This is a genomic window from Caulobacter sp. GW821-FHT09B11, from assembly GCF_059418205.1.
Genome location: NZ_JBWKPK010000012.1, coordinates 1 through 57,671, shown reverse-complemented (window position 1 = coordinate 57,671; position 57,671 = coordinate 1). Strand labels below are relative to the sequence as shown.

Here is a 57,671-nt window from a genome sequence, read left to right as displayed (position 1 = left end):
CATCGCCGGCACGGTCAATGTCGAGCTGCGCCGCCCGCTGGACCTGAAGAACGGCCTCACGGTCGCCGGCAGCATCAAGAACGTCTACGCCAGCACCGGCGACACCAAGAGCCCCTACGCCAGCCTGCTGATCGGCAACCGCTTCGACACCGCCATCGGCGAGATGGGCTTCCTGATCAACGGGTCCTACACCCGCAACAACTACGAGGAAGACTTCGTCGAGAGCGAGTCGCCCACCACCTTCTTCGAGAACACCAACTCGTGGAACTCGCTGCCCGCGAACCAGAAGAACATCATCGCGCCGTACGCGGTGAACTACGGCGTCGAGACCGGCAAGATCACCCGTCCGTCGATCAGCGTGGTCGGCCAATGGCGCTATGACGAACACCTCGATTTCGTGCTCGAGGGCTCCTACTTCGGCAGCGAGGAAAAGCGCGGCCGCGACCGACTGCACGTCACCACCCGCGACCCCGACAGCACCGTCTCCAACGTCGTGCTGGCCAGCGACGGCAAGACGGTCCAGTCGCTGACGCTCAACCGCGCCACCGGCGTCGACGCCAGCGCGCAGTCCTATTACGAAGAGGTCAATTCCGACAACTACACGACCAACGCCGAGGTCCACTGGCGCGGCGAAAAGCTGCAGATCAACGGCTCGGCCCAGTACAACTGGAGCTCCAGCGAGTACTACGGCATCCTGACCATCGCGCGCCTGCTGGACTCGTCGGGCAGCCCGATCAAGACCGTCAATGTCGACCTGAACTCGGACAAGGTCCCGGGCCGCGGCGCCTACATCACCTTCCCGACCACGGACCTGTCGAACGTCGCCAACTACCGGCTCTCGCAGACGCACGACGAACAGACCTACGCCAAGAGCCACGAATTCGTCGTCGCCACCGACGCCACCTACCGCTTCAGCGAGGACAAGTTCCTGCGCAGCGCCACGGTCGGCCTGCGCTATAACGACCGTCACACCACCCGTGACTACGGCTATCGCGACACCTTCCCGACCAGCAGCCTGACCGGCTTCGCCCAGGGCGTCGGCGTCGAGGCCTCCAAGCTCGATGTCGGCGGCTTCTCGCCGTCGTGGTACCACCTGTCGGGCAAGGACATCATGGCCAACCTGCAGTCCTTCCGCACGGCTGCGGGCTGGACGACGGAAAAGCCCCCGGCCAACCTCGGCCAGAGCTACGCCGACGACGAAAAGTCGCTGGCCGCCTTCGTCAACGTCAACTACGCGATCGACAGCCGCTTCCCCATCGACGGCGTGGCCGGCGTTCGCGTCATCAAGACCAAGGGAACGATCGACAGCACCAAGTACTCGGTCGAAAAATCCCCGACGGTGGAGGATCCCAACCGGGTCATCGAGGTCATCACGCCCATCACCGGCGGCGGCGACTATGTCGATGTATTGCCCAGCATCAACGGCGTCATCCACTTCACGCCCAAGGTCCAGCTGCGACTGGCCTACACCTACAACGTCCAGCGCCCCAACTTCCTCGACATCTCGTCCTGGCGCACGATCGACACCATCGGCGGCGTGGTGTTCTCCGCCAACCCGGACCTGAAGCCGAACCGCTCGACCAACTACGACGCCTCGCTGGAATACTATTTCGGTCGTGGCGGCGTGCTGTCGGCCGGCGCCTTCCTGAAGAAGCCGGACGGCTACATCTACTGGGCCGGCCGTACCGAGTTCGTGCCGGAACTCAACAAGCAGGCCATGGTCTACAAGGTCCGCAACGCCGGGCCGGGCGAGTTCATGGGCTACGAGTTCAACGCTTCGGGCTTCTTCGACTTCCTGCCCGGCAAGCTGCGCAACTTCGGGGCCAGCGCCAACTTCACGTACATGGCCAAGGCCGAGATCATGTACAGCGACTTCACCGAAGCGCAGCGCAAGCTCCCCGGCGTCTACGACGCCGACAACACCTCGAAATATACCTACAACCTGGCGCTCTATTACGACACGCCGCAGTTCAGCGCCCGCGTCGCCTATAACTATCGCGACCGCTACAAGGTCACCGTCTACCAGGACAATCCCGAGTACTCGCCGTACAACGACGCGACCTCGCGCCTGGACGCGGCGGTCAACTGGACTCCGATCAAGCAGCTGACCCTCAGCCTGGAGGGCTCGAACCTGCTGGAGGAGAACAACAACGTCTATTGGGGCCAGAACCGCGCGCTGCCCCTGGGCGTGCGCGTGCAGGCCCGCACCCTGCAGGTCAGCGCCCGCTTCCGTTACTGATCAGAACCACGTCCGACGCCCGGCCAGGCCGGGCGTCGTTGAGCGGCGCCCTCCCGGCTCGCTCGCTTTGGGGAGGGACGTGCAAACGTCCCTCCCCTTTTTTGTCCGCAGTCAGCCCAGGCGACAGGCACGAAAAAGGGGCGCGGACCGATCGGCCCGCGCCCCTCGCCTCGTTGGCTGGAAGGGAGCCTCAGCTCCCCTTCACCTTCACCATCACCACGCCGCGCGCCGGCACCTCGAAGGCCTGCTCGCCGGCCGCCAGATCGACGCCGCGCCAGAGGTCGCGCACGGCGGTCAGGCCGGAAACGCCGGCGTCGGCCGCCTTCAGCTCCATCCGGACCGGCTTGTCCCCGCGGTTGAACAGCGCCACGGCGACCGAACCGTCGGCCAGCGGCTTGCTCCAGACCTCGGTCGCCCCGTCCCTGCGCACGGCCTTGCCCTGCACGCCGCGAGCGTCCTGGTCGACGGCGATCACCTCGCGGTTCTCGAGGATCTTCAGCACCTCGGCGCCGGTGTCGCGCAGGTCGTGGCCCATCATCAGCGGCGCGGCCGACATGGCCCACAGGCTCATATGGGTCAGGTACTCGTCCCTGGTCATGCCGCCGTTGCCGACCTCCAGCATGTCCGGATCGTTCCAGCCGCCGGGGCCGGCGAACTCGGGCTTGCCGTTCTTGTCGAAGCCGATCTTGGCCATGGTCGGATAGTCGTCAGTGATGTCGCCGGTGGTGCGCCACAGGTGACCGCCCACCTGACGGCCCCAGGCGCCGACGTCGAAGCGGCCGTACTGGCACAGCGAATAGATCATCGGCCGGCCGGTGGCCCGCAGCGCCGCGCCCATCTCGTAATAGGTGCGCTTGACGGTGTCGGCGTCGGCATAGAACCACTCGCCCGAACACAGGTCGTACTTCAGGTAGTCGACGCCCCATTCGGCGAAGGTCCTGGCGTCCTGGGCCACGTGGCCGTAGCTGCCGGCGTAGCCCGCGCAGGTCTTGGGGCCCGGCGAGCTGTAGATGCCCAGCTTCAGCCCCTTGGAGTGGACGTAGTCGGCCAGGGCCTTCATGTCCGGGAACTTGTCGTTGGGCCGCAGCACGCCGTCGGCGCCGCGCTCGCCCTGCCAGCCGTCGTCGATGTTGACATAGACATAGCCGGCGTCGCGTAGGCCGAAGGCGACCATGGCGTCGGCCATGGCTCGCACGGTCTTGTCGTCGATCGCCGCGCCGAACTTGTTCCAGCTGCTCCAGCCCATCGGCGGCTTGGCGGCCAGGCCGTCGGCGGCCAGCTCGCCCATCGGCGGCAGGCTGGTGGTGGTGAAGGCGCGAGCCTTGGCGTCTGCGGCCGTGCCCCGGCGGCCGTCCTGCTCGACATGGGCGTACCAGATGTCGCCGGCCAGGGAGACGCTCGCGCCCTTCAGGGTCGCGGTCCACTGGCGGGTGGGCTTGTCCTTGTCGTTGAGATTGCGCAGCTCGAAGGTCGCCACCCCGTCCTTCACGACGAGGTTCTGCATGTCCATCGACCCGTACCAGGCGGTCGTGACGGTCCCGGTCGGTTTGCCGGCCTTCTGCTCGATCTTCATCAGGGTGACGCCCGGATAGGACGGCGCGTCGTCGAAGGTCCAGACGCCGGCCAGCCCGGGTTGGGCGGCGGGGGCGGCCATGGCGGCGTGCGAGGCGACGAGCCCCAGGGCGAGCGGGGTTAGCAGGCGACGCATGCGATCTCCTTTGTTTGGATAAGGGTCTGGATTTAGCTGCGACAGGCGCAGCAAAGCTCAGGCCCGGCGCGACGCCAGGGCCTCGATAAATCGGTCAAGACGATCCGCGCGCCCGGCCGGGCGCGCGGATCGTCCAGAGTCGGCTCAGCGCGCGGCCTCGCAGGGCGGCGCATGGCCCGAGCCGGACTTGGGAGCTGCCGCCTGGGGCGCCAGCACCTCCCACTCCTGGACGGCGACGGCGGCGTAGGTTCCGCCGGCCGAAGAGGCGTCGAACACCGCCCGCAGGCAGCGGGTGGTGACGGGGGCGAAGCTAGCGTCCTGGAAGGCGCCGACCTCGGTCCCGAAACCCGTCGCGCCGGCGACCGGCTTCCAGCCGCCGTCCCAGTATTCCATGCGCCAAGCCTTGGGCGGGGCGACGCCAATGCCCGAACCGGCCGGCTGGTCGCCCCAAAACCAGATGCGGGCGCCGTCCACGGTCACCGGCGCGTCGAAGCGGTACTCGACCCACTGACGCGGCGGATTGTTCGGCGACCAGGTGCCCCAGGTGTCGGGCGGCAAGGGCGAGGCCTTGGTGATCCCGTCGTTCAGGGCCTTGATCCAGTACTGGACGGGGATCGGCTCGTTGGAGGCCGCCGCGGTCGCCTGGCCGGCGATGTTGCGGGTCGGGGCCGGCGGGGCTTGCGGACGGCGGGTCGGGATCAGTTTGCGGATGGCCGGCGGGCTGACGCTGTCGTCCCACTCGATCGGATCCAGCGCCACGCTGCGCCGGAAGTGGCCGCCGCCCGCCGCGTCGGCGGTGTGGTAGGCCATGTACCAGCGGCCCTTGAACTCCACCGCGCCCGAGTGCGAGGTCGTCGACGACACCGGACCCAGCATCACGCCGCGATAGGTCCACGGTCCCAGCGGCGAGCTCGCCGTGCCGTAGGCGATGCAGGCGTGATAGACGGCCGGCGTGCAGTCCGACTTCGGCCCCGCGCGGTTGCCGGCGTAGAGCATGTAGTAGACGCCCTTGCGCTTCATCAGCCACGGGGCCTCGAAGAAGCCGGTCAGCCCCTCGACCTTCACCTCAGGCCCCTTGGGCGTGATCATGTCGGCGGCCAGCTCCATGCCGCGCAGCTGCCCGAACGTGCCCCAGTAGATGTAGACCCGGCCGTCGTCGTCGATCAGCACAGTGGGGTCGATGTTCTGGATGTCGTTGGCGACCGGCGTGGTCTGCGAGATGATCGGGCCGGACGGATGGGCGTCCACCCACGGGCCGGTCATGCTGTCGGCCACGGCCACGCCGATGGCGAAGCGGTCCCTGGCGTTTCCACCGGCCTGCAGCACGGGCGCATAGAGATAGAACTTGCCGTCACGCCCTTTGACGATCTGGCCGGCATAGGCGCGGCCTTCCTCGGCCCACTTGAACACGGCCTGCGGCTTGGCGATGGCCGGATAGTGCAGCCAGTCGCCGGACGCCGGGTCCTTGGTGGCCAGCAACTGCCACTCGTTCATGATGAAGTCGTTGACGTCGGCAGGCGCCTCGTCGCGGCCGGCCAGGATCCACAGCGTATCGCCGTCGACCACCGGGGCCGGATCGGTCGAGTAGTAGCGGCCGTCGGCCAGGATCGGGTTGCCCGGGGCGTGCACCTTTTCCGGACCGGCCGCGCAGGCGGCAACGGGCGACAGCAGCAGGGCCGCGCCCGCGACCAGGGCGCGCTTCAACTCATTCCTCATCGGGATAGGGCCCCTTGCCGCCATCGGCGATCAGCTGGTCGATGCGGGCCTGAATCACCGGGATCGGCGCCGAGCCGATCTCGAGCACGGCGTCGTGGAAGGCGCGGATGTTGAACTTCGGCCCCAGGGCCTTCTCGGCGCGGGCCCGGCCCTCCACGAAGGCCAGCATGCCCATGTAGTAGGACAGCGCCTGGCCCGGCCAGGCGATGTAGCGATCGACCTCGGTGCCGATCTCGTGGTCGCCCATCGCGGTGTTGTCGTGCAGGTACTGGCGGGCCTGCTCGCGGGTCCAGCCCTTGGCATGGAGCCCGGTGTCGACCACCAGGCGCGCGGCCCGCCACATCTGATAGCTGAGCATGCCGAAGCGGTCGTAGGGCGTCTCGTACATGCCCATGTCCTCGCCCAGCGCCTCGCAGTAGAGCGCCCAGCCCTCGCCGTAGACCGACAGGTAGGTGTCGCGGCGGAAGGCCGGCAGGTCCTTGTTCTCGGCCGCCAGCGGCATCTGGAAGGCGTGGCCTGGCGCGCTTTCGTGCAGGGTCAGGGCGACCTGCGAATAGAGCGGGCGCGACGGCAGGTCGTAGGTATTGACCAGGTAGATGCCCGGCCCGCCCCGGCCCCCGGTGTAGAACGGCGCGATCTCGTCGGGCACGGGCTTGATGGCGAAACGGCTGCGCGGCAGGCGGCCGAACCACTGGCTGGCCTTGCCGTCGAAGGTCTTGGCGATCCAGGCGGCGCGGTTGAGCAGCTCCTGCGGGGTCTTGGCGTAGAACTTCGGATCGGTGCGCAGATAGGTCAGGAAGGCCGCCAGGTCGCCCTGGAAGCCGACCTCCTTCATGACCTCGAGCATCCGGCCTCGGATCTTGGCCACTTCCGCAAGACCGATGGCGTGGATCTCGTCGGGCGTATGGTCGGTGGTGGTGAATTCGACGATCTTGGACTGGTAGTAGGCCTTGCCGTCCGGCAGGTCGTAGGCGGCCAGCGAGGTCCGCGCGCCGGGGATGTATTCGTTGCGCAGGAAGGTCAGCAGGGCGGCATGGGCCGGGGTGACATCCTTGGTGATGGCCTCGGCCGCTTGGCTGCGAAGCTCGGCCTGGACCGCCGCGGGGATCACCGTCGGCATGGTCTTGAACGGCGCATAGAACGGCGAATCCTGCGGGGTCTTGGCCTCGGCCGCCAGGACGACGCCGGCGTCGCGGCCTTGCAGGGTTATCTTGGCCGCCGTGAAGCCGCGCTTCACGCCGCTGCGCATGTTGACGATCTGCTGGCCGTAGTAGCGCGGGATCTCGCGCAGCATGGCGATGTAGTTGCGGTAGTCCTCTTCGGTGCGGAACGACCCGCGCGACCACTCGGCCACGTCGCCCCAGAAGCTGGTGTCGGCGCTGAGCGGCTTTTCGTACTCGCGGTACTTCTGCTCGGCCAGCAGGGCGTCGATCTGGCCCTTGTAGACGGCGAAGTTGATCTTGTTCTGCACCGACAGCTGGGCCACCGGCAGGGCGGCGAGCTGGCTCGACACCTCGGTCCAGCGCTTCAGGCGCGCGGCCTGCACGGCCGGCCCGACATCGGGCAGCCGCTTGGGGGCGTTGGGGTTGTCCTCGTCCGGCGCGGCCTGGCTGACCCGCCAGTCGTACTCGGCGGTGTAGATCGCCTCGAACCGCTTGTCGGCCGAACCAGCGGCGGGAACCGCCCAGGCCGGTGCCGCGGCGAGGCCAAGCACGGCCGCGCCGGAGAACATCAAACCGCGCCGGTTCATGCCGTGGCCGCCGGCTTGGCGCTGAACACCCGCACGCCGAACACCGGCCCGGCGCTCGAACGCTCCTTGGGGACGAAGCGCACCTTCACGCTGGTCTTGCCCTTGGTCAGGGCCTCGGCCAGCGGGTACTCGACGTCGAAGAACTTGCCCGGACGGTCGTTGTCGAGGACCTGGGTAGCCACCTTGGTCCCGTCGACCAGGATGTCGAAGGTGCGCGCGCGCTCGCCGCCCCAATAGGTGGCCTGAAGCACCAGCGCCCCGGCCCGCACCTTCATGTCGAACTCGAAGAAGCCGCCGGAGCGAGCGTCGCGGCCGTTACGGCCGCGATAGCTGACCGGATAGGAGATGTCCGAGGTCAGGTTGTGGTCGCGCTCGGGCTGCATCTCGCCCAGGTGCATGACGTCGACCGAACGGGCGGCGATGTCGCGGGCCTTGGCCTGGTCGGCCAGGAAGGCGGCTTCCTCGGTCTTCCACGAAGCCTCGGTGAAGCGCTTGAAGTAGACGGCGCTGCGACGCTCGTACTGGCTGTAGAACGGCGCGAAGCTCAGGGCGCCCGGCCGCGACACGCCGTCGACGGCGTAGAGCGCCTTCTTCGGCTCGACCGGCTTGAAGCCGGCCAGCAGGTCGGTCCCGACCATGGCCGGATCGGCGCTGTTCCATTCGGCTTCGCCGGGACCAAGGTCGGCGGCCAGCACCATGGGGCCGCGCAGGAAGGCGACGGTGTTGGGATCGCCCGGCGCCGCTTCCAGCCGCAGGTCGAGCGGCAGGGCGATGGAAACCACGTCGCCGGCCTTCCACTTGCGCTCGACCAGGGCGTAGCCGCCGGACAGCACCGGCGTCACCGCCTCGTCGTTGACGCTGACCACGGCCTTGCCGGCGGCCCAGCCGGGCACGCGCAGCGCGATGGTGAAGCGGCCGGGCTTGGCCAGCTTGCTCAGGGTCAGACGGCTTTCCGGCTCGAACGGATAGAGGGTTTCGAGCTTGAGGGCCGCGCCGCGCGCCTTCCACTGGGCGTCGGCCGGGATGTAGAGGTTGACCAGCAGGGTCCCCTCGCCTTCCCAGAAGATCGACTCGCCGTGCTTGGCGTGGCTCTCCATGCCGCTGCCGACGCAGCACCAGAAGGCGTCGTCGTCGGTGGTCGAGAAGCCGCGCGTCGACCCGGTCATCAGCGGCGTCATGTAGGTGAAGCCGCCGGTCTTGGGGTTCTGCGCCGCCATCACGTGGTTGAGATGTGCGCGCTCGTAGTAGTCGAACAGCGAGCCGTCCGGCTTCCAGCTGTAGAGCTGCCGGGTCAGCTTGAGCATGTTGTAGGTGTTGCAGTGCTCGCAGGTCTGCTCGGTGATGTGGTCGGCGATGCTGTCGGGCGACGAGAAGTACTCGCGGTCGGCGTTACCGCCGATGACATAGCTGTGGTGCTGGGTCACGGTTTGCCAGAAGAACCGCGCGGCGGTGGCGTCCTTCTCCTTGCCGGTCAGCTCGTAGAGCCGGCCCAGGCCGATCAGCTTGGGCACCTGGGTGTTGGCGTGGAAGTTGGCCAGCTTGTCCTCTTGCGCGGCCAGCGGATCCAGGACCTTGCGGTCATAGATGCGCTCGGCCACGACCAGCCAGCGGGCGTCCTTGGTGCGGGCGTAGAGCTCGGCGTAGCTCTCGTTCAGGCCGCCATATTCGCAGCCCAGCAGGGTCTGCATCTGGGCGTCGTCGAGGGCGGCGAACACCTTCTCGAAATAGGCGCCCAGGCCGGTCACGACCTGCAGGGCCTGGGCGTTGCCCCAGGCGGCGTGAATGTCGAGCAGGCCGGCGAACAGCTTGTGCACCGTATAGAGCGGCGACCAGGAGCCATTGAGGTCAAAGCCGCCCGAGCGGATGTCGCCCTTCATTACCTCGGCGAAGATCTCCTCGCCGTCGACGACGGTCCCGTCCTTGCGCTTGCGCTGCAAGGCGCCGACGTAGCCGGTGCCGCGCTTGGCCTGGGCCTGGGCCAGTTCGGAAACGATGTAGTCGGCGCGGCGGCGGCATTCGGCGTCGCCGGTCTGCTGCCAGGTCAGCACCAGGGCGCTCATGTAGTGGCCCAGGGTGTGGCCGGCGATGGTGTCGGACTCCCAGCCGCCGTAGATTTCGCCCTTGGCGGGCAGGCCGGCGAAGATCATGAAGTTGTGCAGCAGCCGGTCGGGGCTGAGGCGCAGCAGATAGGCGTGGTTGACCTCGACCGCGGTCGCGAAGTCGGACGGCAGCAGCCGCACGTCGGAAAGCGGCAGCGGCGCGGCCTTGGCCGGTACGGCCGGCCCCTTACCGGTGGCGGCGAAGGCGCGCATCGGCTGCACGGCCGCCATCACGGCGGCGGTGGCGAGCAGCAAATCCCGGCGGCTAGCGGACATCGAAGCACCCCCAAACTTAATACGGTATACGAAATAAGTCAGACATATTTTCGAAGGTCAATCACCTGATTTGCCGGGATCGGGAAAGCTTGGCCGAAAGACGCCTCGCCTACATGGCGGAGCCTGCGGACGAGGCACGCCCAGGCCTCTATTCATGCAGGCCGATCAGCGCCTTGGCCGGCTCGCCTCAGCTTGGTTGAATGGATGTGAAAACTCCGACCAGACCCGCCGACCAAGAGGCCTCCGACGTCATGCTTAGGCCAACCTTCCATGCCGTGAACGAAGCGCGGCAAAACTAAAAAGTCTGATCATATATCGTATAATTTTCTTGACGACGCATCGCCGACCGTCGTTTCTGCAACGAAGCGAAATGGGGGTGATCCTTGCTAACGACGACGCGCATGCCGCGACGGGCGACCTTGTGGATGACGGCGGGCGCCGTCCTGGCGCTGTGCGCCCCGACGATCTCCACCGCCGCGACCACCAAGCCCGCTTCGACCGCGACCGCCCCCTCCCCCCAGCCGCCGATCGCCGAGCGCTATCGGAAGGCCGACGCCTTCCTTCGCCAGAACCTGGCCAAGCTGATCGTCGACGCCGACCTACAGCCCGCCTTCACCGACGACGGCAAGGGCCTGCTCTATCTGAAGGGCAAGGCGGGCGAGCGGTCGGTCCGCTTCGTCGATCTGGCAAGCAAGCAGGACCGTGTCCTGACCGACGACCGCGCCCTGGCCGCCAAGCTGTCGGCAGCCCTAGGCAAGCCCGTCCCGGCCGACGGTCTGTGGCTGGGCCGCCTGGCCTACGACACCGCCGGCGGCGCCCTTTCCTTCGACGCCCAGGGCAAGCGCTGGAGCCTGTCGGCCAAGGGCGAGCTTTCCGAAACGCACGAAGCGGAATGGAACCCGGGCCTGTCGCCCGACGGCCGTTTCGAGATCGTCGCCCGCGACTTCAACCTCTTCGCCCGCGAGCTGAAGACCGGCCGCGAGGTCGCGCTCACCACCGACGGCGTGCGCGAACAGCCCTATGGTCGCGGCATCCCGCAACTGGCCGACATCCTGAAGGCCGGCAAGGAAGAGCCGGACATGCCGGTCTCGGTGCGCTGGTCGCCCGACGGCTCCAGGATCCTGACCTGGCGTCTGGACACCCGCGGCGTCGAGCGCCTGTCGATCACCCAGCAGAACCCCGGCGGCCTCTATCCGCGCAGCTTCGCCTACGTCTACCCGCTGGCCGGCGCCAAGGTGCTGCCGCAGGCCACGCGGCTGGTGATCGACGTCGAGCAGGCCTTCAAGGACGGCAAGGCCAAGCTGGTCCCTCTGCAGATCCCCAGCGAGTCGCTGCTCTATCCGGCCGATCCGGACCTCGGCTGGATCGGCGACCACGTCCGCGTGCAGTGGACCGAGCGCGGCTATGGCCAGCTCGTCGTCTATTCGGCAGATCCGAAGACCGGCGCGGCCACTGTGGTGGCGCGCGAGGCGGTCAAGCCGATCGTCACCGTGACCTCCACCCAGATCCAGCCCCAGCCGGAGCTGGGCGGCGAACTGGTGATCTCCGAACGCTCGGGCTGGGCCCAGCTCTATCTGGTCAAGCCCGACGCCCCCAACGGCGGCGCGGCCCTGACGAGCGGCAATTGGGAAGTCCTGTCGATCGAGCACATCGATCCGGCGGCCAAGAGCCTGGTGCTGACCGGCGTCGGACGCGAGGCCGACCGCAACCCTTACGACCGCGCCCTCTATCGCACCGGCCTGGACGGCGCCGCGCCGCGCCTGCTGACGCCCGAACCGCTGGACCACGACACCCGCGTCTCGCCGGACGGCCGCTGGTTCGTCGACGCCATGTCGAGCCCGACCCAGCCGACCCGCACCGTGCTGCGCGACACGACCGACGGAAAGATCGTGCTGGAGCTGGGCCGCGCCGACGCCAGCGCCCTGGCCGCCGCCGGCTACACCCCGCCCGAGCCGTTCCAGGGCGTGGCGGCCGACGGCAAGACGCCGCTCTACGGCATGATCTTCCGCCCGGCCGGTTACGATCCCAAGCGGCGCTATCCGGTGATCGACAACGTCTATACCGGCCCGACCACCACCCAGGTGCCGGTCGAGTGGAGCGAAAGCGTCCTGGCCGGCGGCAACAGCGTCGCCCAGATCGGCGCGATCGTGGTGATGATCGACGGCCGCGGCACCTCGCGCCGGGGCCAGGCCTTCCGCCTGCCCGCCTACCAGAACCTCGGCGAGGTCGGCCTCGACGACCACATCGCCATGATCAAGCAGATGGCGGCCAAGCATCCCGAGATGGACGCGACCAGGGTCGGCGTCTACGGCGGCTCGGCCGGCGGCTACGACGCCGCCCGCTTCGTGCTGCGCCGTCCGGAGTTCTTCAAGGTCGCCGTCGCCTCGTCGGGCAACCACGACCTGCGCCTGGACAAGGCCTGGTGGCCGGAAGTCTCGATGGGCCTGGCCGACGAGGCCACCTGGGAGCGCAACTCCAACATGTCGGTCGCGGGCGGCCTGCAGGGCAAGCTGCTGCTGGTCCACGGCGACATCGACGACAACGTGCCGGTCACCGAGAGCCTTCGCCTGGCCCAGGCCCTGATCAAGGCCGGCCGCGACGTCGACCTCGTGATCCTGCCCAACACCACCCACGCCGTCGGCCAGCCCTTCTTCCACAAGAAGCTGCGCGACTACTTCACCCGCAACCTGCTCGACGAAGCCCCGCCGCCCCTGACCACGGCGACGGCTCCCGTTTCGGCTCCGGTCTCGCGATGAGGCATAAGATGAAAAACGCACGCCCCCTCTCCCTGGCCCTGCTGCTGCTCGCCGGCGCCTCCGCGGCCCTGCCCGTCCCGATGACGGCCTTCGCGCAAGAGCCGCCCAAGGAAGAAAAGAAGGTCTTCCCGCCGATCGCCAAGACGGCCTATCGGACCAAGCAGTTCCAGCTGGACCTGCGGACCGACACCCAGACGCTGGCGCGCCTGTCGCCCCTGGGCGAGACGGCCTTCGACTTCACGCCCGGCGCCCGCGAGGCCGAACGCGCCGAAAGCGGCTATGTCCACATCGGCGATATCCATCTGCGCGTGCGTGAAGCCGGCGGAACTTGGCGCGACTTCAGCTCGGCCCACGCCCGCAAGCCGATCCGCGCCCTGAAGGCCGGCGGCGCGGTGCTGGCCGCGGCCGACATCACCGCCTCGCTGGGCGACGGCGCGCCAGTGCGCGTCGAGCGCCGCTGGGTCAACGACAACGGCGTGCTGGCCCTGCGCTTCACCCTGGTCAACACCGGCAAGACGCCGCTGGAGATCGGGGGCCTGGGCCTGCCGATGGTGTTCGACAACATCATCACCGACCGCTCGCTGGAGGAGGCCCACGCCCAGGCCAGCTTCGTCGATCCCTATATCGGCCGCGACGCCGGCTACCTGCAGGTGACCCGCCTGAACGGCAAGGGTCCGGCCCTGCTGGTGCTGCCCGAGAAGGGCACGCCGCTGGAGGCCTATCGCCCGATCCGCGAGGCGCGCGCCACGCGCGGCGACGGCGACATCCTCACCGACAAGACCCAGCGCGGCCAGACCGCCGAGGGCTTCTACGACTGGACCGTCGCCAGCCTGGGCTTCGCCGAGAAGGAATGGAAGAACGCCGGCGAGCAGTGGAACACGCCCACCAGCGTCACCCTGCAGCCGGGCGAAAAGCGCGAGATCGGCGTGCGCTTCGTGGCCTCGCCCTCCATCCGCGCCATCGAGGACACCCTGGTCGCCTACAAGCGGCCCGTCGCTGTGGGCGTGCCCGGCTACGTGCTGCCCACCGACCAGCAGGGCTCGCTGTTCCTGAAATCGCCCTCCAAGGTCGCCAAGGTCGAGAGCTTCCCGGCCGGCGCCCTGGCCGCCACGCCGTCAGGCGAAGGCAAGGGCTGGGCGCGCTATGACGTGAAGGCCTCGGGCTGGGGCCGCGCGACCCTGTCGATCACCTATGGCGACGGCCAGGTGCAGACGGTCAGCTACTTCATCACCAAGCCGCTCGAACAGACCATGGCCGATCTCGGCCGCTTCTCCGCCACCCGCCAGTGGTTCGACGACAAGGCCGACCCGTTCGGCCGCTCGCCGGCGATCCTCAGCTACGACCGCGAGACCGACAAGATCGTCACCCAGGACTCGCGGGTCTGGGTCGCGGGCATGAGCGACGAAGGCGGCGCCGGCGCCTGGGTGGCGGCGATCATGAAGCAGCTCGACAACCCCGACGCGGGCGAGGTCGACCGGCTGGAGCGCATGGTCGACGAGACCGTGGTCGGCAACCTGCAGGTCGCCGACGGCCCGCAGGCCGGGGCGGTCAAGAAGAGCCTGTTCTACTACCAGCCCGACGAGCTGCCCAACTACTACGACCCCAAGATCGACTGGCGCTCCTGGACCTCGTGGTCGAAGAAGGACGCCGGGGATCTCGGCCGGTCCTACAACTATCCGCACGTCGCCATCGGCCACTGGGTGCTCTACCGCCTGGCCCGCAACCACCAGGGCCTGGTCACCCGCCACGACTGGCGCTGGTACCTCGACCACGCGCGGATCACCGCCGTGGCGATGATGCGCGACGCCCCCTACTACGCCCAGTTCGGCCAGATGGAGGGCGACGTCTTCGTCGACATCCTGAAAGACCTGAAGCGCGAGGGCATGACCGCCGAGGCGGCCGAGTACGAGGCCCTGATGAAGGGCCGCGCCGACCACTGGAAGACCCTGCCCTATCCGTTCGGCAGCGAGATGGCCTGGGACTCGACCGGCCAGCCCGAGGTCTATGCCTGGATGCGCTATTTCGGCTACCAGCCGCAGGCCGACGAGACCCGCGAGGTGATCCTCGCCTACGACCCGACCATCCCCAGCTGGGGCTACAACGGCAACGCCCGTCGCTATTGGGACTTCCTCTACGGCGGCAAGTATTCGCGCATCGAGCGGCAGATCCACCACTACGGCTCGGCCCTGAACGCCGTGCCGCTGTTCGACGCCTTCCGCGCCGATCCGGCCGACCTGCACCTGCTGCGCGTGGCCTACGGCGGCATGATGGGCGGGATCACCAACATCGACCAGGACGGCTTCGGCTCGGCCGCCTTCCACTCCTATCCCGACATGATGAAGTGGGATCCGCTGACCGGCGACTACGGCATGGGCTTCTTCGGCCACGCCTATGCGGCGGCGACCTATGCGGTGAACGACCCGACCTTCGGCTGGCTGGGCTTCGGCGGCGACGTCAAGGCCGACGGCGGGACGGTGCGGATCGTCCCCAGGGACGGCGCCCGCGCCCGCCTGTTCGTCGCCCCGGCCGGCGCCTGGCTGACGCTGGAGGCCGGCAAGATCGAGGCGGCGACCTACGTCCCGGCCACCGGCGAGATCACCCTGACCCTGGCGGCGGGCGACAAGTCCACCCCGGCGGCCCGCCTGCTGGTCGAGGCCACCACCGCCGGCGCCAAGGCCTACGCCCCGGCGGAAGGCACCTTCGAGCGCGGCGCCTACACCCTGCCGCTGGGCGACAAGGCCAAGACGATCGTCCTGCGTCCGAAATAGCTTTACCCCGCTGGCCGCCCCCCGCCAGCCGACGCCGCCGCTTCCCAGCGGCGGCGTTTTTCTTTGGGCGATGGCGCACGAAAAAGCCCCGCCGGACGGACCGGCGGGGCTTTGGTCTCTCTTTCCCCCTTCGTCATCCCGGAAAGCGCGTAGCGCTTATCCGGGACCCAGGGGCGGCCGCAACGTATTGGCCGACGCAGCAGCGGCGAACCCAAGCTCGGTGCCCAGTCGCCTGGGTCCCGGCTCTACGCGCTGCGCGCTTCGGCCGGGATGACGAGCTTGGGGGCAGTAATCAGGACGCAGCGTCACTGACCGGCGGGACGTCGACGCCCTTGGCCAGCAGGCTCGTGCGGCGGCTGTAGAGGAGGTAGACGACCAGGCCGATGGCGTTCCAGCCCGCAAAGCGCAGCAGGGTGCCGACCGGCAGGCTGATCATGAAGTAGAGGCAGCCGACCACGGCCAGCGGCGCGACGACCCACACCGCCGGGCAGCGGAACAGGCGCGGCAGGTCAGGACGGGTCTTGCGCAGCACCATCACGCAGACGGCGACGCAGATGAAGGCCAGCAGCGTGCCGGCGTTCGACAGCTCGGCGATCTGGTCCAGCGGCAGAAAGCCGCCGACCAGGGCCACGGCGACGCCGGTGATCAGGGTCAGGCGCACCGGAGCCTGCTTGGCGTTGAGCTTGCCCAGGGCCTTGGGCAGCAGGCCGTCGCGAGCCATCACGAAGAACACCCGGGTCTGGCCGTACATCATCACCAGGATGACGCTGGGCAGGGCCAGGATGGCGGCGACGGCGATGCCCACGGCGGCCACCGGATGCTGCAGCGAGCGCAGGATGAAGGCCAACGGCTCGCCCGAGCGCGCGAACTCGGCATAGGGCCAGGCGCCGACGGCGCAGGCGGCCACGACCATGTAGATCACCGTGCAGATCAGCATCGAGCCGATGATGCCGATGGTCAGGTCGCGCTTGGGGTTCTTGACCTCCTCGGCCGAGGTCGAGACGGCGTCAAAGCCGAAGAAGGCGAAGAACACGATGGCGGCGGCCGCCATCACGCCGCGCGGATGGCCGCCCTCGGTATGGGAGACGAAGCCGTAGGGCATGAAGGGGTGGAAGTTGGCCGCCTTGATCGCGCCGATCGTCAGGGCCACGAACACCGCCAACGCGACGATCTTGATCACCACCAGCACGATGTTGACCGTGGCGCTTTCGCGCGCGCCCTTGGCCAGCAGGGCCGTCACCGCCGCGGTGACCAGCACCGCCGGCAGGTTGATGATGCCGCCCGCGTGCGGCCCGGCGATCAGTTCCTGCGGCAGGAAGATCCCGACGCTCTTCAGCAGGCCCACCATGTAGCCCGACCAGCCGACGGCCACGGCCGCGCAGGTCACGGCGTATTCCAGCACCAGGCTCCAGCCGACGATCCAGGCCAGGCCCTCGCCCAGCACCGAATAGGCGTAGGTGTAGGCGCTGCCGGCGGCCGGGATCAGGGTGGCGACCTCGGCATAGGCGAGCGCGGCGAACACGCACAGGATCCCGCAGGCCGCGAAGGCCAGGATCACCGCCGGTCCGGCCCGCTCGGCCCCGATGCCGGTCAGGGTGTAGATGCCGGTGCCGATGATCGCCCCGATCCCCAGCGCCAACAGGTGCGGCCAACTGAGGGTGGGCTTGAGCCTATGGCTCGCATCCATCGCCACGATCGCGTCGAGCGCCTTGCGGCGCGTCCAGAAGCTCATTCTATCCCCCTTTAAAGAGAAGCTCCCCGCACCGCCTCCTCCCGGCGTCGCGGAGATCGGCCAAAATCAGATCTTGAGGTGGTCTCCCCCGGCGGCCTTCAGGCCGAACGGGTCGTCGATCGACGGCGACGGCGGCGTGAACCAGGCCGCGCCGTCCTCGGTGACATGGAAGTGGTCCTCCAGGCGCACGCCGAAGCGGCCCGGGATCACGATCATCGGCTCGTTGGAGAAGCACATGCCCGGCGCCAGCGGCGTGGAATCGCCGCGCACCAGATAGGGTCCCTCGTGGATCGACAGGCCGATGCCGTGGCCGGTGCGGTGCGGCAGGCCCGGCAGGGCGTAGTCGGGACCCAGGCCGTGACGCTCCAGCACCTGGCGAGCGACGGTGTCGATCACCTCGCACGGCAGGCCGGGCCTCACCGCGTCGAAGGCGGCCGCCTGGGCCTCGTGCTCGATATCCCAGATCCTGCGGTGCTCCTCGCCCGGCTCGCCGAACACATAGGTGCGGGTGATGTCGGCCTGATAGCCCTCGACCTGGCAGCCGGTGTCGATCAGCACCAGATCGCCCTGCGCCAGCTCCTGGTCGCCGGGCAGGCCGTGCGGATAGGCCGTGGCCTCGCCGAACTGGACCGCGCAGAAGGTCGAGCCGCCGCCGCTCGCGGCGCGATGGGCCTCGTCGATGAAGCGCTTGACCTCGCTGGCCCGCACGCCCGGCGCCAGCACCGCGCCGGCGCGGCGATGGACATCCAGGGTGATGGCCTTGGCGTAACGCATCAGGGCCAGTTCGGCCGGCGACTTCACGCCCCGACAGCCGTCGACCACCGCGGTGGCGTCCTTCACCGACAGCGACGGCGAAACCGTCTTCAGCGACGAATAGAGCAGGAACGGCGCGGCCGGATCGAGCGCCAGCGTCTCGACGCCGACGTCCGCCAGCGAACGGGCGACCAGGGCGGCGGGGCTTTCGTGCTCCTGCCACAGGCGGATCTCGACCTCGATCTTCAGGTCGGCCTGCAGCGAGCCCAGCTCGAAGCCCGGGCAGATCATCAGCGGCGCGCCGTGCACCGGCAGGAGCAGGGCGACCAGTCGCTCGGTCGCGCCCCACGGCACGCCGGTGAAATAGCGCAGGGACGCGCCGGTCCCGATCAGCAGGGCGTCGGCGCCCAGCGCGCGGGTCAGCCCCCTCGCCTTCTCCAGACGGGCCTCGTACTCGGCGGCCGCGATCGCCGGCGGTCGGCCGGCGCGCGGCGAAAGGCCGGCCAGTTCGGCGGCCATGGTCGATCCGCCCACGCCCAGGGTCATGCTGTCGTCCTCGTCTTGCCTTTGCCGGCCGCGAACCGGTCGATGTCGAAAGGGGAAAGCTCCACGGCCTCCCCGCCCATCAGCCGCGCCACGATCTCGCCGGTGGTCGCCGCCAGGGTCAGGCCCAGGTGCTGATGCCCGAAGGCATAATAGAAATTGTCGGCCCTCGCACTGGCGCCGATGGCCGGCAGATAGTCGGGCAAGGTGGGCCGGGCGCCCGACCATTGGGCGACATCGCCGCCCAGCTTGATCCCGAGCGCCGTCAGGTGAGCGCGCAGGCGATCCCACTTCATGGAATCAGGCGGGGAGCCCTCGCGGCAGAATTCGACGAAGCTGGCCGCTCGCAGGCGATCGCCGAAGCGAGTCAGGATCAATGAGCGATCCTCGAACACCACCGGCGGCAAACCGCTCCAGTCGCCCGCTTTTCCTTCCAGATGATAGCCTCGCTCGGCGATGATCGGAGCGACATGGCCAAGACCGCGCATCAGCACGCCCGAACCGACGCCGCCCGTGACCAGGATCCGGCCCGCGGCCACGCGCTCGCCGCCGGCCAGCACGACCTCGGCCCCCGCGCCGCGCCGCGCCAGGCGCTCCACGCTGGCGGTCAGCCGCCGGCCGCCCAGAGCCTCGAACGCCTCGCCGAGCAGCTTCAGCACCTGTCCCGGGTCGCTGACCTGGGCCGAGCCCTCGAATCGCGCCCCGCCCGCCAGGGGCGTCGCCACCTGCCGGGCGACGCGGCGCAGGGTCGGCTCGTCCAGCGGCGAGAGGCGCGCCTGGCCGATGTCGGCCGCGCTCCAGGCCGTCATGCCCTTGCGGGCGCTCTCCGGACTTTCCCAGACCACGACGTGGCCTTGCTCAAGGACGAGGTCGGGCCGTTCGACCGACGCCGCCAGCCGCTTCCAGGCCGGCAGGGCGTCGGACAGCAGGCCGCCGAGCGCGGCCCGGCCGCGCGCCGCCCCCTCGGGCGTGCAGGCGCGCATGTAGCGCGCTGCCCAGGGAAGCCAGGTCGCCGCGTCGGCGAGGCGGAAATCCAAGGCGCCGCCCAGGGCGAACAGCCGGCGCGGGGCCGAGGCCAGGGCGGCCGGCGAAGCCAGCGGCTCGACCTGTTCGACCGCGATGTGACCGGCGTTGCCATAGGATGCGGGCGGAGGATCACGGCGCGGATCGATGAGCAGCACGTCCTCGCCCGCACGCCGCAGGGCCAGGGCGCAGACCGTGCCCACGATCCCCCCTCCAACGACCGCCGTTCCCGCTGACTTCATAGTCGGGCTTTACCCTCACACTTAATATCGTATACGGTAGACAAATCAGCAGGAGGCGCAAGCACTATGAGTTCCATGCGTTGGTCGGGGGTCTTTCCCGCCGCCACCACTCAGTTCAAGCCCGATCTTACGATCGATTACGACGCCAGCCAGACGGTGCTGGACAATCTCGTCCGCGACGGCGTGCACGGCCTGGTCGTGCTCGGCACCTGCGGCGAGAACAACTCGCTGGAAGCCGACGAAAAGCGCAGCCTGCTCAAGGCCGCGGTCGAGGTCGTGGCCGGCCGCGTGCCGATCATCGTCGGCTGCTCGGAACTGACCACGCCCCGCGCCGCCGCCTTCGCCAAGGACGCCGAAACCATCGGCGCCAACGCCCTGATGGCGCTGCCGGCCATGGTCTACGTGCCGACCGAAGCCGAACTGGAAGCCCACTTCCGCACGGTCGCCCGGGCCTCGAGCCTGCCGATCATGCTCTATAACAACCCGCCGGCCTACCGCGCCGCCATCAGCCTGGGCGTGCTCGAGCGTCTGGCCGACGAGCCGACCGTCGTGGCGGTCAAGGAAAGCGCGCCCGACACCCGCCGCTTCACCGACCTGGCGCGCGCCTTCGGCGACCGCTTCATCCTGATGGCCGGTCTCGACGACGTGGCCCTGGAAGGCCTGCTTCTGGGCGCCAAGGGTTGGGTCTCGGGCCTGACCAGCGCCTTCCCGCAGGAATCGGTGGCCCTGGTCGCGGCCGTCGACGCCGGCGACCTGGAGACGGCTCGCCGCATCTATCAGTGGTTCATGCCGCTGCTGCACCTCGACGCCGAGCACGACCTCGTCCAGTCGATCAAGCTGGCCGAGGAGATCATGGGCCGCGGTTCCGAGCGCGTGCGCATGCCCCGCCTGCCCCTGGCCGGCGCTCGCCGCGCCCAGGTCGTCGCCATGGTCGAGGAAGCCGCCGCCACCCGGCCGGTGCTCGCTCCGGCCCAGGCGGCCTGATCCCCTGCCCGTCATCCCGGCCGCATCCGCGCGCCGGGATGACAAGCTCGCTCCAAACCGATTGGATCGGCTCTTCTTGAGTCCCGAGGAAGTCCATGCGTCACACGTTCTTCTGCATCGACGGCCACACCGCCGGTAATCCCGTGCGTTTGGTGGCCGGCGGCGCGCCCTTGCTGCGCGGCACCGGCATGAGCGAACGACGCCAGGACTTCCTCGCCCGGTTCGACTGGATCCGCACCGGCCTGATGTTCGAGCCGCGCGGCCACGACATGATGTCGGGCGGCTTTCTCTATCCGCCCACCCTGCCCGACTGCGACGCGGGCATCCTGTTCATCGAGACCAGCGGCTGCCTGCCGATGTGCGGCCACGGCACCATCGGCATCGTCACCTTCGCGCTCGAGAACGGCCTGCTCACCCCGCGCGAGCCGGGCAAGCTGCGGCTGGAGGTTCCGGCGGGCGTGATCGACATCGCCTACGAGACGCAGGGCGAAAAGGTCACGGCGGTGAAGATCCGCAACGTCGCCAGCTATCTGGCCGAGACCGGCGTCGAGATCGAGGTCCCGGGCTTTGGCCCTCTGACCGTCGATGTGTCGTACGGCGGCAACTTCTACGCCATCATCGAGCCGCAGGGTCCTTACAAGGGCGTCGACGACCTGGGCGCGGTCGAGATCCTGCGCCTCAGCCCGATCATCCGGACGCTGATGCGCGACAAGGTCGAGCCGGTGCATCCGCTCGATCCCACCATCCGCGGCGTCAGCCACGTGCTGTGGGCCGACGCGCCCGCCACCGACGGCGCCGATGGCCGCAACGCGGTGTTCTACGGCGACCGCGCCATCGACCGCAGCCCCTGCGGCACCGGCACCTCGGCGCGCCTGGCGCACCTGCACGCCAAGGGCCGCCTGAAGGTCGGCGACGCCTTCGTCCACGAGAGCTACATCAAGAGCCGCTTCATCGGACGCGTCGAGGCCGAGACCACCCTGGGCGAGCGTCCGGCGATCATTCCCTCGGTACAGGGCTCGGCGATCGCGACCGGCTTCAACACCATCTGGATCGACCGCGCCGATCCATTCTGGAGCGGCTTCCAGGTCAAGTAAGCCCAGTTGTTGGTCAGTCGATGAATTTATCTGGTATACGATGAACGAGCAGCGCCAACCATCGCGCCCGTGAAAGATACTTCGTTCGCCATGAGCATTGTTGTTCGCACACTTTCCGAGCAGACCTACGAGATCGTCAGGCTGAAGATCCTGACCGGCGACATGTCGCCCGGAACGGCGGTGCGCCAGGACGCCATCGCCGCCGAACTGGGCGTCTCCAAGATCCCCCTGCGCGAGGCCCTCAGCCGCCTGGAGCAGGACGGCCTGCTCAGTTCCTACCCCAACCGCGGCTATGTGGTGCGCGGCGTCTCGACCGAGGAGGCCAGCGAGGTCTTCGTCCTGCGCCTGAAACTGGAGCCCGGCGCCGCGGCCGAGGCGGCCCTCAAGGCGACGCCCGACGACCATGCCCGCGCCGAGGCCGCGCTGTCGGCCCTGGAGGCCGCGCTCGGCAAGCCCGACGGCGACCACGTCACCTACAATCGCGCCTTCCACATGGCCCTGGTGCGCCCCGGCGGCCACATTACCGGCCAACTGGTCGAGCGCCTGCAGATCCTGTCGGAGCGCTACGTGCGCATCCACCTGGAGCCTTTCGGCCGCGACGAGCGCGCCAGCCGCGAGCACCGCGAGATCCTGAAGGCCTGGACGGCCCGCGACGCCGTCGCCGTCGAGGCCGTGGTCGCCGAACACATCCAGGGCACGCTGGACGACCTGCGCCAGCAGCTGGCCCTCAAGCAGGGCTGACCACCGCCCCGCTCGAAGCTCGCTTGAGGGGCGCGACGGGAGAGAGTAGTGCGGGGATCAGATGCCCAAGATCCTCGCCATCGAAGACGATCCGAGCACCGGCCAGGAGATCGTCGCCGAGCTGGAGCAGCACGGTTTCGAGGTGGAGCTGGTCGCCGACGGCCGCCAGGGCCTGATCCGGGCGGCCAGCGGCGACTTCGACGCCGTCACCCTGGACCGCATGCTGCCGGGCCTGGACGGCCTGGCCATCGTCACCGTCATGCGCGGCGCGGGCGTCGAGACGCCGGTGCTGATGATCAGCGCGCTGAGCGACGTCGACGAGCGGGTCAAGGGCCTGCGAGCCGGCGGCGACGACTACATGACCAAGCCCTTCGCCTCCGAGGAACTGGCCGCGCGGCTGGAGGTGCTGCTGCGCCGCCGGGCCAGCGCCCCGCGCCAGACCACCCTGACCGTGGCCGACCTGGTCATCGACCTGCTGGCCCGCACCGTCCATCGCGGCGGCGTCGAGATCCGGCTGATGCCGACCGAGTACAAGCTGCTGGAGTTCATGGCCCGCAACTCCGGCCAGGTGCTGACCCGGACGATGATCTTCGAGGCGGTGTGGGGCTATCACTTCGACCCGGGCACCAACCTCATCGACGTGCACCTGGGACGCCTGCGCAGGAAGGTCGACCGGCCGGGCGCGCCGCAGTTGCTGCACACCGTCCGAGGCTCGGGATACGCGCTGCATGCGCCCGCGTGAGCTCTGGCGGGCCAGCCCGTTCCGCCTGACCCTGCTGAACGGCGCGGTGTTCGCCGTGGCCCTGGCCGCCCTGCTGGGCATGATCTACTGGCGCACCGCCGGCTATATCACCCGCCAGCTCGACGCGATCATCGTCAGCGAAAGCACCATGCTGGCCAACGGACCGGCCGACACCCTGCCCCAGCGCGTGCGGGCGGCGGTGGCCGCCGACGGCCGGGCGATCGCCTATTACGGCCTGTTCTCGGCCGACGGGGTGTGGATCACCGGCAACGTCCGCCGCCTGCCGGCCAACGCCGAGGCCGACAACCGGCCGCGCACGCTGAACGAGCCCGGCCTGCAGCCCGGGGCGCGGGGCCTGGTGCGCCGCCTGCCGTGGGGCGAGCAGCTGTTCATCGTCCACGACGCCAAGGTGCTGACCGGGCTGCGCGACATCATCGTCAACGCCCTGATGGTCAGCGGGGCGCTGATCCTGCTGCTGGGCCTCTCGGCCGCCGCCCTTCTCAGCCTCCCCGCCCTGCGCCGGGTCGAGCAGTTGCGGGTCGCCAGCCGCGCGGCGCTGGCCGGCCGACTGGGCGTGCGCCTGCCGGTCTCGCACCGCCGCGACGAGATCGACATGCTGGCCAGCCTCGCCAACGGCATGATGGACGAGACCGAGCGCCTGCTGTGGGAGGTCAAGAGCGTCGGCGACAACGTGGCCCACGACCTGCGCACGCCGCTGAATCGCCTGCGGGCCTCGCTCTACCGCGCCACCCAGGACACCAGCCCCGACGAGGCCGGCCGGCGCGAGATGATCGAGCGGGCGCTGGGGGAGACCGACGAGCTGCTGGTGCGCTTCCGCGCCCTGACCCGGATCGGCGAGATCGAGCGCCGCGACCGCCAGGCCTGTTTCGAAGCGGTGCGACTGCAGGACGTGCTGGAGCAGGTGTTCGAGCTGCACGACCCGGCCGCCGAGGAGCTGGGCGTCGCCATCGAGACCCGCTTCGCCCCCGATGCCCCCACGGTGTTCGCCGATCCGGCCCTGCTGTTCGAGGCGGTCAGCAACCTGGTCGACAACGCCCTGAAGTTCACCCCGCGCGGCGGGCGCGTGACGCTGCGCCTGCTGGCCCTCGACGAGGGCCCGCGCATCGAGGTGGTCGACAACGGACCCGGTGTGCCGGAAGGCGAGCGCGAGGCGGTGCTGAACCGCTTCTACCGCTCGCAGCGAACGCTGGAGCAGCCGGGCTCGGGCCTGGGCCTCAGCATCGTGGCGGCCATCGCGCGCATGCATCACTTCACCCTGTCGCTGGACGACGCACAGCCCGGCCTGCGGATCGCCATCGACTGCTGGCCGCGCGGTCTCGAGGCCTAGATGCGGCTGCTACACGCCAGCCATCGCCCCCGCGACCTCTACCTGGCCCGGGCCCTGATCCAGGCCGGCCACGTGGTCGAGACTCTGGGCAGCCTGGACGACGCGGCCAGCGCCAGCGCCGGCGAGGACTATGACGCGGTGCTGCTGGAGGTGGCCGCCCTGGCCGACGCTCCCCTGGCCGCCTTGTCGCGCCGAGGCGAACGGGCCCTGCTGGTGCTGATCGCCGATCAGGCCTCGCCCGCCGCCCGGACCGCCGCGTTGAGGGCCGGGGCCGACGCCTGCCTGACCCGGCCCGTGCATGTGGTCGAACTGGAGGCGCGCCTGACCGCCCTCGCCCGCCTGGCGCCGACGCCAAGTTCGACGGTCGCGACGGGCCTGCGGTTCGACGCCGCCGGCCGCAAGGTCGTGCTGGGCGAGCGCAGCCTCGTCCTGCCCAGCCGCGAATACGCCCTGCTGGCCTACATGGCCGACCACGCCGGCCAGGTGCTGACCGCCGAGCAGATCCTCAAGCACGTCTGGGGCGAAGGCGACGATCCGCGTCCCGAGCGGGTGCGCACGGCGGTGGCGCGCCTGCGCCTGAAGCTGGAGGCGGCGTTCGGACGGCCGCTGCTGGCCACACTGCGCGGCCACGGCTATCGGCTCGAAGCCGACATGACGGCCAACATGACAGGATTTTCATCCGGCTGAGACGGCAGCTTTAGGCGGGCGGGCGCATCACCCGGCGGCGCAGCTTGAGTACGCGCCGGTTCCGCGCGCTCCGCCCTCGCCCCCCCCGGGCCGGGCGCGCGGGACCGTCCACTGCTGCAAGTCCGGAGCAGGCCGCTTGAACGCTATCGTCCGCATCGCCCTGCAACGCCCGCTCACGTTCATCGTGATGGCGATGCTGATCCTGATCTTCGGCGTCCTGGCGGCCCTAGGCACGCCCACCGACATCTTCCCCGAGATCCGCGTGCCGGTGATCGGCGTGGCCTGGCAATATGCCGGCCTGTCGCCGCAGGAGATGTCGGGCCGCATCGTCACCCCCTACGAGCGGGTGCTGTCGACCACCGTCAACGACATCGACCATATCGAGAGCCAGTCGCTGCCGGGCATCGGCGTGGTGAAGATCTACTTCCAGCCCGGCGTCGATATCCGCACGGCCACCGCCCAGGTGACCTCGATCTCGCAGACGGCCGTCAAGCAGATGCCCGCCGGCACGACCCCGCCGCTGATCATCAACTACAGCGCCGCCACCGTGCCGATCCTGCAGCTGGCCCAGTCGGGCAAGGGCCTGTCGGAACAGAAGCTGTTCGACCTGTCGCAGACCGTGGTGCGCCCCAACCTGATCAGCGTGCCCGGCGCGGCGATCCCCTATCCGTACGGCGGCAAGGTCCGCCAGATCATGATCGACTTGGATCCGGTCGCCCTGCAGTCCAAGGGGCTGTCGGCGCAGGACGTCTCCAACGCCCTGGCCGCCCAGAACCAGATCCTGCCCGCCGGCACGATCAAGATCGGCGCCTTCCAGTACAACGTCCGCCTCAATGACGCGGCCGAGACGATCGAGGAGTTGAACAGCCTGCCGATCAAGACGGTCGACGGCGCGACGATCTACATCCGCGACGTCGGCCAGGTGCGCGACGGCTCGGCCCCGCAGACCAACGTGGTGCACGTGGACGGCGCGCGGGCGGTGCTGTCGACGATCCTGAAGAACGGCTCGGCCTCGACCCTGGCCATCGTGCAGGGGATCAAGGACCGCCTGCCGGCCTTGAAGGAAAACCTGCCCGACGACTTCAAGATCACGCCGCTGAACGACCAGTCGCTGTTCGTGAAGGGCGCGATCGAGGGCGTGGTCAAGGAAGGCGTGATCGCCGCGGCCCTGACCAGCCTGATGATCCTGCTGTTCCTGGGCAGCTGGCGCTCGACCGTGATCATCGCCGTGTCGATCCCGCTGGCCATCCTGGCCGCCATCGCCGCCCTGTCGGCCATCGGCCAGACCCTGAACATCATGACCCTGGGGGGCCTGGCTCTGGCCGTCGGCATCCTGGTCGACGACGCCACGGTGACCATCGAGAACATCAACTGGCACCTGGAGCACGGCAAGGACGTGCGCACGGCCATCCTCGACGGCGCGGCCCAGATCGTGGTTCCGGCCTTCGTCTCCCTGCTCTGCATCTGCATCGTCTTCGTGCCGATGTTCATGCTCAAGGGCGTGGCCGGCTTCCTGTTCGTGCCGATGGCCGAGGCCGTGGTCTTCGCGATGATCGCCTCGTTCATCCTGTCGCGCACCCTGGTGCCGACCCTGGCCATGTACCTGCTGAAGCCCCACGCCAGCGAGCGCCTGGACTACGAGCACGCGGCCGAGCACGGCGGCGGCGGCAGGCCCTCGCGCAATCCGCTGGTGCGCTTCCAACGGAACTTCGAGACCGCCTTCGGACGCTTGCGCGAAGGCTACAAGAACCTGCTGGTCATGGCCCTGGGCTCGGGCCGGGTGTTCATCATCGGCTTCATGGTGGTGGTCCTGGCCTCGTTCGCCCTGACGCCGTTCCTGGGCCGCAACTTCTTCCCGACGGTGGACGCGGGCCAGATCACCCTGCACGTCCGCGCCCCCGTCGGCACGCGCCTGGACGACGCCTCGCTGCTGTTCGGCCAGGTGGAGGAGGCGATCCGCAAGGTGGTGCCGGCCGACGAGGTGGGCTCGATCGTCGACAACATCGGCATCCCCAACAGCGCCATCAACATGGTCTACAGCAACTCAGGGCTGATCGGCCCGCAGGACGGCGACATCTTCGTGGCCCTGAAGGCCGAGCACGGCCCGACCGCCGGCTACGTCAAGAAACTGCGCGAAGAGCTGCCTCGCCAGTTCCCCGGCGCGACCTTCTCGTTCCTGCCGGCCGACATCATCAGCCAGATCCTCAACTTCGGCGCCCCCTCGCCCATCGACCTGCAGATCTCCGGCCCCAACGCCGCGGCCAACCGCGCCTACGCCGCCAAGATCCTCGCCCGGCTGAAGACCATCCGGGGCCTGGCCGACGTGCGCCTGCACCAGCCGGAAGGCGCGCCGCAGCTGCGGGTCGATGTCGACCGCTCGCGCATGGCGCAGCTGAGCCTGACCGAACGCGACGTGACCAACAGCGTCGTGGCCTCGCTGGCGGGCAGCTCGCAGGTCGCCCCGACCTTCTGGCTGAACCCCAAGAACGGGGTGTCCTACCCCATCGTCGCCCAGGTTCCGGAATACCGCGCCGGCTCGCTGTCGGACCTGAACGGCATTCCGATCACCGGGACGGCGGCGGCCGCGCAGCACGCCCAGATGCTGGGGGGCCTGGGCGTGATCAAGCGCGACAGCGCCCCGGCCGTGGTCAGCCACTACGACATCCAGCCGGTGCTCGACATCTACGCCACCCCGCAGGGGCGCGACCTGGGCGCGGTGACCGCCGACATCAACAAGGTGCTCAAGGACCTGGCCAAGGAGCGTCCGAAGGGCGCGACGGTGGCCCTGCGCGGCCAGATGGTGACGATGAACGCCGCCTTCTCGGGCCTGGGCTTCGGGCTCGTCGCCGCGATCGTGCTGATCTACCTGCTGATCGTCGTGAACTTCCAGTCGTGGCTGGACCCGTTCGTGATCATCACCGCCCTGCCCGCGGCCCTGGCCGGCATCGTCTGGATGCTGTTCGCCACCGGCACCACCCTGTCGGTGCCGGCCCTGACCGGGGCGATCATGTGCATGGGCGTGGCGACGGCCAACTCGATCCTGGTGGTCAGCTTCGCCCGCGAGCGGCTGGAGGCCACGGGCGACGCCCTGACCGCCGCCATCGAGGCCGGCTTCACCCGCTTCCGCCCGGTGCTGATGACGGCTCTGGCCATGATCATCGGCATGGCGCCCATGGCTCTTGGTTTGGGCGAAGGCGGCGAGCAGAACGCGCCGCTGGGCCGGGCCGTCATCGGCGGCCTGATCTTCGCGACCACCGCCACCCTGCTGTTCGTGCCCGTGGTCTTCCGCCTCGTCCACGGCCGCAAGACCGCCGACCAAACCGTTCCCGCCGGACCGACCACCGGAGCATCGTCCCATGCCTGATCAACAAGCCGTCCCTTCGCACGGCGCGATCTCGACCCGTCGGCTGAAGCTGGCCGGCGCCGCCGGCCTTGCCCTGGCCGCCGTGGTGGTGGCCGGGGGCCTCGTCGCGCGCGTCCACGCCGACCAGTCGCTGAAGACCTGGACCCACGATCAGGCCATCCCGACCGTCGCCCTGGCCCCGGTGGCCGGCGGCGGCCACGCCGACCTGGTGCTGCCGGGCGACGTGCAGGCCTTCTACACCGCCCCGATCCACGCCCGGACCAGCGGCTATCTCAAGCGCTGGTACGCCGACATCGGCCAGCGGGTAAAGGCCGGCCAGGTGCTGGCCGAGATCGACACGCCCGACCTCGACCAACAGGTGCTGCAGGCCCGCGCCAACATGGCCACCGCCCAGGCCAACCAGCGCCTGTCGGCCCTGACCGCCAAGCGCTGGGAGGGGCTGGTCGCCCAGGACGCCGTCTCGCGCCAGGAAGCCGACGAGAAGACCGGCGACCTGGCCGCCCGCAACTCGGCGGTCAACGCCGCCCAGGCCGATCTGGCCCGCCTGCTGGCCCAGCAGTCGTTCAAGCGCATCACCGCGCCCTTCGACGGGGTGGTCACGGCCCGCAACACCGACATCGGCCAGCTGATCTCGGTCGGCGGCTCGGCGGATGCTGCGCTGTTCACCGTCGCCGACCAGCACCGCATGCGGGTCTATGTCAGCGTGCCGCAGAACTATTCGGCCCTGGTCCATCGCGGCCTGAGCGCGCAACTGAGCGTGCCGGAATATCCGGGCCAGACCTTCACCGCCTCAGTGGTCAACGACGCCCAGTCGGTGGGTCGCAACGGCGCCATGCTGGTCGAGCTGCAGATCGACAATCCCGACGGCCGGCTGAAGCCCGGCGCCTACGCCCAGGCGGCGTTCAAGCTGCCGGCCGCCGCGACCACGACGCGGATTCCGGCCACCGCGATCCTCTTCAAGCACGGCGGCCCGACGGTGGCCGTGGTCGGCGGCGACGGCCGCGTGAAGGTTCGCACCATCGCCATCGTCCGCGACCTGGGGACCGAGGTCGAGATCGGCGCGGGCCTGCAATCGGGCGAGCGGGTCATCGACAATCCGCCCGAAGCCCTGGCTGACGGCGATCTCGTGCGGGTGGCCGGCGCCGCCCAGGGAGCGGCCCATGCGAAGGGCTGAGGCGCGCGCCCTGCTTCTGGTCTCGGCGGCGGCCTCGATCCTGGCCGCCTGCGCCGGCGCCACGACCTATGTCGCGCCGAGCATCGCCGCGCCGGTCGCGTTCAAGGAGACCGGCCCATGGACCCCGGCCGCGCCGGCCGACGACCAGCCGCGCGGCGACTGGTGGACCGTCTATGGCGACCCGGTGCTGAACGACCTGGAAGCGCGGGCGGCCAAGGCCAATCCCGGCCTCGCGGCGGCTGCGGCGGCGCACGACCAGGCCGTCGCCCTGGTCGGCCAGGCGCGCTCGGGCCTGTTCCCGTCGATCGACGGCGGCGCCCTGGCCAGCCGCCAGCGGCGCTCGGACAACGCTCCCCTCCGCAACGGCGGGGTGGACGAATATTCGACCCGCCAGGCCGTCGCCAGCGCGTCCTACGAGATCGATCTCTGGGGCCGGGTGCGCAGCCAGGTCGCCGCCAGCGGCGCGCAGGCGGAGGCCAGCGCCGCCGACCTGCAATCGGTGCGGCTAAGCCTGCAGGCCGAACTGGCCGACAGCTACCTGGCCCTGCGCGGCCTCGACGCCCAGTCGCGTCTGCTGGCCGACACCGTCGCGGCCTATCAGAAGGCGTTGGACCTGACCCAGATCCGCCACGACGGCGGGGCCGCGACCGGTCTCGACGTCAGCCGGGCGAAGAACCAGCTGTCGACCGCCAAGGCCCAGCTCAGCGACGTGGCAGCCCAGCGGGCGCTCTACGAACACGCCATCGCCACCCTGGTCGGCGAGACCGCCTCGAGCTTCGACCTGCCGCCGGTCCAGGCGTCGCTGAGCGTGCCCAGGACGCCGGTCGGCGTGCCGTCGGTGCTGTTGCAGCGCCGGCCCGACATCGCCGCCGCGGAGCGCCGCGCCGCCGCCGCCAACGCCCAGATCGGCGTCGCCCAGGCCGCGCGCTTCCCGACCCTGACCATCGCCGGTCAGGCCGGCTGGCAGTCGGACGGCGGGGTGGACCTCTTCAGCGCGCCCAACGCCGTCTGGCTGCTGGCGCCGCAGCTGGCGGGCTCGATCTTCGACGCCGGCAAGCGCAAGGCCGGGGTCGAGGCCGCCAGGGCCGCCCACGCCCAGACCGCCGAAAATTATCGCGCCGTGGTGCTGGCGGCGTTCCGCAACGTCGAGGACCAGATGGCCCTGTCCAACCGCCTGGCCGACGAAGCCAAGGACCAGGACGACGCCATGGCTTCGGCCAAGCGCACCGAAGAGCTAGCCATGATCCGCTACCGCCAAGGCGCGGCCAACTATCTGGAGGTCGTCACCGCCCAGACCGCAGCCTTGCAGGCCGAGCGTTCGGCCCTGGTGCTGGAGACCCGGCGCTTGCAGGCCTCGGTCGATCTGGTGCGGGCGCTGGGCGGCGGTCCGGCCGCCTAGCCCCAGAAGACGTCCCTGCGCCCCATGGCCCAGCGTCGACGGGCCATGTCGAGATAGAGCCAGATCCCGGTGACGCAGAGGGTCAGCAGCGAAAGCCCGGTCGCCAGGATCAGCAGCTTGCCCGCCAGGCCGCCGATCGCGCCGGAGTGGAAGCGTTGCAACAGGGTGTTGAACCGGGCGGCCGCCTGGGCCTCGGCCGCGCCCCTCACCCTGGCGCCGCTGACGGCGTCGATCGTGATCCGCTCGGCGTGCCGGCCCGATCCCAGGGCGACGTCGGCCAAGGCCTTGCCGTCGCGTTCGTAGAGGCGGATCTCCGCGCCGGTCAGCGGGGCGTCGGGCAGCAGGTCGGCGGCGGCGCGCAGGGCCGTGGCGGTCATGCGGCCGAGGTTCTCCGACGACGGGATCGGACGGTCGGCGGCGCGCTGCGCATCGCTGCGGACCGCGCCGCCCTGCCCACCTCCGGCGCCGAACACGGCCGGATCGGCGAACTCGTTTACGGCGATGATCGAACCGGTGGCGACGAGATAGGCCACGAAGACCATCGCCCCCGTGCCGACCCAGCGGTGGATCGTCTTGCCGAGCATGGCGGTCACGCCTTCCAGAACAGGCCGGGCCGCCCCAGGCGCCGGCGCTTGAGCAGCAGGTCGATGTACATCCAGACGCCGCTGAGCGTCAGGAACAGGAAACTGAGACCTCCGAGCATGCTGAGAAACTGGCCAGGCAGGCCTAGAATGTTCCCCCGGTGCAGCCGCTCCAGCAGCACGTGCAGCTTGATGCGGAAATGCAGATAGGCGGCGGGCGCACGCCTAGGCGGTTCGGCGACGACGCGGGTGGTCTCCGCCCCCTTCGAGGCCTGCGCCGCCAGCAGGCGCGGCGCGCCCTCGACCTGGCCGACCTTGACGACGACCTCGGTGGGCGACGCGGTCGCGGCGGCTGCCTGGCGCGCCCCGTCGGCGGCCAGGGCGACCATGGCTTCCAGCGGCAGTTCGGCCTGCGGCGGCGGCGCGGGGAAATGCGGCTCGGTCAACAGGTCGAGCATCAGGGCCAGGCCCGTGACCGCGATCCAGGCCAGGACCAGCATGGCGCCGGCGGCGATCCAGCGGTGATAGGTGCGCAGGCGCGCGACCAACGGCTTCTTCACACGGCCTCCCCTCGTCTATCGTTCTTGCCCAGGCGTCCTAGCCGCCGTCGGAAATCACCGTGCCGCCGTCGGCGACCAGCACCTGGCCGGTCACGAAGCTGGAGGCCGGGCTGGCCAGGAACAGCGCCGCCGCGGCGATCTCGGCCGGATCGGCGACGCGGCGCAGCGGCGTGGCGGCCAGTCGCTTTTCCGCCGCCTGCGGGCTGGACAGGATGGCCGAGGCCCAGCTGGTGGCGGTCAGGCCCGGCGCCAGGGCGTTGCAGCGCACGCCGGCCGGCCCGAACTCGACGGCGAGGTTGCGGGCCAGCTGCATCAGCGCGGCCTTGGTCAGGCCGTAGAGGCCGAGCGCGCGGTTGCCGCGCAGGCCGGCGATCGACGAGGTCAGCACGATCGAGCCCCCGCCCCGCGCGGCCATGACCGGGGCGACCAGCGCGCAAAGCCGCACGGCGTGACGCAGGTTGATGTCGAACATCGTGTCGTAGACGGCCTCGGGCGCCTCCGTCAGCGAGCCGGCGTACAGCGAGACGCCGGCGTTGCAGACCAGCACGTCGATCGGCCCGCAGCGGGCCTCGGCTTCGGTGACGAGCGCCGCCAATTGCCCGGGATCGGCGACGTCGCAAGCCACGGCCTCGAGCGTCAGCCCCTCGCCCGCCAGTTCCGCCTTGGCCGCCGCGCAGTCGTCGGCGCTCTCGCTGGAGATCACGACCCGCGCCCCGGCCTGGGCGAAGAGGCGCGCCATGGCCAGGCCTATGCCACGGGTCGAGCCGGTGATCAGGGCCGTCTTGCCGGACAGGCCGAACAGCCCCTGCAGGACCTGGTTGGAAGCATCGGCGGTCATTGGAGCTCCTCGCTGTCGGCCTGGTCGACCAGCACGAAGGCGACGCGGCACGGGCCGCTCCCCCTATTAGACCAGGCGTGGTTCGTGCCGCGCTGGACGACGACGTCGCCCGCCCTCAGCACGGTCTCCTCGCGATCGAGGATCAGCACCAGCTCGCCCTCCAGCACCAGGGCGTAGTCGATCGAGCGGGTGCGGTGCATCAGCGGATGCGGCGCGGCCGGGTCGAGCGCGGTCAGGGCGTGGGCGCCGCCGATCTGCGCGAACTGGGCCTGGGCGGCCTCGAGGGTCATCGCTTGCGTCTCGGGCGGGATGTCCATGATCCGGATGCGCGTGCCGCGGGTCGGCGGCGCCAGGGTCAGGCGATCCTCCGGGGTCGGCTCGCGGAAGGCCGCGCCCCAGGCCGGATCCTCGGTGCGCCAGATCTCGTGGAACACCGGCCCGTCCGCGCCGATGCGGCGGGTCAGGGCGGGCCCGGCGTCCTGCTGAATCACCGAGCGTCCCAGGGCGTCATGACCGGTGACGACCCGGCGCGGCGGCGTTCGCATGGTCATCCGTACCGGCTCTCTGGCGTGGTCGCCACGAGCCCGTCGAGGGCGTCGGTGACGATGATCTGGCAGGCCAGGCGCGAGGTCTCGCGGCGATGGTCCGAGAAGTCGAGCAGGTCGGCCTCGCCGCCCTCGGGCGCGCCGACCAGGGCGAAGCCGGCGAGGTCGAGATAGATGTGGCAAGTGCCGCAGGACAACGCGCCCCCGCACTCGGCCAGGATGTCGGGTACGTTGGCGCGCACGGCCGCTTCCATCAGCGAAGCGCCCACACGGGCATCGATCTCGCGCCGCACGCCCCGCGCGTCGATGAAGGTGATCCTCGGCATCGTCCCTCCCTCCGGCGCTGCGGCCGGTTCTCCTCGCCTCCTTGAAAGGCTGCGCACGGCGAAGGGTCAAATCGCCTGATCCGATAGCTGGCGGCCAGGAAAGCGATGCGCGGCGAGCAAGGGGCCGCGGCTAGGCTGGCGGTTCATCAAAACGAGGGAGACGAAACCATGAAGGTCGCCTTGCTGGGCGCCACGGGCGCGGCGGGATCGAGGATCCTGAAGGAGCTTTCCGACCGGGGGCACGCGGTCGCGGCGCTGTCGCGCCATCCGGAAAAGACCCCGACGCTGCCCGGCGTGACCGCCCAGGCGCTGGACGCCGCCGACGTCGACGCGACCGTTCAGGCCCTGCGCGGGTCGGACGCCGTGGTCAGCGCCCTGAAGTTCACCTCGGTCGATACAGCCGGACTGATCGAGGCCGTTCGGCGGGCCGGGGTGAAGCGCTATGTGGTGGTCGGCGGCGCGGGCAGCCTGTGGGTCTCGCCCGGCGTGCGCGAGGTGGACGGGCCGGGCTTCCCCGAGCACGTCAAACCCGAGGCCCGGGCCGGCGCGGCTTTCCTGGAGCAGTTGCGGGCCGGCGACCTGGACTGGACCTTCTTCAGCCCGTCGCGGATGTTCACGCCCGGCGAGCGCACCGGCAAGTTCCGGCTGGGCGCGGACGACCTGATCTTCGACGCCGATGGGACCAGCGCGATCTCGTTCGAGGACTACGCCCTGGCCCTGGTCGACGAACTGGAAACGCCGCGCCACGTGCGGGCGCGGTTCACGGCGGGCTACTGATCGGAAGAGGTCGGGCGGCCCGGAACCCGGGCCGCCCTTCCCTTCAGAACTTTGCGGTCAGGACCAACCCGTAGGTTCGCGGGTTGCCGATCACGCCGTAGACGTTGACCGGACCGGCGGTGTTGGCCTGCTCCAGCACGGCCTTGTCGCCGATGTTGTTGACATAGGCCCCGATCGACCACCTGCCGTCCGGCTCGTCATAGGTGATCCGGGCGTTGGCCAGGGTGTAGGACTTGGCCAGCGAGTTGTTGAAGCGCAGCAGGTCGACGAAGTAGCTCGACTTCCACTGGGCGTCGAGGTGGGCGGTGATCGCCGCCCCGCTGGCCAGGTCGAAGCGGTGCTCGTAGGCGCCCGTCACCGTCCAGCGCGGGGTGCGCGGCAGGGGCCGGCCGGTCAGGTCGGTCATGGTGCAGGTCGTACCCGAGCACGAGGTCGCGACCGAGGCGTTGCCGAAGCTGCTTTCCTGCCACGAGACGCTGCCGTCGAAGCGGTCGGCGCCGGTCAGCAGGTAGCTGCCTTCCAGCTCGACGCCGTAGACCTTGGTCTTGCCCGGCACGTTGGCCGTCAGGAAGGTCGGGACGAGGCCGACATAGTAGTAATAGGATAGCTGATAGCCGGTATAGTCGTAGTAGTAGGCGGCCGCGTTCACCTGCAGGCGGTTGTCGAGGAAGCGGTTCTTGCTGCCCAGCTCGTAGGCGGTGATCTCCTCGGGGCCGTAGGTGATGCCGCTGGCGTTCACGCCGCCGCCCTTGATGCCGGTCGAGACCGATCCGTAGACCAGCGACCGGGCCGCCAGGTCGAACTCGGCGCCGGCCTTCCAGGTCAGCTTGCTGTAGCTGTTGGCCACCGCGCCCGCCGAGGTCAGGCTTCCGGCGGCGTAGGACGCCTGGGTCCCGCTGCTGTTGAGGGCGTCCACCTCGTCCTTGGTGTAGCGCAGGCCGCCGGTCAGGCGCAGGCGTTCGCTCAGCGGCGCGATCACCTGGCCGAAGGCGGCCGAGGTCTTGCTGACGTTGCGGTCGAACGAGCGGACTTCGTCGAAGGTGTAGTTGATCCTGAACTGACCCGAGCCGTCGTACTTCAGGTAGAAGGCGCCCAGCACCCACGAGATCGGCGAGGTCGCCGGCGAGGCCAGGCGGATCTCGGCGCTGTCCTGCTTGGCCGGCAGGGTGTCCTTCTCCCAGGTGCCCGAGAACGGTTGGAGATAGGTGCGCTCGAAGTCCTGGTGGCCGAGGATCGCCGTCAGCCGCGCCCACGACAGGTCCCAGTCGGCCTGAGCCCGCAGGGTGGTGTTCTTCATGCTGTAGTCGGCGTCGCAATTGGGATTGCAGTAGACGGCGGCGCCGGCCGGGATGGTGTAGAGGCTGCCGTAGGACGGGGCGGTCCACGGGTCGCTGCGGCTGCTGGTCGGCAGCAGCACGTTGCCCGAGCCCTGGCCGCCGGCCTGCTGGCGCTCGGCCGACAGGATGAAGCGCAGGTCGTCGCTCGCCGCGATCAGCAGCTTGGCGCGGGCGAACTTCTCGTCGGCGTCGTTGAGGCCGTTGGACAGGTAGCCGTCGTGGGAATTGCTCCCGCCGACCACGCGCAGGGCGACCTTGTCGCCGAGCGGCAGGTTGATCACGCCTTCGGTGCGCAGGGCGTCGTAGTTGCCGACCTGGAGGCTGGCGCCGCCGGAGAACTCGCCCAGCACCGGGTTGCGGTAGAGCACGTTGACCGCGCCGGCGTTGGCGTTGCGGCCGTAGAGCGTGCCCTGCGGACCGCGCAGCACTTCCACTCGCTCGATGTCGGCCATGGCCACGCCGGTCAGTTCGTTGCGCTGCTGGACGACGCCGTCATAGCTGACGGTCACCGGCGAGGTCGGCAGGTCCAGCGCGCCGCGCGCGCCGATGCCGCGGATGTAGAAGCTGGCGCCGGTGTTGGCCTGCTGGATCTGGACGCTGGGGATCAGGGCGATGGCGTCCTTGATGCCGGTCACGCCCTGCTTCTGGAGGGCCTCGCCGCTGATGGCGCTGACGGCCAGCGGCGTCTTCTGCAGGGTCGTCTCGCGCTTTTCGGCGGTGACCACGACCTCGGTCAGCTGGGTCCCGTCGGCCTCCGCCGGAGCCTTGGCGGCCTCCTGGGCATGGGCCGCGCCGGCGGCCGCGAGCAGAACGCCTAGGGCCGCGCCGGCCCGCAAAGCGACTTTCATCTAAGTCCCTCCCTCTATGCATGACGCCGTCTTCGAGCGCGGCGTTGGCAGGGAGGCTGGGGGCTGGAGACCCTTAAGGTCAAAGCGATTGGAGGGGTACCAGCCATCGGCGCAGGCGGTGTATGTTTCAGTCGGGTAACAGCGGTTTCGGAGAGAGCCGAGGCCCTCCCCGTCACCCGTCTCAGGCCTTGCCGGTCTTGCGAAACAGCAGGGTCAGCAGGAACAGCACCGTCCTGGCGTCGAGCAGCTTCAGCGCCGCCCTCGCCTCTTCCGGCCTAAGCTTGGCGGTCATCGGCATGGCGCCGAAGATCTTGCCCTTGATGACCAGGTCGTCGCCGTCGCGGGCGATCGAAGAGACGGCCATCAGCTCCTTGTTGGTCGAGTCGTAGATCTTCATGGCGCTCACCGGCTCACGGTCTTGTCGAAGTCGATGGCGAGGTCGTCGAACATCTTGATCGCCGTGGCCCGGCCCGCGCCGTAGACGCCGCCGCCCGGATGCTGGAACGGCCCGACCAGATAGAGCCGGTCGACGCCCGGGACAGTGTAGTTGCCCAGATCCGGCGTCGGGCGGTGAGCGACCGTCTGGTACATGAAGGGCGCGGCGCCGTGCATGTCGCCGTTGACGAAGCTGTTGGGCGAGCTGCGCTCCATGTCGAGCGGCGACCAGTGGGTGGCGGCGATGATGTTGTCGGCCGTCAGGCTGGGCGTGAACTTCTGGTAGAAGCCGAGGTTCTTGGCCGCCACCTCGTCCTTGATCTCGTCCCAGCGCGAGGGACCGCCGTCGGCCAGGTCGTACGGCGACATGGTGATGGCGTGCCAGATGCCGCCGCCGGGCGGGGCGCGGCTGGGGTCGGCGTGGGTCTCGTCGCCCCCGCCGGTCAGCGGCCGGGCCGGCAGGCGACGGCGGCGCAGGGCGTCGAAGTCGTCGAGCAGGTCGTCCAGCCGATCGAAGGTGAAGTACTCCAGCATGGTCGCCGTCTGCACTTCAGGGCCGGCGTAGAGGGTCGACTGCTTCTTCAGGTCGTAGTGGCTGACGAACAGGCTGAAGGTCGAGGTGTTGACCCGCTCGGCGCGCTTGAGCACCGGTTCGGCCACGCCTTCGACGAACTGGCGCAGGCGATGCGGGTGGATGGCGCCGATGACGCCGTCCTTGGCGAAGACCTGCTCGCCGTCCGACAGCTCCAGGCCCGTCGCCTTGCCGTCCGAGACGATGACGCGCGAGACCTCGGCCTCGCAACGGATCTCGGCGCCGTAGTGCTCCAGGCAGCGCACCAGCGCGTCGGTCAGGCCGCCGCTGCCGCCCACCGGCTGGGAGACGCCGTAGGTGTGGATGATGCCGGGCATCAGGTAGATGCCCATGCCGGTGCCCAGCTCGTCGGGCAGCTGCAGGTTCTCGGTCACCAGCTTCAAGAGGTGGATCTTGACCCGGTCGTTCTCGAAGGCGTTGTCGATGATGTCGAGCGAACTGCGGCTCATGGCGTCGAGCATCTCGCGGCCTTCCTCGCTCTGGTCGAGCATGGCGATGAAGGCGCCCATCGGGAACGGCGGGGCGTACAGCCCCGACACGAACATGGGCAGCATCTGCATGCTGCGCAGGGCGAAGGCGCGGTAGGTCTCGGCGTCCTTCTCGGAATAGCGGGCGATCTGCTGGCAGGACCGATCCAGGTCCTTGTAGGTGATCAGCGTCTCCTGGTCGTGGAAGATGCTGGCGTAGGGCACGTCCGAGTAGTTGTACTTGAGGCCGAACTTGCTGAAGAGGCCCAGCTCGTCGTTGGTCAGCAGAGGGTTGCCCTGGATCATGATGTGGCAAGACGAGTGCAGGTCGTGGCGGTAGCCGGGCGAATTGATCTCCCGCGTCACCACCCCGCCGCCGGGGAACGGCTGGCGTTCGAGGATCAGCACCTTCTTGCCGGCCTTGGCCAGGTAGGCGGCGGTCGTCAGGCCGTTGTGGCCCGCGCCCATGACGACGACGTCGTAAGTCTTGCTCATGTGATGGTTCCTTAGGCCCAGAGGCTCTGGAGGCGTTCGAAGCCGGGCACGTGGATGGCCGTGCCGCCGTCGACGACGAGGTTGTGGCCGGTGACGTAGCGGGCCTCGTCGGAGGCCAGGAAGGCGACGGCGGCGGCGATGTCGCGCGCCTCGCCCAGGTACGGGGTCAGGGTCTCGGCCGCGACGGCCTGGCGGTGGCTGTCGGGGATGTGGGCGGCCACGGCCGGCGTCAGGGTCAGGCCCGGCGAGACGGCGTTGCAGCGGATGCCCCTGCGGCCGTGTGAGGCCGCGATCGAGCGGGTCAGCTGCAGCACGGCGGCCTTGGAGGCCCCGTAGGCGACCTGGACGATGTTGCCCTGCAGGCCAAGGTTCGAGGCGGTGTTGACGATCGACCCGCCGCCGGCCGCGACCATGTGCGGGATCACGGCCTTGCACATCAGGGCCGTGCCGCGGACGTTGACCAGCAGCGCTCGCGTCCAGACCTCGGTAGAGGTCGTCTCGACGTCGCCGTCGAAGCCGGGGCTCATCTCGGGGGCCAGGTCGGCGGCGTTGTTGTGCAGGATGTCGATGCGGCCGAAGGCGGCCAGCGCGCCCTCGACCAGGGCGATCCCGTCGGCCTCGACGCCCAGGTCGGCCTGGAAGGCGATCGCCTCGCCGCCGGCCTCGCGCACGGCCTGAGCGGTGGCCTCGGCTGCCGCGAGCCGCAGGTCGGCGACGGCGACGCGCGCGCCGCGCTCGGCCAGCAGCAGCGCGGTGGCCAGGCCGATGCCGCCGCCCGCGCCGGTGATGATGGCGGTCTTGTCCGCAAGGGAGCCCAAGGCTTGCCTCCTCCTCTGATCGAGCCCGTCTGCGCGAGCGTCGAAGGAGGGATAGGGCGAGGCGTTTTTCGCCGTAAGACGGCACATTATTGTTCCCATCCTCGGGAGGATTCGCCGCATGGACGCCCAACAGCCGCCGCGCGCCCTGGACGCCGTCCAGGCCGAGATCGGCCGTATCCTGAAGGTCGATTTCAAGGGCGAGGCCCTGGCCCAGGCGATCCGGCCGCTGGCCGAGCTGGCGGCCGACCAGGCCCGCAACGGCGGCGACCGCAGCGATCCCATGCGCGAGGTGTTCGCCCGGGTCGGCGACCGCTGGAGCCTGCTGCTGCTGCTGATCCTGCGCGGCGGGACCTTCCGCCACGCGACGCTGCGGCGGCTGGTGGGCGTGCTGTCGTGGGAGGGGGCGATCTCTCAGCGCATGCTGACCCTGCGCCTGCGCAGCCTGGAACGCGACGGCCTGATCGGCCGCACCATCACCCCGACCGTGCCGCCCCGCGTGGACTACGCGATCACGCCGCTGGGCGAAGGGCTGCTGGCCGAGGTCGAGCGGCTGATGGACTGGGTGCGCGCCCACAACGCGGCGATCCGCGCGGCGCGGGCGAGGTTTGATGAGATGGGGGAGTAGCGCCTACGGCGCCCCCTCAGTCGCTCCGCGACAGCTCCCCCAGAGGGGGAGCATCTTCGCGGCGTAGATCCTCCCCCTCTGGGGGAGGTGGCCCGGAGGGCCGGAGGGGGGCGCGAAGCGCTCTACTTCATCCCCCCGAACGTCTCGGCCACCCAGTCGGCGATCCAGTCGCGGGCGTTGGCGACGTTGTCGAGGCTGGAGTGCTCGACGCCCTGTTCGCGGGCGCCGAAGATCTTCAGCTCGCGCTTGGGGCTGGCGGTCAGTTGGTCGTAGCTCTGGTGGGCGTAGTCCAGCGGGATCTGGCGGTCGTTCTCGCCGTGGGTGACGAGGAACGGCACGGCGATCTTCTCCATCACCCCGTTCAGGGTGACCTTCTCGGCGATGGCCATGAAGTCGTCGATCGTCTCGCCGCCCCAGACCCAGCGCACGTGCTCCCAGTAGTGCGGCACGGGCATGTCGCCCTCGCGGGCCAGGCGGCGCTTCTGCATCTCGCCCCAATTGTGATTGGCGCCCCAGACGACGCCCAGCGCGAACCTGGGCTCGAAGGCCACCGCGCGCGGGGCGTAGTAGCCGCCGAGCGAGACGCCGTGCATGCCGATCCGCTTGGGGTCGACCTCGGGAACCGTCTCCAGCCAGTCGACCACCCTGGAGGCCCAGCGCTCGGTGTCGAACACGGCCTTCAGGTCGTGCAGGCGCAGGGCCTCGCCCGTGCCCGGCTGGTCGATGATCAGCGAGGAGACGCCGCGCGCGGCCAGGGCGTCGGGCTCGCGGTTGAGGAACAGGAGCTCCTTGACGCTGTCGAGGCCGTTGACCTGCACCAGGCACGGCGCGGGGCCGTCGACGCCTTGCGCCTGGACGAACAGCCCCGCGATGACGCCGCCCTCGTAGGGGATCTCGACCCGGCGACAGTTCTGCCGACCGTGCTCGCAGCCCAGCGAAAAGGCTTCCAGCGCGCGGGCGTAGGTGGCGACGCGGCGCACCGAGCCGCGGCTCTGCATGCGCTCGGCGGTGAAGTAGTAGAGGGCCGCGCGCAGCAGTTTGGGACCCGCAGACAGCCGGCGGCCGGCCGCCAGGTCCTCGTGCGCCAGGTCCCATAGGGTGTCGGCCATCGCCGCCCAGCTTTCCATGAACTCGACCGTACCGGCGTCCTCGCCGCGCGTGGCCGCCTCGCGGATGGGACGGCACATGGCGTCGACCTCGCCCACCTGGCCGCCGGACTCCAGGGCGATGCAGACCGACAGGTTCCAGACGTAGTTGCCGGGGAAGTACTCGAACATCCTGAGGATCTCCTGGTGGGGTCCAGCGGTCTTAAGGGGGCGCGCGGAAACGGAAAAAGCGCTTGTGCCCATGGCCGCCATCGGCGGCGCCGATAGCTGCCGCGCCAAAGAAAAAGGGACGCGCCGCCCCCACGCGACGCGCCCCGCAAGTTCGATCGAGAGCGATCAGTACTTGGCCGACAGCCGCACGCCCCAGGTGCGCGGGGCGCGCAGGACGCTGTAGGAAATTCCCGTGGTGAAGGGCTGGAGGTAGGCGTCGGTGAAGACGGCCTCGTTGCCGACGTTGTGGACGTAGGCGGCCAGCGACCACTTGCCGCCGGGCGCGGCGTAGGTGACGTCGAGGTCGTGCATCCAGTAGGACGGCTGGCGCTCGTTGGGCACGTAGTCGATCGCCAGCCAGTAGGCCGCCGACCAGGTGGTGTGGGCCGAGGGCGTGATCGAGCCGCCGTTGGGCAGGTCGAAGCGGTGCTCGTAGCCCAGGTTGACCAGCCATTCGGGCGTGCGCGGCATGCGCTTGCCCGAACAGTCCAGCGTGTAGTCGCCCGAGGTCTGGGTGGTGGTGGCGCAGCTGGTGATCGCCGCCGGCAGCGAGGCCGAGCGGGTGTAGCTGAACTCCTTATAGGTCGCGTGCAGGTACTGGACGTTGGCAGTCAGCAGGTCGCGAGCGGTCAGCTTGAACTGGGTGTCCAGATCGACGCCGTAGATCTCGGCCTTGCCGGAGTTCTCGGTGATGTTGGTGAAACCGGCGGGCGGATTGACGATCGGGCCCAGGTGGCTTTCCTGGTGGTCCTTGTAGTCCCAGTAGAAGACCTCGGCGTTGACCTGCAGGCGGCGATCCAGGAACCGGTTCTTGGAGCCCAGGGCGTAGGCCGTCAGCTTCTCGGGCTCGTAGGTGTTGGGCGCCAGGGCGGCCCAGAAGCCGCCGGCCTTGGTGGCCGTGCTGACCGAGCCGTAGAGCAGCGAGTCCCTGGCGACATCGTATTCGAAGCCCAGCTTCCAGTCGGTCGAGCGCCAGGTCTTGTCGCCGGCCACCGGGAAGATGCAGGTGTCGGTCGCCGTGGTGTCGCCCTCGTAGACATAGGTCGTCGAGAACGTGCCCTGGTTGGTCGCCGAGCAGTAGGTGGAATTGGCGACGCTGGAGCTGGACACCCCGCCCACCGCCAGCGTGCCGTGCTGGGTCTTGGTCTCTTGCGTGTAGCGCAGGCCGGCGGTCAGGCGGAAGGCGTCGGTGACGCTGTAGGTCCCTTGGCCGAAGGCGGCGTAGGAGGCGTTAGTCAGGCTGTCGAGCACGACGCGGTTCTTGTTGAAGGCGCCCTGGTTGACCGTAAAGTCGGTGCGCTGGTCTTCCTTGTAGGCGTAGAGACCGGTCACCCACTTCAGCTTGCCCGCCTCGCCCGACAGCCGGGCTTCCAGCGAGCGCTGGATCTGGTGGTCGTTGGGCGAGAAGTAGAAGCCGGGGCGATAGGTGACGTAGTCGGCGTCCTGGCGGGTCTGGTTGGCGATCACCGTCAGGTCGGCGAAGCCCAGACGCCAGTTCAGCTCGCCGCCGAAGGCGTAGAACTTGTTGTTCACATAGCCGTCAGAGCCGATCGAGGCGATCAGGGCCGAGGGCGGGCCGGTGTTGGACAGCAGGTAGGCGTTGGCCGCCGCCGTGCTGGGGCCGGTCCAGGGATTGTCGGGATCGACCAGCGGCACGGGCACGGCGCCCGGCCCCTTGCCGCCGATCTGGGCGTAGCTGGCGCCCAGCAGCAGCGAGACGTCGTCGGTCGGCGCCCACAGGCCCTTCACGCGGACCGCATCGACATTGGCGTCGTCGTAGCCATCCGACAGGTAGCCGTCGCGGCGCACGCTCTGACCGGCGATGCGCAGGGCGAAGGTGTCGCTGACCGGCACGTTCAGATAGGCGTCGGCGCGGCGCAGGTTGTAGTCGCCGACCTCGAGCGAGCCGCCGGCCCCGAAGTCGAACTTCGGCTTGGCGGTGATGATGTTGACGGCGCCGCCGGTGGCGTTGCGGCCGTAGAGGGTGCCTTGCGGGCCTTTCAGCACCTCTACCCGCTCCAGGTCGTAGAACACCCCCTCGGTGGCCGGCAGGCGGCCGATGTAGACGCCGTCCACGTTGAAGGCCACGGCCGGGTCGGCGTACATGTTGGTGCCGTAGGTGCCGGCCCCGCGGATGTAGATCTGGGTCGAGGGGCCGCCCTGGCTGATCTGGATGCCGGGGGCCACGCGGTTGAGGTCCTGGGCCTGGACGACGGAGGCGCGCTCCAGCTGCTCGGCCCCGAGCGCTGTGACGTTCAGCGCCGCCTTCTGGATGGTCTCGTTCTTGTGCTGGGCGGTGACGACCACCTCGCCCAATTCCACCGTGTCGGCGGACTTCTGGTCCTGAGCCATGGCCGCGCCGGCGCTCAGCGCGGCGAGCATGGCGACCGACGTCAGCAAGCTGACTCGCATCTGCATTCCCCTCGTTTCCTGGCGGCCGACGCCCGCGTCTGACGCGCGGTGCGAAACGGCCGATCCCTTTGTCAGCAAAGGCTACGTCGCACGGCGTTCGGCGACAAAACGTTGCTTCGGATAGTCGCCATCGGCGCGGCGGATGAGCGTCGCGCGCGGGCGAACGCGCCGACGCCCGCCGAGCCCTGCGGGGCCGGCGGGCGTCGAAACCAACGGTAGGCGACGGTCTAGAGGCTGCCGGCCTCGCCTTGCGGGATCGGCCCGTCCACGAACTCGATCAGGTTGCCCGCCAGGTCGCGGATGAAGCAGGCCGAGCCGTGCGGCATGACCTTGACCCAGACGATGTCGGCCCCGCGCCGCTTCAGCTCCTCGGACAGGGCCATCACGTCCTGGGCGACGAAGGCCACGTGCTTGTTGCCGTGGGTGTGGACGTCGCGGTCGGGGATGCGGCGCTCCTCGGGCAGGGGCGCGGCGCCCGGCACCTCGAAGAGTTCGATCCGCAGGTCGCCATTGGCGATCATCGCCACCTGGGCCGGGATGGTCGGGATCGGGAACTTCCGCTCCAGCTTGAAGCCGAGGATGCGGTCGTACCAGTCGATCGCGGCGTCGAGGTCGGGGACGCTGACCCCGCCATGGTGGAACCCGTACTTGAACTGGCTCATCAGAGGCTAACCCGAGCGATCGATTGCGGCTTGCCGCCCTTGACGGCCAGCATGGCGACCAGGGTCAGGACGGCGGCGACGAGACTGGCCGCCCCGATCACCTGGAAGGTCGGCAGGATGCCGCCCACCGACTTGCCGATCAGCGGCACGAGGAGGCCGCAGACAAACTGCCCCAGGGCGAAGGTCGATTGCCACACGCCCATGCCGCGCGCTCGCACAGCGAACGGAAGGCCTCGCGTGGCCCAGGTCAGCATGGTCGGCAGGATCATGCCGCCGCCGATCTGGTTGAGGGCCGAGGCGGCGACGAACGTGGTCTCGTTGGTGGCGTGCGACATCAGGATGAAGCCGACGCCCAGCAGGGCGAACTCCAGCAGCATCAGGCCCCGCAGCGGCAGGCGCGGCGACAGGATCCAGAACGACAGGGTGCCCAGCGGCACGGCCAGGCTGGCGATGGCGGTCAGCAGGCCGATGCGGGCCGGATCCTTCACGCCCAGCGCGAAGAGCGCCGTGCTGAGCTGGATCTGCACGGTGTAGAACATGGTGGCGGCGAACAGGGTGACGGCGCAGACGCCGAGCATGAACTTCCACGGGAAGCCCGCCCAGCTGAGCGACGGGCGCCGGGCCTCCTCGCCCTCCCCTTCGCCGGCGGCCTCCTGCTGCGAGGGCTCCCAGGTGAAGGCGATCACGCCGACCATCAGCACCAGCGGGAACAGATAGACCAGGAACGGCCCGTGCCAGCCGAAGCGGCCGGCCGCGCCGCCGATCATCAGGAACAGCACCGCCGACACCGAGGCCGTGCCCGCCTGGGCGGCCAGCCAGCGGTCGCGGGTCTCGCCGCGAAAGAGGTCGGCGATCAGGGTGGTCGACAGGGTCATGACCACGGCCTCCATGATCCCCACCACCACGCGGGTGGCCAGGATCGCCCAGAGGTCGCGCAGGAAGAACGGCGCGACGCCGAAGGCGGCGTAGATCGCCATCGACCAGATCAGCAGCCGCCGGCGGCCCACCGAGTCGCCCAGCATCCCCGCCAGCGGCGAGAACAGGGCGATGCACAGCGAGGGCATGGTGACCACCATCGGGGCCAGGAACTCGATGCCCGGCACATGGGCGAAGGCCTGCATCAGCTGCGGGATGATCGGCGCCACCAGGAGCGCCCCCATCACCGAAAGCGTCACGGGCAGCAGCAGGCTGAGGCCCTGTACGGGCCCGGCCCGCCGGGCGGCTGGGGCGGAAGACGTGGTCAACTGGAATTCCCTCGCTATGTCGTTCTTCTGGCCGGCACGTCGTTAGATCGCGTGCTCGTCTTCCTCAGTTAGCGTGTCGAGCTTGTCCGGAAGATTTCCGTTTTTGTCGCCGCCGTCCGCACTGCGCCTGAACGGCTCGAGCGATCGACGGTCGGGGTCGAACTGCATGTCCCAGGCGACCTCGCCCTCCCAGAAGCTGGGGGTGCGGGTGGCCCACAGCAGCGAGCCGAACTTCCAGTCCCAGACGCGCGGAACCCAGTTGTCGTCTAGGTAATCGGTGTCGACGTGGTACTCGGCCTCGCCGCCGCCGGGATTGTCGAAATAGTAGTAGATGGCCGACGAGATGCGGTGGCGCGACAGGCCGCCGGAACTGTTCTGGCTGGTGTTGGTCCAGCCCTTCTGCTGCATCTGGTTGACGCCCAGCATCAGCTCGTCGATGTCCTCGATGCCGAAGGCGATGTGCATGAAGCCAGGATCGTCGGGGGCCACCGGCAGGGCCGTCGAGACGAAGAAGATGCTGTGGTGCTCGTGGGTCCCGTCGGCGCGGGCGAAGGCCCCGGCCCCGCGCGAGTGGTCGGTGTAGCGAAAGCCCAGCCGCTCGATGAAGAACTCCAGGCTGGCGACGTAGTCGTGCACGAAGAAGACCACGTGGTTGATGGTCTTGGGCAGGCAGCGCCGGCGCCATTTGCGGTGCAGATTGAGGCGCTGGATGTTCCCCGGCGCGTTGACCGGGTCGGGCTGCGAGACGACCTGGCGCTTGTTCCAGACCTTCAGGCCGATCGGCATGCCGTCGTCGCAGAAGAGGTGGGCCGCGCCGTCGGCGTCGAAGCTGATCTCGCGGTCGCGCGACAGGTCGGCGACCAGGGCGTCGAAGGACTCCTGGGTATCGACGCCCCAGATGGTCTCCTGCATGCCGACCTTGCCGGCATAGGTCGCCGGCGAGCGCGGATCGCCGCGGCGGCGGACCACGATCTTCGAGCCGCTGGCCACCTCGAACACGCTCTGGTCCTGGCTCAGCGACACCGGCGTCAGGCCGAAATCGGTCCAGAACCGCGTACAGAGCTCCAGATCGTCCACGCCGAAGATCGCGCTCTCGACACCCAGAATCGCCATGCCCTACTCCGTGAACGGCTCCGGGCGCGGCGCTCCCGCGCCCTGCCGCCCTCCCCGCTGGTCCTCGTTCTCCCCGCCAGCAGACCACCCGCCGCCAAGCCCGAGAAATCCATTGTTCGGATTGGAGGTATCGCGCGCGTCGGGGCCTCGGGACGCGTGGTCGCCGGGACAAGAAAAAGGCCTGCTCCGTCGCCGGAAGCAGGCCAGTCCGGGGGATGCGGAACTGTTGCGCTCAGCCGCCGAACAGCCCGCCTTCCAGCGCGACCTCGAGCGGCGCCAGGGCGGTCACCGTGATCGGCCAGGCCAGCAGCGGGACGATGTCGCGGCGGTAGTCGGCGAAGTAGCCGGCGGCGCGATGGGCCTCCAGCGCCGCCTGGTCGTCATAGACCTCGTGCAGCAGGAAGCCGGTCTCGGTGCGGAAGAGGTCATAGCGGCGGCAGCCCGGCTCGACGCGGGTGAAGCCGACCATGCGCCGCAGCACGGTCTCGACCGCGGCTTCCTGGCCGGGCAGAGGCGCGAAGGCGGCCTGGATCGCGATGCGGGCCTCCATCGGGCTCACGACGCGCCGATTCCGCGCAGGGCGGCGGCGACGAAGGCGTCAGTGGATCCGTCGTGGGCGAAGCCGGCCGCCTGGGCGGCGGCGGCGGTCAGCGGCGGCAGGCGGCCGAACTGGGCCTCCAGCGGCGCGTCGGGAGCGTAGGTCACCAGCGCCGGATCGGCCCCGGTGCGGGCGACGATGGCGTCGACCATCTCGCCGAACACCAGGCGCAGGGCCGGCAAGGTCACCGCCCGGGAGGTCGGCATGGTCGCGCCGTCCAGGCCGGCGGCGTGGACGAGGTTGGCCGCGCAGCGCTCGACCGACATCGCCCAGATCGTCGCTTCGCGCGACACCGGAACCGTGAACGGCTGTCCCGCCGCCAGGGCGTGGAACACCTCGCTCATGAAGGCCGACTTCATGCCGCTGGGGCCGAGCGGTCGGGCCAGGATCCCCGGCAGCCGCACGCTGACCGCGTCGAGCGTCCCGCGCCGGGTGAGGTCGGCCAGGGCGATCTCGACCATCAGCTTGTGGGCGCCGTAGGTCATGGCAGGCGACAGCGGAGTATCGTCGTCGACGTGGTCGGGCAAGGGCGCGCCGAACACGGCGATGGTGCTGGTGAAGACCACGCGCGGCGCATTGCCATGGGCCGCCACGGCCTCGATCAGGTCGAGCGTGGCGTCGAGATTGATCCGCCGCGACAGCGCCGGATCCTGCTCGGCCGTGCCGCCCATGACCCCGGCCAGGTGGAAGAGGACGTCCGCCCCCTGCCCCGTCGCCCGCGCCCGGATGGACGGGTCGGAAAGGTCGCCCTCGACCAGATCGACGTCGGGTCCGGCCAGGTCAGCCGGCAGGCGCGCGTCGAGCAGGACGAGACGGTCGAAACGGCCCTGGGCCCGAAGTTGCCTGACGAGTTCCTGGCCGACGAAGCCGCCGGCCCCGGTGATGATCGCTCTCATGCCGTCCTCACCAGTAGACCAGCGGCTGGCCCGCGACCGGGCTGCGGAAGAACGGGATGGTCGAGCCGCGCAGGGATCCCAGATAGACCGTCTTCAGGTCGTGACCGCCGAAGGTCAGGCTGGCCATCCAGGGAGCCAGGGTCCCGGTCGCGCCGGCCATCAGCTCTGGCGTCACCCGCCCCTCCTCCCAGGCCTTGTCGAGCGCCGCCGTGCCCGCCGGGTCGCCGTCGTCCAGCAGGGTGACGAGGTCGCCCTCCGGCGTGATGGCGATCAGGCGGTCGGCCATGATCAGGGTGCTCCAGAGATTGCCGTAGGCGTCGAAGGCGACGCCGTCGCAGAAGCCGCCGACATTGCTGGGGCCGAAGGTCTCGCGATGGCTCAGTTCGCCGTCGGCCTCGACCTTGAAGCGGGTGATCTTCCGCGCCGTGGTCTCGGCGACATAGAGCCATTCCTCCTTCGGATCGAAGCGCAGCTCGTTGGTCCCGCACAGGCCGTCGGCGACGATGCGCACGCCGCGCTCGTCGATCAGGGCGATGTAGCCGTCGGTGCTCATGGTCTCGACGTGGCGGGTCCAGGGCACCATCTGGGTCGTCACCGTCAGCCACAGCCGGCCCTTGCTGTCGCGGGTGACGAAGTTGGCCTTGCCCAGCGGCCGGCCCTCGATGTTGTCGAGGATGACGCTGCTCCTGCCGTCGCGGGTCATGCGCTCCAGGCGGTCGGTCCCGAAGTTGGCGATCAGGAAGTCGCCGTTGGTGTCGAAGGCCAGGCCGTTGGGCAGCGAGCCCTGGGTGTTGACGAAGCGATCCTCGAACGAGCCGCCGCCCAGCTCTTCCGGCTGCGCCTGGGAGACGATGGTCTGGCCGCCGTCCTTGTCGATGCGGACCACCCCGCCCCGGGCGTCGGCCGACCACAGGGTTCCGTCGCGTTCGGCCAGGATGCACTCGGGCCGTTGCAGGTCCTGGCCGACGAAGCCGATGGCGGCGCGATCGACGCGCCAGTCGCGAAGAGGGTTGTCGGGACGCAAGGCGAACTCCTGAAGCTTGGGCGCGAGGCCGCGGACGGCGCGAGCATAGGCGCACCGTCTGGGACGGCTCGGCGTTTGTACGGATAGGTCCTATCGACGGCTCAGGCGCCGGCGATCTCGCTCTCGACCGGCTGCACGACCGGACGCTCCAGCGACGGGTGGCCGGCGTGGCGCTTGAGCTGATCGATCAGCCAGCGCAGGGCCAGGTCCTGGCTGCTGGACCGGTGCCACTGGATCGACTGGCGGATGGGCGGGATGTCGACCGGCGACTCGTGGATCACCAGAGGCAGGTGCTTGGCGGCCTGCTCGGCCAGGCGCCGCTGCACGGTGGCGATGCGGTTGGTGCCGATCACCAGGCCCGGCACGGCGGTGAACGACGGCGCGACGATCTCGATCCGGCGGCGCACCTGCTGGGTCTGGAGGAAGTATTCCTCGAAGGCCGGCAGGCGGGCCTTGCCGAACTGCACCGACACGTGGCCCAGGCCGAAATAGAGCGTGCGGTCCAGCTTGTCCTTGATCTCGGTGTTGCCGTTCCAGGCGACCACCACATAGTCGTCCTCGAAGAACCGGGCCTTGGGATGGTTCTCGCTCAAGGCGTGGTCGAGGGTGATCAGGAGATCGATCTCGCGACGCTCGAGATGCTCGCCCGGCCGGTCGTCGAGCTGGACGAGCTCGACGGTGATGTCAGGCGCCAGTTGCGAGATGGACTGCAAGGCCCCCGACAGCATCACCGCCAGGGCGTAGTCCGAGGCCGTGACCGTGAACTTGCGGTCGGAGGTGGCCGGATCGAAGCTCGGCTTGGTGGTGATGGTCGACTTGATCTGCAGCAGCACGCCGCGCACCGGCTCGGCCAGGGCCTCGCCGCGCGGGGTCAGCACCATCTTGCGGCCGGTGTTGACCAGCAGTTCGTCCTCGAAGAAGTCGCGCAGGCGGCCCAGCGCACCGCTCATCGCCGACTGCGAGAGGCACAGGCGCTCGGCCGCGGCCGAGACGTTGCGCTCGTCCAGCAGGGCGTCCAGGGCCACGAGAAGGTTGAGATCGAGCCGCTCGAAACGCATCAGGCCGCCTCGTCGTCGCTGAGCTCGAAACGCACCGGCACGAACCAGTGGTCGTAGGCGATCGGATAGATCATCGCGGAAACGGACGCGGTGTCCGTCGCGGGAACCGGCGCGGCCAGCAGGGCCAGGGCGCGCCAGAAGAACTGCGCCATCATTGTATCCTCCCTAAGCCGGTCTGACGCCAGCTTTGGTATCGACGCTATCGATACCCCCTCCATCGCCCAAATCGAAAGAACGGATTTCAGCTATCGATGCGGCCGATACCCTTTGCCGCGCCGTAACAGCGATCAGCCGCGCGGCGGCGAGCTATCGGCCAAATGGCTTTGCCCGCGCCCGCTCCCTTCGCACAGGTTCGCCGCAGCCTGACAACGACAAGAGGGGAAACACCAGGATGGCTTCCGCTTCGCTCGCCCGCTTTCCGCGTGCGCTGACCCATGTTCTGCTGGCCGGGGCGGCCCTGCTGGCGATCTCGACGGCGCCCGTCGCGGCGCTGGCGAGGATCGACGCCCCGCCCGCCGCACAGCTGACCGCCGACGACTACAGACTGCTGCATCCGGGGGTCTATACCGACCGCGAGGCCACGCTGGTCGCCAGGTACTTCGCCGACAACCAGGCCCTGAAGGATCGCGGTCCGATCGACGTCAAGGCGCTGGTCGCCGGGACCCTGCCCAAGGACACGCCGGGCCTGGGCCCCGTGATCAAGGTCAGCGAGGACTGGGTCCGCTACAACAACAAGAAGTACGATCCCGACAGCCCACTGCGCAACGACGCGGCCTATGCGCGCTCGCTGGGCTACGAGGACATCCTGGCCTATCCGACCTTCGGCGCGCACGACGACAGCTACATGGCGCCGTGGCCGCCCGGAGCGCGCGACAAGCTGCTGGTCAGCGAGCTGAACCACAGCGTCACCAACCTGGCCCCGATCTATCCGGGCGACACGCTGTATCTCGTGATGAACGAGCGGACGGTGCTGGACCTGACGCCGCCGCAGGGCTCGATCACCCGCAACATCGTCATCCAGACCAAGGGCGAGGTCTTCAACCAGAAGGGCGTCAAGGTCAGCGACGTGATCTTCCGCGTCACCGAGAACGTGAAAGTGGCCAAGCCCGGCAAGGAGCCGAAGGACCGCTCGTTCCCGGTGATCTGGCAGGCCCCGGACTGGTTCAGGCGGCCGGCCCACGTCTACACCGACCAGGACTGGGCCTTCATCAAGGACGTCTGGTCCAGGGAGACCCGCCGGGGCGCCGAGCCGCTGTACTGGGACGACGTCAAGGTGGGCGACAAGCCGGCCTGGACGCTGGACGGGCCGATCGAGGTGTCGGTCGCGCCGATCCCGCCTTGGGGCATGGGCGCGGGCGGCAGCCGCACCCTCAAGCGCGAGATCATGGATCCCAAGCTCGCCAAGGGCCTGATCCGGGGCGAGAAGGACGGCATCTGGCGCCTGCCGAGCCGCGCCGACTACGTGCCCGTCCCGCCGCCCAGCCCGGTGATCCCCGGCGCGCCGACGCTTGACGGGGGCATCGACACCACCAACATCCACAAGGAAGGCGCCAAGCGCGCGCCGCTGGTCAACTATCTGGGCCGGGACTTGGCCATCCGGACGCTGACCAACTGGGCCGGCGACCGAGCGTGGCTGGAGAACATCCGCTGGACCATCATGGACCCGCGCGGCATGGCCGATGTCGGCGACCCCGTCCCCTCCGACCCGCTGGCCGAGCACTTTCTGGACCGCGTGCCGTCGATGAAGGGCCGTTACGTCAACACCCACGGCCTGACCCAGGACGTGGCGATCGTGAAGTCCGAAGTGGTCGGCAAGTACGTCAAGGACGGCAAGCCGATGGTCGACCTCGTCTGGTGGGTCGAGACCATCGACGGCTACATCTTCGAGGAAGGCATGGCGACCTATCGGCTGACCTTGAAACCCTGATCGGGCTTTCCAGTACAACGATTAGCGGCGGCGGTCCCTGGCGGGGCCGCCGCCGTCTTCGTTTGGCCCCGCCGATAGCAGGTATCCTCCCCACGGCTTTCACAGAACGCCGTGCGTCGAGTTAGCGTCGCCGCAGGCTCGCCATGCCGCCCCTCGGACAGGCTGGACCGAAGCCCAAGGAGCGCCGGAGCGACGGCGCCATCGGGAGGAACAATCGAAATGCGACCCTGCACCGGCCAGGGGCGAGCGCTGCTGCTCGCCTCGACGACCGCCCTCGCCCTCATGTCGGCCAGCCCGCTGATGGCCCAGACTTCCCAGAAGGCCAAGCCGGCCGACGAACAGCCCGTCCAGCTGGACGACATCATCGTCACGGCCGAACGCTCGGAGGTCGCCATCCAGGACGCGCCGCTGGCGGTCTCGGCCATCGGCGCGGCGGACCTGCAAAAACGCCAGATCAACAGCATCGAGGCCCTGGCCTCGTCGATCCCCAACGTCAGTTTCGGCCGGGCCGTCGGCATCGCCCGCATCGCCATCCGGGGCGTGGGCCTGGACACCACCACGCCGGGCAGCGAGGGGCGTGTCGCCTACCACCTGGACGGGGTCTATCTCAGCCGCCCGACCATCGCGCTGGGCACCTTCTTCGACGTGGCGCGGGTGGAGGTGGTGCGCGGGCCGCAGGGCACGCTTTACGGCCGCAACGCCACCGGCGGGGCGGTGAACGTCATCACCCAGGATCCGGAGAAGGACTTCGGCGGCTACGCCCGCGTGGCGCTCGGCAGTTACAATCTGGTGCGGGCCGAGGGCGCGGTCAGCGCGCCGCTGAGCGACGCCGTCAGCCTTAGGCTGGCCGTACAGAAGGTCGACCGCGACGGCTACGGCCGCAACATCCACACCGGCAACGACGTCGACGACGAGCACACCGCCGCGGCGCGGGTGAAGCTGCTGATCGAGCCCAGCGACGACTTCAGGAACGTGGCCTCGCTCGACTACTACACGGCCGACGACGCCAACTATCACTACCACTACCTGGCCCAGGGCAATCCGACGCTGGCGCCGCTGGCCTTCCGCCTGGGTGGCACGACAGCGCCCAACGCCCGCGACACCAACAACGACACCGACACCCATAACCGCCGCAAGGTCTGGGGCTTCGGCAACCAGCTGGACTGGACGCTGGGGCCGGCGACCCTGTCGTCGGTGACCGGATATCGCGAGAGCAAGACCCAGTTCCTCAGCGACGCCGACAACACCACCCTGCTGCTGGCCAACCTCTACAACCGCGAGATCTCCAGCCAGCTGAGCCAGGAGCTGCGGCTGTCGGGCAAGGGCGAGCGGTTCGACTGGCTGGTCGGCGCCTACTACTTCTCCGAAGACATCAACGGCGTGAACGGCTTCTCGCCGATGTCGCGGGCCCTGGTCGGCGGGGCGATGACGCCGGCGATCGGCGCGGCCTTCGGCGGGCTGCAGAAGACGACCTCCTACGCCGCCTTCGGCCAGGCGACCTGGCGGGCGAGCGACAGGCTGTCGCTGATCGTCGGCCTGCGCTGGAGCAAGGACCGCAAGGCGCTGGACGAATATTCGGTGGTCAATCTGGTCACGGACTATCCGGGCCTGCCGCCCAACCAGTTCCCCACGCCGACCAAGCTGCAGCGCAATTCGTGGTCGTCGCTGACGCCGCGGGTGACGCTGGAATACGCCTTCACCCCGGACGTGAAGGCCTATGCGACCTATGCCGAGGGCTTCAAGGGCGGCGGCTATTCGGTCGGCAGCGTCGCCAGCCCCTACCAGCCCGAGAAGCTGAAGGACTACGAGGCGGGCCTGAAGGCCGAGTGGTTCGACCGCCGCCTGCGCACCAACCTGTCGGCCTTCTTCTACGACTACAGCAACCTGCAGGTTCAGAAGGTGCTGGCCACCGGCACCTTCTTCGAGAACGCGGCCAAGGCGGAGATCCGCGGGATCGAGCTGGAGTCGAGCCTGCTGGCGACGCAGAACCTGCGCATCGACCTGAACGGCGCGCTGCTGCATTCGGAATATACGCAGTTCCAAACCTCGGATCCGTCGCGCAGCTATCTCGGCGTCCTAGACCTGTCGGGCAACCGCATCGCCCAGGCCCCGCCCTATTCGGCGACCCTGGCGGTGCAGTACGGCCTGCCCACGGGCCTCGGCGACTGGACCTTCCGGGCGGAGTCGATCTGGGTCGGCAAGGTCTATTTCAACCAGTTCAACCGCGACGTCCTCTCGCAGGACGCCCACAACAAGCTGAACGCCTTCGTCACCTGGACCCGTCCGGCCGGCGACTGGACGGTGACCGCCTACGGCCGCAACCTCACCGACGAGACCCTGATCGCAACGGCCGTGACCAGCAATCCGCTGCTGACCACGCCGGTGTTGGGCACCTTCGAGCCGCCGCGCACCTTCGGCGTCGAGATCGGCTACCGCTTCTGACGAGTTGCCGGGAGGGGCGGATGGTCCCTCCCGGCTTTCGCCTCGCTATTCGGCGGCCGCCAGCGTGGCGGCGTAGCGGTTGGCCGGAACGTCGATGCTCAGGCTCTCGCGGAAGGTCGTCCCTTCGTATTCGGTGCGGAACAGGCCGCGCGCCTGGAGGATCGGCACGACCAGTTCGACGAAGGCCTCCAGCTGGCCCGGCAGGCTTTCGAACAGCACGAAGCCGTCGGAGGCGCGGCCCTCGAACCAGGTCTGGAGGCTGTCGGCGACGTGTTCGGGCGCGCCGACGAAATGGCCGCGCGGCGTGGCGAAGCGCAGGGCCGTCTCGCGCAGGGTGAGGTTGTCGGCCTTCACGGCGGCGACGATGCGGGCGACCGAGCTCTGGTTGGAATTGGCCCCGAACTCGGCGGCCTCCAGCGGGAACGGGCCGTCGGGATCGTGCCGGCTGAAGTCGTACTCGTTGAACGGCCGGGCCAGCATGGACAGGGCGTTGTCGAGCGAAACCAGCTCGGTCAGCTCCTTGTAGAGCGCCTCGGCCTCCTCCGCCGTCTTGCCGACCACCGGGCGGGCGGCGGGCAGGACGTGCAACTGGTCGGGATCGCGGCCGTAGCCGGCGGCGCGGGCCTTGATGTCCTTGTAATAGGCCTGGGCGGCGTCGAGGTCCTCGTGCGAGACGAAGATGGCGTCGGCGCGCCTGGCGGCGAAGGCCTTGCCGTCCTCCGATGCGCCGGCCTGGAAGATCACCGGCTGGCCCTGGGGCGAGCGGCTGATGTTCAGCGGGCCCTTCACCGAGAAGAACTCGCCCTTGTGGTCGAGGGTATGGAGCTTCTTGGGATCGAAGAACTCGCCGCCGGCCTTGTCGAAGGTCAGGGCGTCGTCTTCCCAGCTGTCCCACAGGCCCTGGACGACGTCGAGATACTCGCCGGCAAGGCGGTAGCGGACGTCGTGGGCGTAGTGCTTCTCGCGGCTGTAGTTGGCGGCGCTGCCTTCGAGCCAGGAGGTGACGACGTTCCAGCCGGCGCGGCCGCCGCTGATGTGGTCGAGCGACGAGAACTGGCGGGCGACGTTGAACGGCTCGCTGTAGCTGACCGTCAGGGTGCCCACGAGGCCGATGTTGTCGGTGGCGCCGGCCAGGGCCGACAGGATGGTCAGCGGCTCGAAGCGGTTAAGATAGTGCGGGCTCGACTTCTCGGTGATGTAGACGCTGTCGGCGACGAACAGGAAGTCGAACTTGCCGGCCTCGGCGACCTGGGCCTGGCGCTTGTAGAACGAGAAGTCGGTGCTGGCGCCGGGGTGGGCGTCCGGGTGACGCCAGTCGCCCCAGCCGGGGCCGACCCCGTGCAGGATGAAACCGAGCTTGAGTTGACGGGGCTGGGACATCGGGGCCGTTCCGTTGGCTGAAAGTAACGGAACTGCTTACGAAGCCCCCTCCTCGCGATCCAACGAGATGGTCTCAAGCCCCTGATCAGGCTTGGAAATATGGGACGTCGCCCTCGATCGTCACACGCTCGACGACGCGCTCCACCGGCCAGTAGTCGAGCACGGCGTAGTGCTGGGTGGCGCGGTTGTCCCAGAAGACGATGGCGTTCTCGCTCCAGCGGAAGCGGACCTGGTATTCGGGCGCCTTCACCCGGTCGAGCAGCTCGGCCAGCAGGGCGGCGGCCTCGTCCTCGGGCAGGCCCAGGATCCGCGTCGTGAAGACCTTGTTGACGAAGAGATGCGCCTGGCCGGTCTCGGGATGGGTGCGCACCACCGGATGGGTTTGGGGCGGATAGGCCGCGCGCAGCTCCTGCCGCTTGGCCTCGTCGATGCGGTAGCCGTAGCTCTGCAGGATGTCGTGCTCGGCCTGCAGGCCGGCCAGCCTGTCCTTCAGCGGCTGCGGCAGGTCGGCGTAGATGGCGGCGGTGTCGGCGAACAGGGTGTCGCCGCCCGCCGGCGGCAGGGTGCGGGCGCGCAGCACCCCGCCCATCGACGGCGCGGGACGGAAGGTGACGTCGGTGTGCCACTTGTTGGCCGCCCGCACGATCGGGACGATGGCCTCGCGCAGCTTCATGCCGTCGGCCGCCTCGATGTGCAGGATCTCGGGAAAGCCCGGCACGTGGGCGGTGACCGGATGGCCCTCCAGGTCGCCGAAATAGCGGCCGAAGCGGACATGGTCCTCGTGGCTGATGTCCTGGTCGCGGAAGAACACCACCTTGTGGCGCAGCAGGGCCGCGCGGATCGCCGCGACGATCTCGGGCTCCAGCGGCCTGGTCAGGTCGAGCCCGGAAATCTCGGCGCCCAGCACCGTCCCGGCGGGGGTGACCGTCAGGCCGGCATAGTCGGGCTCGCTCCCGGCGGCGATCGGGGTCAAGGCGTTCATGGCGTCCTCCCACGGACATCGCCGCTTCGAGAACGACGTTATCCTACTGTAGGCATGGGAATTGGCAGAGCTCAAGTGCGGGGCGGCGCGGACCCCCTCCGGCCGCCCAAGACCCTCCCCCTGAAGGGGGAGGATCTGGAGCAGCGAACCTCCCCCTGTGGGGGAGGCGGCCGAAGGCCGGTGGGGGGACGGTTTCAGCTTTCGAGACATCGGCCTGTTTCGCAATCACTCCCCC

44 protein-coding genes (1 of these 44 running past the window's edge) are annotated in these 57,671 nt (G+C 69.3%); 16 read left to right on the top strand and 28 right to left on the bottom strand.

The features are described from left to right. Window positions 1-2,239: the 3' portion of a TonB-dependent receptor gene (locus tag AC07N1_RS11055; protein WP_494671852.1), read on the top strand. Its footprint begins 446 nt before the window's first position; only the last 2,239 of its 2,685 coding nucleotides appear in the window; the start codon falls outside the window, past its left edge; it ends in the stop codon at window positions 2,237-2,239. 190 nt (window positions 2,240-2,429) lie between these two features. Here the strand turns inward: AC07N1_RS11055 and AC07N1_RS11050 are convergent, their stop codons facing one another. From AC07N1_RS11050 to AC07N1_RS11035, 4 genes are all read right to left on the bottom strand, one after another. Continuing rightward, a complete protein-coding gene (locus tag AC07N1_RS11050; RefSeq protein WP_494671851.1) occupies window positions 2,430-3,947 on the bottom strand; it encodes a glycoside hydrolase family 27 protein in 1,518 nt (505 codons plus the stop codon). Between the two features lie 144 nt (window positions 3,948-4,091). Continuing rightward, window positions 4,092-5,663, bottom strand: coding sequence for a family 43 glycosylhydrolase (locus tag AC07N1_RS11045; protein ID WP_494671850.1), 1,572 nt, complete (start codon window positions 5,661-5,663; stop codon window positions 4,092-4,094). Further along, entirely contained in the window at window positions 5,653-7,413 is a 1,761-nt protein-coding gene (locus AC07N1_RS11040; RefSeq protein ID WP_494671849.1) for a DUF885 domain-containing protein, read from the bottom strand. The genes AC07N1_RS11045 and AC07N1_RS11040 overlap by 11 nt, the downstream gene beginning before the upstream one ends. Beyond that, entirely contained in the window at window positions 7,410-9,788 is a 2,379-nt protein-coding gene (locus tag AC07N1_RS11035; protein WP_494671848.1) for a beta-L-arabinofuranosidase domain-containing protein, read from the bottom strand. Before AC07N1_RS11035 ends, AC07N1_RS11040 begins: the two co-directional genes overlap by 4 nt. 425 nt (window positions 9,789-10,213) lie before the next feature. Here AC07N1_RS11035 and AC07N1_RS11030 point away from each other — a divergent pair, with 425 nt between their 5' ends. Both AC07N1_RS11030 and AC07N1_RS11025 read left to right on the top strand, forming a co-directional pair. Beyond that, complete coding sequence (locus tag AC07N1_RS11030; protein WP_494671847.1) at window positions 10,214-12,544, top strand: S9 family peptidase; 2,331 nt, start codon at window positions 10,214-10,216, stop codon at window positions 12,542-12,544. An 8-nt stretch (window positions 12,545-12,552) separates the two neighbouring features. Next, window positions 12,553-15,312, top strand: a complete 2,760-nt coding sequence (locus AC07N1_RS11025) for a DUF5695 domain-containing protein (protein ID WP_494671846.1) — start codon at window positions 12,553-12,555, stop codon at window positions 15,310-15,312. A 292-nt stretch (window positions 15,313-15,604) separates the two neighbouring features. Here AC07N1_RS11025 and AC07N1_RS11020 read toward each other — a convergent pair whose 3' ends face one another. From AC07N1_RS11020 to AC07N1_RS11010, 3 genes are all read right to left on the bottom strand, one after another. After that, window positions 15,605-17,044 carry an amino acid permease gene (locus AC07N1_RS11020; protein WP_494671845.1) on the bottom strand — a complete coding sequence of 480 codons (1,440 nt, stop codon included), beginning with the start codon at window positions 17,042-17,044 and terminating at the stop codon, window positions 15,605-15,607. 66 nt (window positions 17,045-17,110) lie between these two features. Further along, window positions 17,111-18,343, bottom strand: a complete 1,233-nt coding sequence (locus tag AC07N1_RS11015; protein WP_494671844.1) for a M24 family metallopeptidase — start codon at window positions 18,341-18,343, stop codon at window positions 17,111-17,113. Beyond that, entirely contained in the window at window positions 18,340-19,605 is a 1,266-nt protein-coding gene (locus AC07N1_RS11010; RefSeq protein WP_494671843.1) for an NAD(P)/FAD-dependent oxidoreductase, read from the bottom strand. The genes AC07N1_RS11015 and AC07N1_RS11010 overlap by 4 nt, the downstream gene beginning before the upstream one ends. Before the next feature lie 66 nt (window positions 19,606-19,671). Between AC07N1_RS11010 and AC07N1_RS11005 the strand changes: the two genes are divergently transcribed. From AC07N1_RS11005 to AC07N1_RS10965, 9 genes are all read left to right on the top strand, one after another. Beyond that, window positions 19,672-20,589, top strand: a complete 918-nt coding sequence (locus AC07N1_RS11005; protein ID WP_494671842.1) for a dihydrodipicolinate synthase family protein — start codon at window positions 19,672-19,674, stop codon at window positions 20,587-20,589. A 95-nt stretch (window positions 20,590-20,684) separates the two neighbouring features. Beyond that, window positions 20,685-21,683 carry a 4-hydroxyproline epimerase gene (locus tag AC07N1_RS11000; RefSeq protein WP_494671841.1) on the top strand — a complete coding sequence of 333 codons (999 nt, stop codon included), beginning with the start codon at window positions 20,685-20,687 and terminating at the stop codon, window positions 21,681-21,683. A 90-nt stretch (window positions 21,684-21,773) separates the two neighbouring features. Next, window positions 21,774-22,424, top strand: coding sequence for a GntR family transcriptional regulator (locus tag AC07N1_RS10995; RefSeq protein ID WP_494671840.1), 651 nt, complete (start codon window positions 21,774-21,776; stop codon window positions 22,422-22,424). A gap of 61 nt (window positions 22,425-22,485) precedes the next feature. Next, on the top strand, window positions 22,486-23,166 hold the full coding sequence (locus AC07N1_RS10990) for a response regulator transcription factor (protein ID WP_110120700.1): 681 nt from the start codon (window positions 22,486-22,488) through the stop codon (window positions 23,164-23,166). After that, window positions 23,153-24,514: a HAMP domain-containing sensor histidine kinase gene (locus AC07N1_RS10985; RefSeq protein WP_494671839.1), complete on the top strand. Its 1,362-nt coding sequence runs from the start codon at window positions 23,153-23,155 to the stop codon at window positions 24,512-24,514. Before AC07N1_RS10990 ends, AC07N1_RS10985 begins: the two co-directional genes overlap by 14 nt. Continuing rightward, entirely contained in the window at window positions 24,515-25,201 is a 687-nt protein-coding gene (locus AC07N1_RS10980) for a response regulator transcription factor (RefSeq protein WP_494671838.1), read from the top strand. A gap of 136 nt (window positions 25,202-25,337) precedes the next feature. Further along, on the top strand, window positions 25,338-28,565 hold the full coding sequence (locus AC07N1_RS10975; protein ID WP_494671837.1) for an efflux RND transporter permease subunit: 3,228 nt from the start codon (window positions 25,338-25,340) through the stop codon (window positions 28,563-28,565). After that, window positions 28,558-29,739, top strand: a complete 1,182-nt coding sequence (locus AC07N1_RS10970; protein ID WP_494671836.1) for an efflux RND transporter periplasmic adaptor subunit — start codon at window positions 28,558-28,560, stop codon at window positions 29,737-29,739. The genes AC07N1_RS10975 and AC07N1_RS10970 overlap by 8 nt, the downstream gene beginning before the upstream one ends. Beyond that, a complete protein-coding gene (locus AC07N1_RS10965; protein WP_494671835.1) occupies window positions 29,726-31,138 on the top strand; it encodes an efflux transporter outer membrane subunit in 1,413 nt (470 codons plus the stop codon). Before AC07N1_RS10970 ends, AC07N1_RS10965 begins: the two co-directional genes overlap by 14 nt. Here the strand turns inward: AC07N1_RS10965 and AC07N1_RS10960 are convergent. From AC07N1_RS10960 to AC07N1_RS10940, 5 genes are read right to left on the bottom strand one after another with little or no spacing between them, the layout of a single operon-like run. Further along, window positions 31,135-31,722 (bottom strand): PepSY domain-containing protein, encoded by a 588-nt coding sequence (locus tag AC07N1_RS10960; protein WP_494671917.1) that lies wholly within the window; start codon window positions 31,720-31,722, stop codon window positions 31,135-31,137. The genes AC07N1_RS10965 and AC07N1_RS10960 overlap by 4 nt on opposite strands. Window positions 31,723-31,727: 5 nt before the next feature. Continuing rightward, entirely contained in the window at window positions 31,728-32,279 is a 552-nt protein-coding gene (locus AC07N1_RS10955) for a PepSY-associated TM helix domain-containing protein (protein ID WP_494671834.1), read from the bottom strand. Between the two features lie 37 nt (window positions 32,280-32,316). After that, window positions 32,317-33,117: an SDR family NAD(P)-dependent oxidoreductase gene (locus AC07N1_RS10950; protein WP_494671833.1), complete on the bottom strand. Its 801-nt coding sequence runs from the start codon at window positions 33,115-33,117 to the stop codon at window positions 32,317-32,319. After that, complete coding sequence (locus AC07N1_RS10945) at window positions 33,114-33,668, bottom strand: cupin domain-containing protein (RefSeq protein WP_494671832.1); 555 nt, start codon at window positions 33,666-33,668, stop codon at window positions 33,114-33,116. The genes AC07N1_RS10950 and AC07N1_RS10945 overlap by 4 nt, the downstream gene beginning before the upstream one ends. Then, complete coding sequence (locus AC07N1_RS10940) at window positions 33,665-33,988, bottom strand: 2Fe-2S iron-sulfur cluster-binding protein (protein ID WP_494671831.1); 324 nt, start codon at window positions 33,986-33,988, stop codon at window positions 33,665-33,667. The genes AC07N1_RS10945 and AC07N1_RS10940 overlap by 4 nt, the downstream gene beginning before the upstream one ends. Window positions 33,989-34,156: 168 nt before the next feature. On the opposite strand from AC07N1_RS10940, the gene AC07N1_RS10935 reads away from it, so the two are divergent. Then, window positions 34,157-34,765, top strand: a complete 609-nt coding sequence (locus AC07N1_RS10935) for an NAD(P)-dependent oxidoreductase (protein WP_494671830.1) — start codon at window positions 34,157-34,159, stop codon at window positions 34,763-34,765. Window positions 34,766-34,808: 43 nt separating this feature from the next. Here the strand turns inward: AC07N1_RS10935 and AC07N1_RS10930 are convergent, their stop codons facing one another. The 4 genes from AC07N1_RS10930 to AC07N1_RS10915 all read right to left on the bottom strand — a co-directional run bounded on the left by AC07N1_RS10930 (window position 34,809) and on the right by AC07N1_RS10915 (window position 39,757). After that, window positions 34,809-36,950 carry a TonB-dependent receptor gene (locus AC07N1_RS10930; RefSeq protein WP_494671829.1) on the bottom strand — a complete coding sequence of 714 codons (2,142 nt, stop codon included), beginning with the start codon at window positions 36,948-36,950 and terminating at the stop codon, window positions 34,809-34,811. Between the two features lie 181 nt (window positions 36,951-37,131). Then, the gene (locus AC07N1_RS10925) at window positions 37,132-37,347 is read right to left on the bottom strand and encodes a hypothetical protein (protein ID WP_494671828.1); all 216 of its coding nucleotides are present in this window, start codon (window positions 37,345-37,347) and stop codon (window positions 37,132-37,134) included. A gap of 5 nt (window positions 37,348-37,352) precedes the next feature. Continuing rightward, complete coding sequence (locus tag AC07N1_RS10920; protein ID WP_494671827.1) at window positions 37,353-38,939, bottom strand: phytoene desaturase family protein; 1,587 nt, start codon at window positions 38,937-38,939, stop codon at window positions 37,353-37,355. An 11-nt stretch (window positions 38,940-38,950) separates the two neighbouring features. Further along, entirely contained in the window at window positions 38,951-39,757 is an 807-nt protein-coding gene (locus tag AC07N1_RS10915; protein ID WP_494671826.1) for an SDR family NAD(P)-dependent oxidoreductase, read from the bottom strand. A gap of 118 nt (window positions 39,758-39,875) precedes the next feature. Here AC07N1_RS10915 and AC07N1_RS10910 point away from each other — a divergent pair, with 118 nt between their 5' ends. Beyond that, the gene (locus tag AC07N1_RS10910) at window positions 39,876-40,382 is read left to right on the top strand and encodes a winged helix-turn-helix transcriptional regulator (RefSeq protein ID WP_494671825.1); all 507 of its coding nucleotides are present in this window, start codon (window positions 39,876-39,878) and stop codon (window positions 40,380-40,382) included. A gap of 122 nt (window positions 40,383-40,504) precedes the next feature. Here AC07N1_RS10910 and AC07N1_RS10905 read toward each other — a convergent pair whose 3' ends face one another. From AC07N1_RS10905 to AC07N1_RS10860, 10 genes are all read right to left on the bottom strand, one after another. Beyond that, window positions 40,505-41,659, bottom strand: a complete 1,155-nt coding sequence (locus tag AC07N1_RS10905) for an alpha/beta hydrolase family protein (protein WP_494671824.1) — start codon at window positions 41,657-41,659, stop codon at window positions 40,505-40,507. A gap of 165 nt (window positions 41,660-41,824) precedes the next feature. Next, entirely contained in the window at window positions 41,825-44,110 is a 2,286-nt protein-coding gene (locus tag AC07N1_RS10900) for a TonB-dependent receptor (protein WP_494671823.1), read from the bottom strand. Window positions 44,111-44,337: 227 nt separating this feature from the next. Further along, window positions 44,338-44,772: a VOC family protein gene (locus tag AC07N1_RS10895; protein ID WP_494671822.1), complete on the bottom strand. Its 435-nt coding sequence runs from the start codon at window positions 44,770-44,772 to the stop codon at window positions 44,338-44,340. Beyond that, a complete protein-coding gene (locus AC07N1_RS10890; protein WP_494671821.1) occupies window positions 44,772-46,016 on the bottom strand; it encodes an MFS transporter in 1,245 nt (414 codons plus the stop codon). The genes AC07N1_RS10895 and AC07N1_RS10890 overlap by 1 nt, the downstream gene beginning before the upstream one ends. A 42-nt stretch (window positions 46,017-46,058) precedes the next feature. Then, a complete protein-coding gene (locus AC07N1_RS10885) occupies window positions 46,059-47,129 on the bottom strand; it encodes a VOC family protein (protein ID WP_494671820.1) in 1,071 nt (356 codons plus the stop codon). Window positions 47,130-47,361: 232 nt separating this feature from the next. Then, window positions 47,362-47,679, bottom strand: coding sequence for a putative quinol monooxygenase (locus AC07N1_RS10880; protein ID WP_494671916.1), 318 nt, complete (start codon window positions 47,677-47,679; stop codon window positions 47,362-47,364). A 5-nt stretch (window positions 47,680-47,684) separates the two neighbouring features. Beyond that, window positions 47,685-48,623 (bottom strand): NAD-dependent epimerase/dehydratase family protein, encoded by a 939-nt coding sequence (locus tag AC07N1_RS10875; RefSeq protein WP_494671819.1) that lies wholly within the window; start codon window positions 48,621-48,623, stop codon window positions 47,685-47,687. Window positions 48,624-48,630: 7 nt separating this feature from the next. Then, a complete protein-coding gene (locus AC07N1_RS10870; RefSeq protein ID WP_494671818.1) occupies window positions 48,631-49,647 on the bottom strand; it encodes an SMP-30/gluconolactonase/LRE family protein in 1,017 nt (338 codons plus the stop codon). Between the two features lie 101 nt (window positions 49,648-49,748). Then, complete coding sequence (locus tag AC07N1_RS10865) at window positions 49,749-50,705, bottom strand: LysR family transcriptional regulator (RefSeq protein WP_494671817.1); 957 nt, start codon at window positions 50,703-50,705, stop codon at window positions 49,749-49,751. Continuing rightward, window positions 50,705-50,857 carry a hypothetical protein gene (locus AC07N1_RS10860; RefSeq protein WP_494671816.1) on the bottom strand — a complete coding sequence of 51 codons (153 nt, stop codon included), beginning with the start codon at window positions 50,855-50,857 and terminating at the stop codon, window positions 50,705-50,707. The genes AC07N1_RS10865 and AC07N1_RS10860 overlap by 1 nt, the downstream gene beginning before the upstream one ends. Before the next feature lie 239 nt (window positions 50,858-51,096). Between AC07N1_RS10860 and AC07N1_RS10855 the strand changes: the two genes are divergently transcribed. Both AC07N1_RS10855 and AC07N1_RS10850 read left to right on the top strand, forming a co-directional pair. Further along, entirely contained in the window at window positions 51,097-52,632 is a 1,536-nt protein-coding gene (locus AC07N1_RS10855) for a hypothetical protein (RefSeq protein ID WP_494671815.1), read from the top strand. Window positions 52,633-52,851: 219 nt separating this feature from the next. Further along, entirely contained in the window at window positions 52,852-55,074 is a 2,223-nt protein-coding gene (locus AC07N1_RS10850; protein WP_494671814.1) for a TonB-dependent receptor, read from the top strand. Between the two features lie 45 nt (window positions 55,075-55,119). Here the strand turns inward: AC07N1_RS10850 and AC07N1_RS10845 are convergent, their stop codons facing one another. After that, window positions 55,120-56,454, bottom strand: a complete 1,335-nt coding sequence (locus AC07N1_RS10845; protein WP_494671813.1) for an LLM class flavin-dependent oxidoreductase — start codon at window positions 56,452-56,454, stop codon at window positions 55,120-55,122. Window positions 56,455-56,539: 85 nt separating this feature from the next. Next, window positions 56,540-57,436, bottom strand: a complete 897-nt coding sequence (locus AC07N1_RS10840; RefSeq protein WP_494671812.1) for a TauD/TfdA dioxygenase family protein — start codon at window positions 57,434-57,436, stop codon at window positions 56,540-56,542. Window positions 57,437-57,671: the final 235 nt, after the last annotated feature.

What these genes read in the sequence shown, in the direction of transcription:
- AC07N1_RS10945 (WP_494671832.1), bottom strand. Translation starts at nt 33,668, where the DNA reads ATGACCATGCGAACGCCGCCGCGCCGGGTCGTCACCGGTCATGACGCC.
- AC07N1_RS10930 (WP_494671829.1), bottom strand. Translation starts at nt 36,950, where the DNA reads ATGAAAGTCGCTTTGCGGGCCGGCGCGGCCCTAGGCGTTCTGCTCGCG.
- AC07N1_RS10995 (WP_494671840.1), top strand. Translation starts at nt 21,774, where the DNA reads ATGAGCATTGTTGTTCGCACACTTTCCGAGCAGACCTACGAGATCGTC.
- AC07N1_RS10880 (WP_494671916.1), bottom strand. Translation starts at nt 47,679, where the DNA reads ATGGAGGCCCGCATCGCGATCCAGGCCGCCTTCGCGCCTCTGCCCGGC.
- AC07N1_RS11050 (WP_494671851.1), bottom strand. Translation starts at nt 3,947, where the DNA reads ATGCGTCGCCTGCTAACCCCGCTCGCCCTGGGGCTCGTCGCCTCGCAC.
- AC07N1_RS10865 (WP_494671817.1), bottom strand. Translation starts at nt 50,705, where the DNA reads ATGCGTTTCGAGCGGCTCGATCTCAACCTTCTCGTGGCCCTGGACGCC.
- AC07N1_RS11010 (WP_494671843.1), bottom strand. Translation starts at nt 19,605, where the DNA reads ATGAAGTCAGCGGGAACGGCGGTCGTTGGAGGGGGGATCGTGGGCACG.
- AC07N1_RS10875 (WP_494671819.1), bottom strand. Translation starts at nt 48,623, where the DNA reads ATGAGAGCGATCATCACCGGGGCCGGCGGCTTCGTCGGCCAGGAACTC.
- AC07N1_RS10905 (WP_494671824.1), bottom strand. Translation starts at nt 41,659, where the DNA reads ATGTTCGAGTACTTCCCCGGCAACTACGTCTGGAACCTGTCGGTCTGC.
- AC07N1_RS10850 (WP_494671814.1), top strand. Translation starts at nt 52,852, where the DNA reads ATGCGACCCTGCACCGGCCAGGGGCGAGCGCTGCTGCTCGCCTCGACG.
- AC07N1_RS10860 (WP_494671816.1), bottom strand. Translation starts at nt 50,857, where the DNA reads ATGGCGCAGTTCTTCTGGCGCGCCCTGGCCCTGCTGGCCGCGCCGGTT.
- AC07N1_RS10845 (WP_494671813.1), bottom strand. Translation starts at nt 56,454, where the DNA reads ATGTCCCAGCCCCGTCAACTCAAGCTCGGTTTCATCCTGCACGGGGTC.
- AC07N1_RS11045 (WP_494671850.1), bottom strand. Translation starts at nt 5,663, where the DNA reads ATGAGGAATGAGTTGAAGCGCGCCCTGGTCGCGGGCGCGGCCCTGCTG.
- AC07N1_RS10940 (WP_494671831.1), bottom strand. Translation starts at nt 33,988, where the DNA reads ATGCCGAGGATCACCTTCATCGACGCGCGGGGCGTGCGGCGCGAGATC.
- AC07N1_RS11020 (WP_494671845.1), bottom strand. Translation starts at nt 17,044, where the DNA reads ATGAGCTTCTGGACGCGCCGCAAGGCGCTCGACGCGATCGTGGCGATG.
- AC07N1_RS11000 (WP_494671841.1), top strand. Translation starts at nt 20,685, where the DNA reads ATGCGTCACACGTTCTTCTGCATCGACGGCCACACCGCCGGTAATCCC.
- AC07N1_RS10970 (WP_494671836.1), top strand. Translation starts at nt 28,558, where the DNA reads ATGCCTGATCAACAAGCCGTCCCTTCGCACGGCGCGATCTCGACCCGT.
- AC07N1_RS10950 (WP_494671833.1), bottom strand. Translation starts at nt 33,117, where the DNA reads ATGACCGCCGATGCTTCCAACCAGGTCCTGCAGGGGCTGTTCGGCCTG.
- AC07N1_RS11005 (WP_494671842.1), top strand. Translation starts at nt 19,672, where the DNA reads ATGAGTTCCATGCGTTGGTCGGGGGTCTTTCCCGCCGCCACCACTCAG.
- AC07N1_RS10990 (WP_110120700.1), top strand. Translation starts at nt 22,486, where the DNA reads ATGCCCAAGATCCTCGCCATCGAAGACGATCCGAGCACCGGCCAGGAG.
- AC07N1_RS10910 (WP_494671825.1), top strand. Translation starts at nt 39,876, where the DNA reads ATGGACGCCCAACAGCCGCCGCGCGCCCTGGACGCCGTCCAGGCCGAG.
- AC07N1_RS10960 (WP_494671917.1), bottom strand. Translation starts at nt 31,722, where the DNA reads ATGCTCGGCAAGACGATCCACCGCTGGGTCGGCACGGGGGCGATGGTC.
- AC07N1_RS11040 (WP_494671849.1), bottom strand. Translation starts at nt 7,413, where the DNA reads ATGAACCGGCGCGGTTTGATGTTCTCCGGCGCGGCCGTGCTTGGCCTC.
- AC07N1_RS10985 (WP_494671839.1), top strand. Translation starts at nt 23,153, where the DNA reads ATGCGCCCGCGTGAGCTCTGGCGGGCCAGCCCGTTCCGCCTGACCCTG.
- AC07N1_RS11025 (WP_494671846.1), top strand. Translation starts at nt 12,553, where the DNA reads ATGAAAAACGCACGCCCCCTCTCCCTGGCCCTGCTGCTGCTCGCCGGC.
- AC07N1_RS10840 (WP_494671812.1), bottom strand. Translation starts at nt 57,436, where the DNA reads ATGAACGCCTTGACCCCGATCGCCGCCGGGAGCGAGCCCGACTATGCC.
- AC07N1_RS10885 (WP_494671820.1), bottom strand. Translation starts at nt 47,129, where the DNA reads ATGGCGATTCTGGGTGTCGAGAGCGCGATCTTCGGCGTGGACGATCTG.
- AC07N1_RS10935 (WP_494671830.1), top strand. Translation starts at nt 34,157, where the DNA reads ATGAAGGTCGCCTTGCTGGGCGCCACGGGCGCGGCGGGATCGAGGATC.
- AC07N1_RS10855 (WP_494671815.1), top strand. Translation starts at nt 51,097, where the DNA reads ATGGCTTCCGCTTCGCTCGCCCGCTTTCCGCGTGCGCTGACCCATGTT.
- AC07N1_RS11015 (WP_494671844.1), bottom strand. Translation starts at nt 18,343, where the DNA reads ATGACCCTGGGCGTGGGCGGATCGACCATGGCCGCCGAACTGGCCGGC.
- AC07N1_RS10920 (WP_494671827.1), bottom strand. Translation starts at nt 38,939, where the DNA reads ATGAGCAAGACTTACGACGTCGTCGTCATGGGCGCGGGCCACAACGGC.
- AC07N1_RS10965 (WP_494671835.1), top strand. Translation starts at nt 29,726, where the DNA reads ATGCGAAGGGCTGAGGCGCGCGCCCTGCTTCTGGTCTCGGCGGCGGCC.
- AC07N1_RS10980 (WP_494671838.1), top strand. Translation starts at nt 24,515, where the DNA reads ATGCGGCTGCTACACGCCAGCCATCGCCCCCGCGACCTCTACCTGGCC.
- AC07N1_RS10900 (WP_494671823.1), bottom strand. Translation starts at nt 44,110, where the DNA reads ATGCGAGTCAGCTTGCTGACGTCGGTCGCCATGCTCGCCGCGCTGAGC.
- AC07N1_RS11035 (WP_494671848.1), bottom strand. Translation starts at nt 9,788, where the DNA reads ATGTCCGCTAGCCGCCGGGATTTGCTGCTCGCCACCGCCGCCGTGATG.
- AC07N1_RS10895 (WP_494671822.1), bottom strand. Translation starts at nt 44,772, where the DNA reads ATGAGCCAGTTCAAGTACGGGTTCCACCATGGCGGGGTCAGCGTCCCC.
- AC07N1_RS10925 (WP_494671828.1), bottom strand. Translation starts at nt 37,347, where the DNA reads ATGAAGATCTACGACTCGACCAACAAGGAGCTGATGGCCGTCTCTTCG.
- AC07N1_RS11030 (WP_494671847.1), top strand. Translation starts at nt 10,214, where the DNA reads ATGACGGCGGGCGCCGTCCTGGCGCTGTGCGCCCCGACGATCTCCACC.